Raw genomic sequence first — 57,671 nt, forward strand, 5'->3', positions numbered from 1 at the left:
TCTACTTATTTTGCTTCCGCTTGCTGGCTTTAGTCTGTTTGCCATTGCCAAATCGCAGTCGATATTGGAAGTGCAGACGGGAGAAAGGACGCAAGGAGCGCTCCATACAATGACGGATTATATTGACCTGACGTTGCAGAACATTGAGCAGCTTTCATCCTTGATCGCTTTTGATATGAACGTGAATGCTACGTTGCAGTCCGTTGGCCAAGAGCCAGAGAAGCAGTCATTCGTTCGCTTTGCTCAGGTGATGGATCAGATCACGAGTATGACGACGGTCAATCTCATTATCGACCAAATTACGATCATTCACATGCCTTCACGTACGGTCATTTCAACGAAATTCGGTGGAGGAAAGCTGCCGAGTGGAGCAGAGAATCAGGAATGGTATCAGAATCTAATGGAGGCCAATGGGGGGACGATATTCTTTACACCGCAGGCAGGTGAATCTTACTTCGATGCCGACAGCGTGCATCTGATTCGGACGATGGATCCGTATAATCGTACATTGATGAATCCGAACTTGCTTATCCTTTCGGTAAAAAAGAGCGCGTTGATCGAGCTGGCGAAGCCGCTGCTCCCTTCGAAAAATGCCAATATCTATCTGTTTGATAACGATGGAAGATCGATTACTGGCACAGGCGGAAGTGTGAATCCCCAAGTGTGGGAGAAAGTGGACAAGGTAAGAACAATTCGTAAATCACCACAGACCGGTACGGAGATGGTAACGATCAGCGTGAAGTCGAAGCTATCGGGGTGGACGCTGATGATGGAGCAGCCATTGTGGGAAATTCGAAGTCATACCGACTCATTGAAGATATTTTCATATGGGATTCTAGTAGTAAGTTTGGTTTTGGCTATTTGGACGTCTTGGATCATTTATCGAGGTATTTCCGCCCCATTGCGGAAGCTTGCCTATGGGATGAAGCAGCTTCGAACGGGGAATTTCACCATTCAATTGGAAGATACGCGGATAGACGAATTGGGATATGTAATCGAATCCTTCAACCGGATGGCCGAGAATCAGAAAACATTGATCCGAGATCACTACGAGAAGCAGCTTTTATTGTCTAAAATGGAACTGAAATTTTTGCAGTCTCAAATAAATCCCCATTTTCTATACAATACATTGGATTCGATTTATTGGACGGCCAAAAACTATGAAGCCGATGAAATCAGTGAAATGGTATTGAATCTGTCCAAATTTTTCCGGCTAAGTCTGAACAAAGGGAATGAGACATTCACGGTCAAGGAAACGATTGAGCATTTGAAATACTACATTAAAGTGCAGCAGCTGCGATTCCTTGATCATTTTACGGTTCGCTTCGACATTGCGGAGGAAAGCGCGCACTATCATGTTCTGAAGCTTCTCTTGCAGCCATTGGTGGAAAATGCGGTGCTGCACGGCTTGGAGAAACAGAGTACAGGCGGGGAACTTGCCATTTCTTCTTATTTGGATGGAAGTCATCTTGTCCTAGAAGTGTGCGACAACGGAGTAGGTGTCAGTCCAGATAGGCTCGATTATATTTGCGGCAAATTAGAAGAGGCATCTAAGCAAGCTGGCGAGGGCGTTTCTACGGATATTAAAAAGGAGAAGGATCTCTTCGGCCTGCGAAATGTTGTTGCGCGAATGAAAATGTACTACGGCAGTGAATCACAATTTCTCTTTGAGAGTGGCTATCAAATGGGAACCCGAATCACACTTCGCCTGCCCCTGCAAATGTGTGAATCCTCACTAGAGGAGCGGGCGGGGTAACGATGAAGCCGCGGATGATATATAAAGACCTTCGGAAGCTTATTAGCTCCGGAGGTCTTTCTCATTTTAATCCGGAAAGACCGCCTCAGAAAAAGGTTAAAATATTCGGATTATAGTGTGATTTCCTTGTATTAGGTAGACGAAATCCACGTGAGATGCTACAAGGATAATAAGGGGAGTACGATGAAAGTTTTGAAGGAGAAAGAGCGATCGTTGTACCCGTTCAGAGATGAAAATGGATTGGGAAAAATATACTTCAAGCGTGGCAATTGGCGTGATATACTTAAAATGAAACCAAGGTTTCATTTTAATGGAGAGGGTGAATGGATGCAAGTGAATGGTAGTTTAGTTGTTCAAAACGGCACCCTAATTACAGCTAACAGGCTAATTCAGGGTGGGGTCGTTCTTATTGAGCAGGGCTTAATTACCGATTTCGGGGAAGCGGAAGAGGTACAGGTGCCGGCTGGTCTACCTGTGGTGGATGCGAAAGGCGCCTACATAGCCCCAGGGTTTGTCGATATTCACTGCCATGGCGGCGGCGGGGTGTGGTCATGGGAACATCCCCATACGTTTGCGCTTGCACATTTGAAGCATGGAACGACAGCCATCCTACCGACATTTACTTACAATGAAAGTCGGGAACAAGTCCGAGAAGGGCTCCCGACGATTATAGAGGCAATGGATTCAAGGGAGCCCTTCGCCCACGCGATTGTCGGTATCCATATGGAAGGGCCGTATATTAATAAAAAATACGGGGCTATCACCTCGCCAATCCGTCCAGTTGATCCGAACGAATACGAGGAAATTTTGCGAGTAGCTGGCGATCGCATCAAAGTATGGACACTTGCTCCGGAGCTGGAAGGTCAGGAAGCCTTTGTGAACGAGGCAGAGAAACATCAGATCTCGTTGTCAGTCGGTCATTCCGAGGCGACGGCGGAACAGATCTTCCGCTTCGTTCCCCAAGGTCTGCGAATTGGCTGCCACTGCACGAACGCATCGGGTACGACGCCTTCGCCGTCAAGGTATGGAGGGACTCGCGAGGTGGGTGTCGACGAGGCTGTTCTGGTTCATGACGACATTTATGCCGAAGTCATTCCTGATTCAGAAGGCGTACATGTTCGCCCCTTGATGCTGAAACTGATTCACAAAACCAAAGGGACAGACCGTGTGATCATTATTACGGACGCAATGCCTGAGGCTGGCGTGAACAACGGAAATGGTTCGGACTTGAATTGGAACCATCTCGGTCATTTGGCGGGTAGTCGCTTAACGATGGATATGGCTGTTCGCAATATGATGAGACATGCTGAGGTAGGGCTTGTGGATGCTTTTCGCATGGCCTCACTCAACCCAGCCAAGGTTATTCATATGGATGATCGGATGGGGAGCATCGAAAAAGGTAAGCTGGCCAACCTGCTCATTATAGATGGAGAAATAAACATTCAACAGGTGATTTTACAGGGGCAACTCGTGAGCTTATAAGAAGATAGTCGGTATGTTTTCAAAAATATTTATTAATAATGGATCTACAAAAGCGCTAAATTCGATATAATTTAAAAATGAAACCATAGTTTTATTTGATGAAACCTAAAGGCGGTGAAAGCGTGAAATTGAATACATGGCAGGAAACCCTGGATACACCATCGATTGTCATTGATCTGGATCGGCTGGATGCCAATTTGAAGCGGACTGCTGAATTAGCTGCCAAAGCAGGCGTGCGATTAAGGCCTCATACGAAAACGCATAAGAGCATTTGGATCGCCCAGGAGCAGCTGCGACACGGGGCCTCCGGTATAACTGTTGCGAAGCTAGGAGAAGCCGAGGTCATGGCTGATGGCGGCATGGATGATATTCTAATCGCTTACCCGATCGTCGGGCGATTGAAGCTCGAACGGCTTGGGCGGCTACTGCAGCGGATCCAAGTGTCTGTTAGCGTGGACAGTTATGAAGTGGCCAAGGGGCTGTCGGATCTCGGTGAGCACATGAAGCTGCGAGTGCCGCTCTATGTGGATGTGAATAGCGGCTTGAACCGCTGTGGGAAGGAACCAGGGGAAGAGACAGCGGAGCTGGCGCTGGCGATTGCGAAGCTGCCGGGCATTCGGCTGGCCGCCTTGATGACCCATGCGGGTCAATCGTATAGCAAGAGTCGTGCCGACGATTGCTTGGAGGTGGCGCTAGCTGAGGCAGAAGCGCTCTTGGAATCGCAGCGAGTACTGCGGCGCTTAGGCGTCGAGGTGCCGGACATTAGCGTCGGCTCGACGCCGACATCCAAGTTTATCGGCGCACTCGCTGGTATAGGTGTAACCGAGATGCGTCCAGGGGCGTATGTTTTCGGGGATGGCTCTCAACTCTATACGGGCATTATTGAGGAAGAGGAATGTGCGATGCGCATCTATGCGACAGTTGTCAGTACACCGAGGCCGGGAACTGCGATCATTGATTCCGGCTCGAAGACGCTATCGAACGACATCAGCGCTCATCGCAAAGGCTACGGCATCATCCCTGAGTTCTCGGAGATATACGTCGAGCGACTTAGTGAGGAGCACGGCATTTTGTCCGTCCCGCAGGAGATACCACTGCAAATCGGCGATAAGGTAGCGATCATCCCCAATCATTGCTGCGCCGTAACCAATCTGCATGATCGGCTGCTTGGCATGAGGAATGGGCAGTTTGAGCGCATCATTACGGTTGATGCAAGAGGCAAAGTTACTTAGTTATAGATATCTACACCTACATATAAAGGAGATTGATTCGAATGTCACAACAAATTCATACAAACCAAGCACCTGAATTTCCTCTACCTTTTTCCCAAGCGCTCCGTGCGGGCGATTTTGTCTACGTTTCGGGTCAAGTTGGGGTGGATCCCACAACGCGTGAAGTCGTCGGAGAATCGATTGAAGAACAAACCGTGCAATGCTTGCGTAATATTGAAACGATCCTTGTAGCGGCCGGACTTTCCCTCGATCATATTGTCAAAATCAATGCCTTCGTGTCCAGACAAGAAGATTTTCCAAACTACAATAAAGCTTATGAAAGTATCATGAAGCGGCCTTTCCCTACAAGGACCTCGATTGGATGTAATATTGGAAGTTATTTAGTGGAAATTGATGCGATTGCTTACGCGGGTTCCATTCGTGGAGAAAGCAAATAATATGGGCAGCCATCAACTTCGGATTGCGGTGGCTGGCATTTTACATGAAACCAATACATTTGCTCCTGGAATTACCGACATCGGACATTTCCGAGATCAATGGACAGTCGGAGGGGAGGCATTTACCGCACGGTATGCAGGAACACGAACGTCGATGGGGGGAGTTATCGCTGCTGCCGAGTTACAGGGCAGCGCCTTGTTTCCCGGCTTATACGTTGCAGCGACACCGAGCGGCATGGTGGAGGCGGCGACGGGCGACGCGTTGATCGAAGCGCTTGTCGAATCCATCGACAGCCATACGGATGGGTTAGTGTTAATCATGCACGGCGCCATGGTGTCGGAGCAGTACCCCGACTATGAGGGCGAATGCCTCCGACGTTTACGTGTTAGGTTGGGGGATGATTTCCCAATCGCAATGACCCTCGATCTTCATGGAAATATTAGCCAAGAAATGGCTCGACAGGCAGATCTGATTGTCGGATACGATACGTACCCGCATGTGGATATGTATGAACGGGCTATCGAGGCTTTCGATTTGCTTGTCCGCAAAATCCGTGGGGAAATTCGCCCGGTTCGGGCATTCGCGCATACGGGGATGCTAGTTGTTCCGCAGGGAATGATGACAGAGCTAGGCAGCATGAAGACACTGATGGAGTGTGCGTTTAGCATGGAGCTACTGCCTGACGTGCTGAACGTGACCGTGGCTGGCGGCTTTCCGTACAGTGATGTGCCCGATGCGGGGATGTCGTTTATTGTGACGACGAACGATAATGCGGAGCTAGCCGAGCGTTGTGCGGCGGAGCTTGTGAAGATGGCCATCGAGCACAAGGCATCGTTCAATGTTGCCTATGTCACACCGCGCGAGGCGGTAGCGGAGGCTTTGGCGCATCCAGAAGGACCGGTTATCCTATCGGAAGGCTCAGATAATGTTGGGGGAGGTGCCCCGGCAGATGCCACCCATCTCCTTGCTGAACTGACAACCGTGCCACAGAAAGCGTTGATCGTGATCCGTGATAAGGAAGCGGTGGAAGCCGCATGGCAAATGGGCGTAAGTGGGGCATTCGAAGGCAAAATCGGCGGTAAAAGCGATACCTTGCATGGCAAGCCAGTAGCGGTAACTGGACGGGTTAGGCTGCTGTTTGACGGACATTACCGACATGTGGGTCCGTATATGACGGGCCAACAAGCCGAAATGGGTAAAACGGCCGTCCTCGAATGCGGACAGTTGACGATTATTTTGACTGAGAAGCGAGTTGCCCCTTGGGATGTGGGTCATGTGCGCTCGGTCGGGTTATGGCCAGGGGATTATCATATCATCGTAGCTAAATCGGCGCTCGCCTGGCAGACGGCTTTTGGGACGTTCGCGAAACATGTCATTAATGTGGATTCACCGGGTTGTTGCAACGCCAATCTTATGCATTTTCAATATAACCATATAATTCGGCCTATGTATCCATTGGATGCGGAGCCACAACCGAGATTCGGATTGTACGCATAACACCCTAGATTCTTTTGACGAAACCACTCTCCGAAGACATAAGAATGAGGAGGAGTTACCCTATGAAGAATGTTGAGAAGTCGAGGCAAAAATACACCGAATCACAAGCTTACTTGGCTGGTGGGGTCGCGAGCTCCCTAAGAAGTGCTATGAAGCCCACCCCTTTGTTTACGTCAAAGGGATCGGGTCCACGCATCTGGGATGTAGATGGCAATGTTTATATCGATTATTTGCTTGGCTATGGCCCATTAATCTTGGGTCATGCGCACGAGGCTACCATCGAGAGCGTCTATGAAGCGATGAAACGTGGAATTACATACGGACTTCAGCACGAAGGAGAAATAGAAGTAGCACGTAAGCTAACAGAGATTTTGCCCTGTGCGGATAAAGTGGCCTTAAGCGGCTCCGGAACGGAAGCGGTTATGCTGGCGCTTCGCTTAGCACGTGCTTATACCGGCAAACGGAAGATTGTACGTTTTCATGGTCACTATCACGGGTGGTCCGATGCGATCTTTACCGCATTTCCAAGCTCGGATATGCGTAAGTCCAATGCTGGTGCCGCTGACGCCCCGGTGGATAAACAAATATTACCTGGCACGAGCGGACAGAGTGAGCTTGCGCTTGAAGATATTATTCTGCTTCCGTGGAACGACCCCGCTGAGCTGGAGGCAACCTTACGCGAGCATGGCGATGACATCGCTGCTGTTATTTCAGAGCCAGTGATGTGCAATTCCGGCTGCGTTCTTCCGAAAGCGGGCTATTTGGAACAGATGCGCAATCTGACCAAAGAATTAGGCATCGTCATGATTCTTGATGAAGTCATCACAGGATTTAGGCTTGGGCTGAGTGGTGCACATGGGAAGTTCGGCTTGAAGCCTGATCTCGTAACGATTGGGAAAGCGTTGGGTGGAGGGATCGCCATAAGCGCGGTAGCAGGGTCTCAAGAACTCATGGCACTTATTGAGAACGGAACGGTCAGCCACCTCGGTACACTGAACGGAAACGGTGTTGCAACTTCGGCTGCGTTGGCAACCATTGCAGAGCTGTCCAAAGACGAGGGAGCGGTTTATGCGAAAATGGAAAATAACGCGGTACATCTGGTTGAAGGGATTCGCAGCTTGCTAGTCAAACGCAACATCCCGGGCATCATCAACCAAATTGGTCCCGTTTTTCATATGATGTTTACGCAGGAGCCTATGGTGGAAGATTTCGCTTCCTTTATGAAGCGGGATGCTGCGAAGTATTCGGAATTTTCTTCTAAAATGTTGGAGGAAGGCGTGCTCGTGCGATCGAACGGACTTTGGTATCTATCCGCCGTTCATGGGGAACAAGAGATTGAGGAGACACTTGCGGCGGTCGATCGGGCGCTGGCTAACCTATAGGGGGAATATCGGATGAGGATGAAGGATACGATTGCTCTCATTACTGGCGGCTCAACAGGCATCGGCAAAGCGACGGCTGTTAGGTTTGCCGCAGAGGGCGCCAAGGTCGCTATTACGGGCCGAGATAAAGCAGCGCTGCAAGCAACTGCTGAGGAAATTGCGGCTCAGAACGGCGAGGTTATTTGGATCGACGGAGACGTACAGTTGAAATCGGACGTCAATCGCATGGTCGATACCGTACTGAGTGAATGGGGCACCATTGACGTACTGGTTAACAATGCTGGTATTTGCAGCCCAGCCCCTTTCCTAGACATCGAGGAATCGGAGTGGGACAGACACATGGCGATTAATTTGAAAGGGACCTTTCTTGTTGGGCAAGCGGTGGCCAAAGTGCTGGTTGCACAGGGAAATGGCGGCTCCATTATTAATATGTCCAGTGTGAACGGCTTGGCTGCAGAAAGTGATCAAGCTCATTATAACGCAACGAAGGGCGGTATTAACCTGCTCACAATGTCGATGGCACTGGAGCTTGCACCGCTTGGTATTCGCGTCAACGCGCTTTGCCCAGGATTTATTGAGACACGGCTCACGAAGCCTTTGATCGACAATCCAACTGCATTTGCGCCTTATTTACGAACGATTCCCATGGGTCGCGTTGGTATACCGGAGGAAATCGCTGATGCTGCCCTATTTATGGCGACGAGTGACTCGCGCTACATGACGGGCCACTGCCTCGTCGTAGATGGCGGTCAACTTATCAAGCTATCTTGACAAAGGAGATCAAATGAAATTATGAGCAAGGATACAGGTGAGAAACAAGAACGTTATACGATTCAATCGATTGACAAAGCGTTGGATTTACTTGAGCTGTTGGCCGAACACGGTTCCCTAAATTTATTGGAACTAACAGATTTGCTGGATCAGCCCAAATCTTCGACTTACCGGATCGTGTTAACGTTGGAAAATCGAGGATTCATCAGCAGAGACGATGAGAATGGGAAATACTGTCTTGGCTATAAACAATTGATGCTGACACGAGGCATGTTAGAAAGAAATACACTACGATCAGCAGCGCTTCACGAAATGAAAAAGCTTTCCGAGATGTATGGCGACACGATTAATTTGGGTGTTCTCATTGAGGGCGAAGTGCTGTATGTCGAAATTCTGGAAAGCACACAGCCACTTCGGATGACCGATACCGTGGGCTCTAGATCACCTTTCCACGCGACAGCAATGGGGAAAGTGATGACTGCATTTTTAGAAGAGGAGAAAGTGAAAGAACTTATCGATCTTCACGGGCTGCCTGCTTTAACTAAAAATACGCTTGTTACAGGTGAGCAATTTCTAGTGGAACTAACGCGGGTTCGTGAGCAAGGCTTTGCCTTGGATGACCAGGAAATTGTAGAGGGCGCACGTTGCTTGGCTGCTCCGATATTTAATATGTACGGAAACGTTGAAGGAGCAGTTAGCATGTCAGGTGCAATGCATCGGTTTGCAGATGAGGTCATTCCTGACATGGCCGAAAGTATTAAAGCTGCAGCGAATCGGATTTCTCGAAAGCTAGGCTATCCATCTGTGCATTGAAAGGAGAATTCACATGCAACCATTGCGCATCGCTGTGCTCGGTATGGTGGATGGGAACGGGCATCCTTACTCCTGGAGCGCCATGTTTAACAACTATGACAAGGAAACCATGGCCGAGTGCCCGTATCCTGCTATCCCGGGCTATTTAGCGAAAGAACCCGTAGATAAGCTGCAAATTCCCGGAGCTTCGGTCACACATATTTGGACGGATGATCCTCAAGATGCTAGACATGTGGCCAAAGCATCTCTAATCCCGAATGTCGTAAATCGTCCCGAGGATGTAATCGGGCACGTAGATGCCGTTATGATTACGACAGATAAAGGCTATGAGCATGTGGAACGCTGCCGCCCCTTCGTCGAGGCGGGACTGCCTATATTTGTCGATAAGCCGCTGGTCGATAATGAGCCAGATCTTAAGCAATTCCAGCGTTGGGTGCGAGACGGCGCCCGTATCATGTCCTCCAGCTGTATGCGGTACTGCAAGGAATTCATGCCTTATCGCGCTTCAATTCATTCGTTAGGAGAGCTCCGCTTTTCAAGCATCACCACTTGCAAAAGCTGGGAGCGGTATGGCATTCATGCCTTGGAATCCATTTACCCGATTCTCGGACCAGGCTTTATTTCCGCTCAAAACACAGGCAGTAAGGAGCGGAACATTGTTCTATTCAAGCATCGCATTCATGGCGATGTCGCCGTCCTTGCGATCGATGATATGTATGGATCACACGGCATGCTGCAGTTGTGCGGTACGAGTGCAAGCGCTTCAGTAACGTTCCAAGATACGTTTTATGCCTTCAAGACACAGCTTGAAGCTTTTATCTCCTACCTTCGCACAGGGGAAAGACCCTTTCCTTTTAGTGAAACCGAAGAGTTGATGCGCATGGTCATTGCTGGCATTCGAAGCCGAGAAGAGAGCGGGAGAGTTGTATTGCTAGAGGAAATTGCTGCAGATTGATGAAGAAGATCACATGATAAGACACACATCGTAGAGATTGCCGCACAAAGTATACATAGTCACTTCTCGCATACAACGTTAAGGAGGACGAAAGCATGTCTACGAATTTTAATATGCGCCCTAGTCGCGTCTTGCGCAAGCTTCGCGCGGGGGAAACAGCAATTGCGCTGAAGCTGAATCTTGCCGATCCGCGCATTACAGAAATGGCTGCTAGAATCTCTGGGGTGGACTGCCTATGGACAGACATGGAGCATGTTCCGAATGATTTCGCTGTCATTGAACGGCAAATTTGGGCGGCAAAAGCTTATGATGTGGATGTTCTTGTACGCGTAGCTAGAGGTAGTTATAGTGATCTGATTCGTCCGCTTGAGATGGATGCAGCGGGGATCATGATTCCTCATGTGATGAGTTTGGCGGATGCCAAGCAGATTATCCATAAAACGAAGTTTTACCCGATCGGCCGTCGTCCGCTTGATGGCGGAAATGCAGATGGCGCCTTTTGCAATTTGGAGCTGGACGCCTACATGGCTCAGGCGAATGATCAACGCTTCAATGTGCTGCAAATCGAAGATCCAGAGCCGCTTGCTGAGCTGGAGGAAATCATTGCATTGCCTGGCTTGGATATGATCTTCTTCGGTCCGGGAGATTTCAGCCAAGGAATTGGTGCGCCCGGCAAGTGGGATCATCCGCTTCTTGTTGAAACGCGTAAATCCGTGGCCCGACTAGCACAGAAGCACGGGAAATTTGCAGGTACCGTTGGCAGCACAAGCAATCTGGCAGATTTGACGGCGATGGGCTATAACTTTGTTAGCGTGGGGGCCGATGTCGTCGGCTTTGGTCAATATTTAAGTGGCATTGCATCGAGTCTTAATCGCAGCACAGGAGCTGGAACGGACTCCGTTTACGGCTCGACCAAAAATTGAGGGAGGCCGACCCATGTATACGGAGTTGTTCTCTTTACAAAATAAAAGCGTCATTATAACAGGCGGTTCCGGCTATCTAGGCTCCGCATTGACGGAGGCGCTGTTAGCATTTGGCGCTAATGTGACGCTGGCAGATCTGACCTTTCGCAAGAGTCCGGAACTGGACGCTGCTGTGCAAGAAGGTCGGTTACGAAATGTGGTGTGTGATGTCGCTAAGACCGAATCGATCAAGAATATGTTTCAATGTCATCAGGAAGCCACGGGCCGACTGGATGTATTGGTCAATTGTGCCAATTATGGGGCGGGCTACGGCAAAGAGGCAGAGCTTGAATTCATGACGGACGAAGTCTGGCACAAAGGTGTGGACGGGGCATCTGGAACGACGTTCCGGTGTATTAGAGAAGCGATCCCATGCATGCGAGAAAGCGGCGGCGGATCGATCATCAACTTTGCTTCGATGTACGGAGTCGTGTCTCCTGATCCTTCCATTTATGGAGATAGCGGTGCGAACAACCCGCCGAATTATGGCGCGGGGAAGGCTGGCGTCGTCCAACTTACCCGGTACTGTGCCGCTCATCTAGCTAAGTATGGCATTCGCTGCAACAGCGTTTCGCCTGGCCCTTTTCCAAACATGATTATTGGTCAAAACGAACCATTCCTTGCGAACTTGAATGCCAAAACCATGCTCGGCCGCGTGGGAAAACCAGAAGAAATGGTAGGTGCGGTCGTCTTGCTAGCATCTAACGCATCCAGCTATATGACCGGTACGAATCTCATGGTAGACGGAGGATGGACGGCTTGGTAACGTTCATTGTAGCGCGAACTGACGGGAGGAAATTCATGTGAATACGAATGTGATGACTAGTTTCTCACTTACTGGCAAGACGGTGCTAATTACGGGTGGAGCAGGACTTTACGGTACGCAAATTGCGATTGCTTGCGCGCAAGCAGGGGGCAATGTCTACGTAACCTCTCGTGACGAATCGCGACTCGAAGGAATTGAAGAGAGTTTCAAGAGAGATGGTTACAAGGTACATGCCTTACAATTTGATCAGGAAGATTTGGCGTCGATTGCCTCCATTCGTGAGAAACTGGAAGAACGAGAAGGTAAGTGTGATGTGCTTATCAACAATGCTGTCGCCCGTACAATGTCACATTATAACGATCCGCTTGAAAGATTCGCCAAAAGCATGGCTGTAAACGCAACAGGATTGTTTGAAATTACCCGTGTAATCGGCGATTGGATGGCAGAGAAAGAGAGAGGCTCGATCCTGAACATAGGTTCGATTCAGGGGATGGTTGGACCGGATCACACCCTCTATGAAGGACTACCCTTAAACGGGTTTATCCCCGACTATTTCTTCCACAAGGGCGGCATGGTCAATTTTACCAAGTTTATCGCCAGTTATTATGGTCCACACCAGGTCAGGTGCAATTGCATTTCACCAGGAGGCTTTCAAACAGAGAAGAATCTACCAGAATTTGTTGAACGGTACAACGATAGAACGATGCTGGGGCGAATGGCCAAGTCGGACGACATTTGGGGACCCATTGTGTTCCTTGCTTCAGATGCTTCTCTCTACGTTACAGGTACGAACATTCCGGTGGACGGAGGCTATACAGCGAAGTAAGCGTAAGGAAACGAACGGCATCGATATCGGGTGCCGTTTTCATGTTTTCTCGGTTGAGTTTTCTACCTCATCGCACTCATCACACTCATCGCACTATATTTTCAAAAGAAATTGGGTGTTATTGACTCTTATTTATTTTGTATAATAGAAAAAAGAGATGATAGATGGGGGGATGCTGGTTATGAAAAGGTTTTCGAATGGTTTTATGATATTTCACGACTTAAAACTGGCGAAGAAGCTTTGGTTATCGTTTTCCCTTGTAACACTTATCGCGCTCACCATCTTTGCGATGTTGTCTTCGACGTATATCAAACGATTCATGACTGATCGGGAAGGCAATGCGATGCTGCAAAAAATCGAGTATTTTACGGGCAGCATGAACAGCTATTTTCAAAGTATAGAGAAGTCATCACAGCTGTTAGTCTACAATGAGAATATTCAAGACCCTCTAAGTGGCAATGCGGCGAATTTGAACGGTATTCCTCGTATTCAGGCTTACAATTATATTTATGATCAATTAAGGCAGCTATCCGACCGGTTTTATGGCATTGAAGCGATATATCTCGTGGATAAGTATCAGAATGTGTACGACAGCGGCGTTGGGATGAATTTTACTCCCAGTTATTTGGTTAGCGATGAGTTCGTAGGCCAAGGCTGGTATGACAAAATGGCAAACAATAAGAGCAGCAATTCACTCTGGTCATTCATCAAGTGGCGTGATAAACAAACGTCCATCGTGATGTTCAAGACAATTTACGATAAAAATAATTTACAAATCCTCGGTTATCTCATTATTTCGATTTCCCCTACCATTCTCGACAATTACTTGGCTTCATCGAATCTGGACGAAGGTACGAACAGTATCATCGATTCAAACGGTTATATCTTTTCCGCAGGGACCGGAGAAAGTGTCCCGCCCATTGACGTTTCTAATCTAACTGGAACGAAAGGGCATTACACCCAAGAGCCAAGCAACTATGTCGTGGCCTATTCGAAGCACGCTTTGACCAATTGGACATTTGTACATTCGATCCCGCAGAACTTGCTGCTCAAGGATCTTAAGAATATTAACAATTTATGGATAGCATTTCTGGGAGGTTCCCTCGCGCTGATGGTTGTCGTATCGGTTTTTATTTCAAGAACGATTTCCATGCCGCTGCGTAAAATGATTCGAATGCTGCGAAATGTCGAGCAAGGCAATCTGAATTTGAAATTTCATCCTTTATATAAAGATGAGCTTGGGGACCTAGGCCGGGCATTCAATCACATGATCGACAAGGTCCGAGAGGGAGAGCCGGTCATGCGGGAGAAGTTGGTCCGTTCCTTGCTAGAAGGAAGTTTGACGGAATCCGAAGCGCTGCGCTTCGAAGAACGACTCGGTTTCCGACTCAACAGCGCCTCATTTCGAGTGGTGCTTCTGCATTTGCATCGCCGGTATGAGAAGGATGAATTAGATAAGCTCGAATCGATTATTCATGAATTCGAAGACGGGCATGAGATGATCAGTATCTATTTATCCGATGATCAGTATTGCTTGATTTTCAATGGTGTAGTGAATGAATCCTTACATAAAATCAATGAGTTAATTGCCGTGCTGAAAGAACGGCTTGATCTGCAAATGTATGCTTTTGTAGGCAACGAATACGAGCAGTTTAACCTGATTAAGACCTCGTTTGAAGAAGCTAAGACATTGCTAAATTATTTGGTTGGGGAGCGAATGGACGAACAGACCAGCATTTATTTCGTTGGCGATTCTTGGAAATCGCAATATCCAGAAGCTTTTGAAAATAAGCTCCTCTATTATATGGAGGAACGGGATATTGACAACTGTGCCGCTGTGATGGAGGAACTGATTGTTTACGCAAGAGCAAGTCAGCTCGTTCCGCATGTTCTCTATGCTTTAATGGCAGCCCTATACAATCACTTATATAAGTTATTGATCAAGTCAGGGCATTCCGCCGTGCTGGACAAAAATTGGTTCGGCGATGTGCAAGAAAAGCTGTTATCACAACCCTTAGAAAAGAACGGTCGGCAATTTATCGCGCTACTCAGGGATCATTTAGGTATGAATGAACAACAAGAGAAGAAACAAAGCAGGAACATTATTAAATCCTTGCAGATCATTCACGAACAATACAGTGATGTCGGGCTTGGCATCGATTCGGTCGTCGAACAGGTCGGGTTGAATGCGAACTATTTTAGCCAATTGTTCAAGAAAGAAGTCGGCGTCGGTTTTACAGACTATGTGGGGAAAGTACGTATGGAGCATGCCAAGCGACTGTTGATGGAGCCGGGAAATAAAATCAAGAATGTGGCTGTACAGGTCGGTTTTACCGACCCGCATTATTTCAGTATCTGGTTCAAAGAGAACACTGGACTGTCTCCGTCGCAATTTCGCAAGCAGCTTTTAGGGCAGATTGGATGAATGTAGAACTTGGTTTTTTATAGAAATAGGTCATTTTCTTTATATTTGTGTATAAGACTAACGAATTCCACGTCTTTCTAACTATTTTCACCTACTCAGATGCAGGTAAGGCATGCTAATTTGGTGGTAGGTTACGCTAACGATTTCTTTCACAGCAGTTTCAGGTGGGTTCACAAAGAAGAAATGAAGGGTTGCAAACAATCGGAGATAAGAAGGAGGGTTCTATGAAAGTTATGACGATTTACGCGCATCCCGCGGATACGATTACGAATTGCGGCGGGACGCTCGCGCTTCATGCCAAGCGAGGGGATGAAGTCGTCGCTCTCATTTTGACACACGGTGGACGACTTCATCCGAACAAGTACGCCGAAGAATGGCGTAAGGAAAACCCAGATGCGAGTCTCCTTCAGGCGGGTTTGGGAGAAATTGCGCTGAACAAAAAGCGTGAATTAGAGCGGGCAGCCGAGACGATCGGAATCACCAAGCTGATTATGCTTGATTATGACGACAACTACTCGGTTGTGAATGAAGAGATCGTGAACCGGATTGCGGAAGAGGTATCCAAGGAGCGGCCAGATATCGTCATTTGTGACTATCCAATGAATACGGCATTACACAATCCCCATACGATTGCGACGCAGATGGCGTTTGCCGGGCTGAGCAAAGTTTCGCTATTTTTGAAAAATCTCGATGGTCAGCCAGAATATCATGTGAAACAAATTTTCTTAACTTCTCTTCCAGTCAGTCCGATAGATGGACTAAGCCTCTACGGTATGCGTAATGATGTCTTTATTGATATCAGTTCCGTTGTGGGGGAAAAGATCAAAGCGATGGACGAATTTAAAAGCCAAGGCTACAGCGGCTTATTCGCCCGTAAGCTGCTTGAATCCTATAACGGAGAGTATGGCAGGGCAGCCGGCGTCAATTTTGCCGAAGGATTTTACAGAGTGTACAACGAAACGCACCCATATCTGCCGCTGACGGCAGCTGCGCAAGAAAGCGATTTGCTAATGAGACACCTTTCCTACTCGACTATGAGTATCAGAGAGATGTTTCCCTTACCTGAATAACGGGTAAGATAACCTCCCCAAACAAACACTGTAATTTTTACTTCACTTCACTTTACTTTACTTATTTTACCTACCCTTCTCCAGTTACAAGCTAATTTCACAATGTTAATTTTATTGAGATTCCAACCTGTCAAAGATACACGACAAATCTAATTCATTATGAAATAGGAAAAGGGAGGACGTGGAATATGATCCGTAAAATGACATATAAATCACTGTTTGTCGCAGCTGGCGTATCGCTACTGATGGGTTCTACGTTAGGATGCAGTTCAAATGAAGGTTCCACCACCTCCTCTAAGCCGTCGGCTAGCGTTGCTCCAGCGGCCAGTACGAGCGCGGCTGCTACAACAGCACCGAAAGAAGATCCGAAGATCGAGCTTACGGTGTGGGCGGCTCCGAACGGTACGTATAAACCTGGTCAAAAGGCTGGCGACTGGTTCAAAGAAGATTTGCTGCCTGAATGGAATAAGCTCCACCCGAATGTCAAGGTCAACATCGAGCTGATTCCTTTTGACGGGATCAATGAGAAGGTTACGACAGCGATTGCCTCCAAGTCAGCACCTAACGTCTTTTTGGATTACCCAGGGCGGACATTGGCTTATGGGCAGATGGGAGCGCTCGCTTCCCTCGAGAGTATCATTCCACCAGCTGATCTTGCTCAAGTAAAGAAGAGTGCGGATATGATGAAAATGGTATCCGTTGGCGGCAACGTTGTGACGCTGCCATATTATTCTACTCAGCTTGGCTTGATTCTGAACAAGTCCCTGTGGAAAGAAGCAGGAGCTGAAAAATTGCTTCCGCAGGATGAATTCCGCACATGGACGCCAGACCAATTCAAAGCAGCCCTGAAGGCTGTGGCTAATAAAGATAAAGGCGTTTATGGACTGACGCTTTTCGCATTGAACGAACAAGGGGATCAAATTTATAACAATATCATTTCTGGTTATGGAGCCAAATTGTTCAACGCTGATTACACGAAATATACGGCAGGAGACAGCCCGGAAACGGAAAAGGCGTTGGCTTTCTTCAAATCGCTAGTGGATGAAGGCTTAGTTACACCACATCCAGAAACATTGACGTCTACCAATGCGCTTGATTATTGGAAGCAGCGCAAGAACGGTATGGCTGTGGCTTCTGCGGCGCACTCCGATATTATTAAAAACGGTTTGAAAGACGGAAGTGTTAGTGGACCTAATGAGTACATGTATGTCAACTTCCCGTCTACGACGCCTGGGCAAGCTGCGTTAAAGTCGGAAATCGGATTTGGTGTTGTTTTCAAGAACTCGGATGCTGTCAAAGAAGAATGGGCTAAGAAGTTCCTTTACTGGTCCGTAAAAGATAACGTCATTTTCCAAACGGCCATGAAATCGTTCGATCCGCTTGGCAAAGCGCCAGCATGGACGGAAACCGATCCGGAGCTTCAGTTCTTAGCTAAGTTAGCAACTAAAACGAAGGAATGGCCGGTTATTGATCCAGGCTGGGGTATCAAGGGTTATCCTGAGATGAGAGCTGCCATGTTCCCTGAAATCCAAAAATTGTTTATCGGCATGTCCACTCCTAAGCAAACGATCGATACGATTTCCAAGAAATTTAACGATACGATAGCCAAATACAATAAGTAGTTTTCCACATACGGCAGGATGACTGTGGTCTCCTGCCGTAAAGTCGTTTACAGCTCAGTGAAAGAAGGGAAGGTGAACCATGAAACAGAGTAAAATCAGCAGCATACGCTTGCGCAGAGAAATTAGTGGTTGGCTTTTCGTACTTCCCATGCTGTTGTTTTTCTTGTTGTTTGTTGTGTATCCCATTCTTAAAGCAATTAAGAGCAGCTTTTATGGCTTTGATTATACGAAGTATTATTGGTCGGGGCTGGACAATTATCGCACCATTTTAACAGATGAATTGTTCTGGAAGTCGATCCGCAATACGTTGGAGTTTGTCATATATTTGGTGCCTTCGATCACCATTATTGCCTTGATGATTGCGGTTACACTTCATACGTATCCGAAAAAGATGCAATCCTTTTTTAAAGCAGCTTTTTATATTCCAGGTGTGACGTCGATTGTCTCGTTAACCTTAGTATGGCAATACATCTATAACGGGCAATTCGGTTTAGGAAATTACATTCTCGGTCGATTTGGGCTGAATTCGGTTAATTGGCTTGGCGTAAATTCGGCAACAATCGCTTTGTCCTTAATTGTCCTTACGATTTCCGTAGGTTCAGCAGTTGTTGTATTTTCAGCGGCACTCGGGGGAATTCCTAAGGATTTCTACGAATCCGCTTCATTAGACGGAGCGAAGCCTTGGAAGATGTTCCACCGAATCACGCTTCCTATGTTAAAGCCGACGATGCTATATGTCGTCGTTACGGGCACAATCGGTGCCTTTCAAGTGTTTGCCATTATTTTAATCATGACAGGTGGCGGTCCTGCTTACCGGACAACGACAATTATGATGTTAATCTATCAGCAGGCGTTCGTGAATATGAACTTTGGTGTCGCAAATGCAATGGGGATTGTCTTATGTGTCATCATCAGTCTGATCGCTTTTGTGCAATTCAAATTTCTTAAATCGGATATCGAATATTAAGGGTGGAGGGGACGAGGATGCCGAATAAAAAGTCACCGCTTTGGGGGGGACATGTGTTTCTTTGGGTGTTAACCTTGTTCTTCCTCTGGCCCTTCTATTGGATGGTTAGCGGATCACTCAAGAACCTAAAGGTTGCTTTGCAAATACCACCGGAATGGGTGCCAGTTCACCCGACATTTCATAACTATACGTCTTTGATCACGAATAATCCGGTGTTCACTTGGTTTTATAACAGTATGTTTATCTCCTTGGTTGCCACGGTGCTCGTCATCGTGGTCAGCTCGTTGTCTGCCTATGCATTAGCCAAAATTCCATTCAAGGGCTCCAAGCTGCTGTTTACTGTAATGATTGCTGCCATGACAATCCCGCATACCGTCCTATTTATACCGCTTTTCCAATTTTTAAATGATTTAGGTCTCATTAATACAAAATGGGGAGTACTGCTTCCCGTCGTAGGCTGGCCATTCGGGGTATTCCTATTGAAGCAGTTCATGTCATCACTGCCAACTGAATTGGTGGAAGCAGCGAAAATCGATGGCTGCGGGGAAATGCAAACATTCCTACGTGTCATGCTGCCGCTAGCTAAGCCAGGAATTGGCGTATTAGCTATTTTCACGTTCGTCAACACTTGGAATGACTATGTTTGGCAAGTGATCGTGCTGAACGGAGAAAAGATGTTCACATTGCCGGTGGGTATTAAAGTTGCCCAAAAAATATCAGAGTTGGAAACGAACTATGGCGTTGCCATGGCTGGGGCCATGTTAGCCACGCTTCCCGTGCTGCTCATATTTCTGTACTTCCAGAAATATTTTACCGAAGGAATTACTGGAGGCGCATTGAAGGGTTGATGTGAAATTCGGGGGTTGGCAGACGAAGAAACCGGTGGTGTCTGGGTCAACGAGATGTCCACCTATCGGCAGTCATTGGGATTCATCTTTTGTAAAGGGGGAGTTGATTCAGCATGAATCCAATGAACTTGTCTTTTTTACAACTTCCAGGTCGATTAATAACGGGGATAGGCTCAGTGTTCCAAGTGAGTACGGAAGCTCGGATGCTGGGTGCGACCCGGACGCTTGTACTGGTTGACCCGGCCATACGGAATACCGGGCTGATCGATGACCTTGTACATCGGATACAAGCAGAGGGAATCGAATGTGAACTGATCGACAATATTGTCCCTGAGCCTCCATTTGAATTATTGGAGATGATATCTTCAGGGATGAAGGGAAAAGGATACGATCTGTTTGTTGGGATCGGTGGAGGCAGCGTTCTGGACCTTACCAAAGTATTGGCCGTCATGCAGACGAACCCAGGTCCGGTCTATGATATGATCGGAACCGAAAAGATTGAAAAGCCAGGTCTCGCTGTCATTCTTATCCCGACGACAGCGGGAACAGGTTCTGAAGTGACGAACATCGCGATCTTCACCGATTCTCGCGATGATGTAAAGAAGGGGATCGTTAGTCGGCATTTACTATCAGCCGTCTCTATTGTTGATCCCGTTTTAACAGTGACGGTGCCCCCCTTCGTCACCGCTGCGACGGGCATGGATGCTCTCGTGCATGCGATTGAGTCGTATACGTCCGTTAGAGCGAACGAGTTAACCGATGGCATCGCATTGCATGCTATTAGACTTATTTCTCGTTCATTGCGACAGGCTGTATGCAACGGTAACCTATTGAAAGCGCGCGAGGAGATGTCCATGGGTAGCTTGTTGGCAGGAATCTCCTTTGGCAGTGCTGGAGTTGGCGCTGTCCATGCACTTGCTTATCCGTTAGGAGGACGCTTTAAGGTTCCCCATGGCGTCGCGAATTCACTTCTTCTGCCTTTTGTAATGAAATATAATATCATCGCGAATCTGGAGAAATTCACCGAGGTGGCCAAAGCACTTGGGGAGAACGTGGAGGGGATGAGCTTGAGAGAAGCTGCGGATTACGCAGTCACTTCCATGGCACGGTTGGCTGAGGACATTGGGATTCCTCCTAGCTTACAAGCTGTCGGGGTTCAAGCATCAGATATCCCTTTGCTCGCGGAAGAAGCAAGTAAAATCGAGAGGTTGCTGATCAACAATCCTCGTCGTTTAACCTTGAAGGAGATTGAACAAATTTACAGGGATGCTTTGAAGGGAAGATCGAAATAAGATAATCGGGCACCAATCTCAACTAGCAGAGGAGCTAAGTCGATGAAAATCATAGATGTACGTACCATACTGCTGACGGGGCCTTGTACGGATGATCCCTTTTTGTCTGAAGCTCGCACTAGACGAAGCGCTGCCTTCATTGAGGTATTGACCGACGAGGGATTAACTGGGATTGGCGAGACGTATGCAGGCTATTTTTTACCAGAGAGTGTTCCGAGTATTGTCGACTTTTTTAAAGAGATCCTCCTCGGTCAAACGGTTGATGACATTGGTATTCTCTGGGATCGCATGTATCATTGCGGTAATTTTTGGTGCCGAGTTGGACTCGGCTTATCGGTAATGGGCGGGATCGAAGCCGCGTTATGGGATTTGAAAGGCAAGCAGCACGGCCTTCCTGTGTATAAGCTGCTCGGCGGTGCTAAGCACGATAAGCTGTCTTGTTACGCAACGGGAGGACCTTCCAACTATCCACAGGAAAAACTTGCTCGCAAGCTTGAATTCTATGCTTCTCTTGGATTTAAGGGCATGAAAATCGGTGCGGGCTGCTTTTGGGAGGGGCAAGGCGGTTGGAAGATGCCGGAAGCACCTGAAGCAATTGCTGAATTCGAAGCCGAAAAGATGCGTTTTGTTCGTACCATCGTTTCGAAGGATACGCGTATTATGATGGACGGCCACATGGGCAATAGCACAATAGGCAGATGGGATTTACGAACTGCTAAGCTTGTTATGAAAGCGCTTGAGCCCTATGATTTATTCTTTTTCGAAGAGCCGCTGCATTATACAGACCCCTGGGGCTACCAAGAGCTTTGTCTAAGTACAACCATTCCGATTGCTGGCGGGGAATGTTTGACTGGAGCGTTCGAATGGAGGACGTTCATTGAGCGAGACGCCTTTGATATCGGGCAGCCCGATGCCTCTTTTAGCGGAGGGATCGGCACCTTTATGGAGGTGGCTTCCATGCTGGAGGCTAGAGGTCGTAAGATCGCCACACATGCGTGGGGAGCGGCAGGCAGTCTGATGCAAAATGTGCATTGCGGATTCGCTTGCGCCAATACGGAAATCCTAGAAATTCCGCCAGCATATGCGGGATTGCACAGTGATTTACTAGGAGAATCCTTCGTCATGAAGGACGGCTACGTGCTGCCTCCGGAAACGCCTGGTTTTGGCATTACGTTGACGGAAGCCATCCGAAATAAATATCCGTTCGTACCAGGCAGCGGTGAATTTAACAGCGTACCTGGTAAAATCCTGATGGGTTAGGTGAACGATGAATCCAATATTAATTGATGTTGAGGTAGAGCCGTCGAGATTAGAGAAGCTTAAAAGCATGGCAGGGCTATCGGTGGAAGTGATACCGGAGAACACCGCACCTCATTCGCAGGCGATTGAACTGCTAGGTAATAAGCAAGTGTTATTTTGCCACCTTCCGCCTCGCAATATAGGGAATATGCCTAAGCTCGAATGGATTCAGCTTGCTTCCTCTGGCTATTCGCAAGCCATTGGTTTAGGTCTCGCTGCGAAAGGCATACGCGTATGCAATGCGAGCGGCGTATTTGATACTGCGATCGCAGAATGGAATGTGGCGATGATGATCAACTTGCTGCGCGATCTGCGAGGTATGATTCGCCATCAAGAGGTAGGAAACTGGGATCGGTCGCCAAGATTCCAACGGGAGCTGCGCGGTTCTGTAGTTGGTATTTGGGGTTACGGCGGGATCGGCAGAGAAACAACTCGGTTGCTGAAGGCACTTGGCGTAACGGTGCATGTAATGGTTAGAGAGGGATTAAAACAAAGAAGCCTCAATTATGTACTTCCAAACGTCGGCGATCCCGAAGGCATATGGCCAGACCAGGTTTTTGTAAAAGGACAGGAAGCTGCGTTTCTTGGCGGCCTCGACTTTCTTATTATGGCGATCCCACTGACGGATCAGACTCGGGGAATTGTAGGAGAAGATGAGCTTCGAATGCTGCCGTCTCATGCCTATCTGCTCAATCCTGCGCGTGGGCCGCTTATCGACGAAGCTGGACTGCTGCGTGCCTTGCGTGAAGGCTGGATTGCCGGAGCAGCTTTGGACACCCACTATATCTATCCGATGCCGTCCGATCACCCGCTATGGTCATTTTCTAATGTCATCATGACACCGCATATTTCTGGATCCACCGGCAATCCCTATTTTCTTCCCAGAGTATGGGATTTGTTCGTCGGCAATGTGGAGCGTTGGCGCGCGGGAATGCCCTTGCTCAATGAGATACCCGCATCTGAACTCGATTAAGGAAAGAGGGACTTCGATGTATCATGCTGCTGTAATCGGACTCGGCAAGATCGGCTTGACCTTCGATATCCCCTTTAAAGGGAGAGCTAGCAGCCATGTCATGGCGTATCATCAGCACCCGGAGGTGGAGGTGGTTGCAGCGGTCGGTAGACGTCAGGAGCAGGCGGATCTTCTGGCGAAGATCGCACCGGAGACGATGTACTATCCGGATGGGGCCTTGTTATCCATGCTGAGGAATCATGTGCTTGATATCATTAGCATTTGCACGCCGCCAACTGTACGGTATGAACTGCTCCAAACCGTGTTGGAAAACTCTAGCGCAAGGCTCATCTTTCTGGAAAAGCCCGTCGCGAACAGTATCGAGGAAGCGGAGCAAATTCACTCTTTGCTTAAGCAGTATCCCGAGCGAACTGTCATCGTCAATTTATCCAGAAGATGGAGTGAAGGTGCTAGACAGATCCGAACGGCAGTCAGGAATGAGACGTATGGCAAGCTGAAGAAAATTCACTTGCGTTACAGCCGTGGCATTTATAATACGGGCTCCCATTTGTTCGATATGGTTCGTTATATGACTGGGCCCATCGAGCAAGTGAGAGTGGTGGAACGGGTCCCCACTAATCTAGATAGCTTGGAGGATTGGACGTACTCCTTCTTGTTCACAGCTGCGAACAGCAGCATTTCGGGTTATGCGGAGGCGTTTGATGACCGTCATTATAACCTTTTTGAAATCGTATTGTACTTTGATGGTGGTGCGATTGAAATGGTGAATGGCGGGGATGAGATCCGGTATTATCTTACCGAGTCGCATCCTCTGCAAGCCGGCATGAAGAGTCTCGTGCTTGAACGTACAGAGAAAGGTGTTCTCGGTAAATCGAGCAATATGGAGAATGCTATGAGTCACCTAGTGGATATTCTTCAATTCGGAGCTGAGCCGATGTGCACGTTGGAAGACGGCATTTCCCCACTCTATGTTGCGGAAGCATTGAATCAGTCGTATGCCAATGGCGGGACTTCGGAGATGGTGCGCGATCATTAAGTTGTAATCCCAATTCGTCATACGCATTTATTCATGCGTAAGAATAAAGGAGTTTTCATGATGGAGCTGAAAAAACTAACCCCTGAGCAGCAGGAATTTTATGAAGATCAGGGCTATATATTGGGGCTTCCTGCCATTTTTACTGGAGATAGGGTAAAGCAGTTACAGGCGGGGTATGAGCAAATCATCTCATTATTACAAGATGATGAGAATCCCTCTGACATCATGGGATGGCATAAAACAAGTCGTTGGCTGTATGATATTTGCGCTCATCCACAAATTTTGAATTACGTTGAAGGCGTACTGGGCAAGGATTTTTACTTAGCTGCAAGCGAGTTTATTACCAAATCGCCTCATTCAGATAAAACTGTGCCTTGGCATCAGGACTCTTATTATTGGTCTACTGCGCTCAACAACACGGTTACGGTGTGGCTAGCGATCACGGATGTGGACGAAGCCAATGGTGCCATGAAGGTTATTCCAGGTACACATAAAGCCGGTATTATTCAGCATAAAATTGCGGGCAATGACGCCATTCTGTCCTTCGAACTGGAGCAGGGAACGTTCAGCGAGAAGGATGCGGTTTCCATGATCATCCCTACAGGCGGTATTTCCATGCACGTAGATTCTCTTATTCACGGCTCGGGTCCCAATACCTCAGACCGCTGGCGCATTGGATTTGTTATCCGCTATTCCAAGACGATGGTGAGATGGGATCCGCAAGCTTACCCCAATTTCCAACTCTACATGATGAGAGGGCAAGACGATTTTGGTTACCATCCCCAGGGGGATGTGCCCGTAGAGCCTTTTGGTCGTCCTCCTTATACGAAGCGTATTCGTAAAAGGGAATAATGGCATCTTGCCAAAGAAAGTGAGATGAATCATTATTTTAAGCTACGACAAGCAGTGGACATCGACGATCTCATCGTTAACACTCGGCACTGTGCAGCTGGGGATGCCTTATGGGATTGCGAATCAACTAGGTCAACCAGATGAAAAAGTGGCGGGGCATATTCTGGATGCTGCCTTAGAGGGTGGTATTACCTGTCTCGATACGGCAAGTGCTTACGGTAGCTCCGAGCAGGTTCTAGGTACTTATTTTGGGCAACCAAGACGATCAGCCCACATCATAACCAAACTCCACCTGAACATAGATCAAGAAACAACACTTGCCAATTTGGAAGAACAGATAGAAGCAAGTATTAGTAGATCAATGGAACGATTACAGACCTCTTGTATTCCCGCCGTATTGCTGCATCGACCGAATGTGTTAGGGAGATTCGGTGAGAAAGTGACTGAATTGCTGCGCAAGCAAGTGAAGCGGGGGAATATCGGTACGATGGGGGCTTCACTCCTTTCTTACGAAGCGGTAGAATTTGCAGATAATTGGAAGGAGCTCCAGGATGACTTTTACGAGATCGTACAGTTGCCCATCAATATCCTGGATCGTCGGATGTTTGCGAACGGGACCTTCGATATGCTCAGGAACGCGAATAAGAAGCTGTTCGCAAGAAGCATCTATCTGCAAGGATTGTTCTTCCTTCAGCCAACCGAATTAAAGGGGAAACTAAAGGAGGCGGAGTCTTGGCTTACCCTGCTGCACACCTATGCGGAGAAAGAAGGAATGTCTGTACCTGAATTAGCTTTTTCTTATATTCACCATATGCCTGGTATCGCAAGCATTGTTTTCGGTGCTGAAACGCCGGAGCAAGTGAAAGAAAATATTGCGCTTTTAGGAACGCCTGGGATAAGTGATAAGACATTGCATGAATTAGCAGCAGCTTTCGCAGATGTGCCTGAGCAAGTAATTACACCTTCAATGTGGGACGACGGCAAATGAGTACAAAGCAGGCCAAATATATGGATAAATGAGGAGATCATCATGGTCACATATCTGAAACAAGGCAATGCGCAATCATCATCTGCTGCAAGTGAAGAGGCCATCTATCAAACCGTTAAGGAAGTCATTCAAGAAGTTGAAATTCGTGGAGATGAAGCCGTTCGTCAGCTTTCCCACAAATTCGATAACTGGTCGCCTGAAAGCTTCCGATTGAGTGAATCTCACATTCAAGAAATTGTCGCCCGCGTGCCAGATCGTGTGAAGGAAGACATTCGATTCGCACAGCGGCAAGTTCGCAATTTTGCGGAGAAACAATTGGAAACGGTCCGTGATCTCGAGGTTGAAACGCTGCCTGGTGTATTTCTGGGACATAAACATATTCCTGTGAGTAGTGTTGGCTGTTATATTCCTGGCGGACGTTATCCCATGGTAGCTTCGGCACATATGAGTATCTTGACGGCCAAAGTGGCTGGGGTTAAAAGAGTCATTGCTTGCACACCGCCAATCAAAGGGGAAATCCCGGCAGCGACGATTTGTGCGATGGTGTTTGCGGGCGCTGACGAGATTTATGTGTTAGGCGGTATTCAGGCCATGGCAGCCATGGCGATTGGGACAGAGACGATCGAATCCGTCGATATGCTTGTAGGGCCAGGTAACGCCTATGTGGCGGAAGCCAAGCGGCAGCTTTTCGGAAAGGTCGGTATCGACCTGATTGCAGGCCCGACGGAAGTTCTGGTAATCGCCGATCATACGGCAGATGCCGAAATGGTGGCCGTTGACTTGTTAGGTCAGGCCGAGCATGGCCCTACGTCTCCTGCAGTGTTGATTACAACATCTGAAGCATTGGCAAGAGAGACACTCGTTGAAATTGAGAAACAGCTGAAGGTTCTTCCAACTGCTGACATAGCTGGTATCGCTTGGCGTGATTATGGCGCCGTAATGGTGGTGAATAGCTTGGAGGAAGCGGTCGTGGAAGCAGATAAACTAGCCTACGAGCATGTGGAAGTATTGACGGAGGATCCGAATTACTTTCTGGCGAACATGTCGAACTACGGTGCATTATTTCTCGGTCCTGAAACGAATGTAGCGTACGGGGATAAAGCAATTGGCACGAATCACACCCTTCCGACCAAAGGTGCTGCAAGATACACGGGCGGACTCTGGGCAGGGAAATTTTTGAAAACATGCACCTACCAGCGATGCACGAAGGAAGCTAGTACATTGGTTGGCGAGTATGTTTCACGACTATGTGAAATTGAGAATTTCATGGGTCATAAGGAACAAGCCGATCTGCGAGTGCGTAGGTATGGCAGCAAGGCATCCGTTTGATAAAATGCTCCGCAAGAAAAGCAAGCTCTTCCATTCATGATGGTTGAGACTTGCTTTTTCCCTGTTCACCTACATCAAAATGATCAAAGGAAGTCATCAGTGAAAAAAAGGAATTGTACAAGCGAGGTCGAAGATTGATTACCTATCAAATAAATATAACGAAAAAGAAGATGATGTGATGGGAACTGCATTTAGCTTGAGACGAAAAGCTTTTATGCATAAGTATTTCTCCGGTAAAGTGATGGATTATCAACAGATTATTGGCTTGTATATACCGATTCTGATTGATCAGACTTTCCTTGTCGGACTTAACTTGGTGAACATTGCCATGATTAGTTCGTCTGGTGTTGCCGCAGTTAGCGCAGTAAGTATGATCGATTCGCTCCATATATTTCTGATCAGCGTATTCGTAGCCGTCTCGACAGGTGGAACAGTTGTGGTCGCCCAGTATAAAGGAAGCGGAAATGACGGGATGGTAGCCAAAGCTGCAGCTAGCTCCGTTTCCTTGGTTTCGGTATTTGCGCTTGGCATTAGCTTGTTAATGATTGTGTTTCATGGTCCCGTCTTATCGCTGCTTTTTGGGACGGCCTCTCCGGAGGTGTTCGCTTATGCCAAGACCTATCTGATAGGGAGCAGTGTATCTTATGTGGGGATTGCCATTGTAGAGGCTGTTTGCGGTGCACTGAGAGGGATCGGAAAGTCCCGAACTTCCTTGAAACTCTCTTTAATCATGAATCTATCGTATGTACTATTAAATGTGATATGTATCCATTTCTTACATATGGGGGTACAGGGGTTGATCATCGCTGTGAATGTGTCCAGATTTCTGGCGGCATTCGTAGCCGTATTGTATGTGGTGAAATTAGATACGAATTTTAAAATGCGATTGTACGATTTACTACATGTAAATATGGCGATGATGAAGAAAATTTTATTTATCGGGCTTCCCTTTGCGGCGGAGCAGATGTTCTTTAATGGCGGGAAAATTGTAACGCAAGTATTTATCGTTAGTCTTGGCACGCATGCCATGGCGACGAATGCGATTGGCGGCACGCTGGCAGGTGTGTTACAGATTCCGGCTGCCGCGTTATCTCTAACAACGGTAACTGTGATTGGACAATGCATGGGGGGGCAAAATGTGAAAGACGCCCGTAAATTTGCCAAATCTTTTCTCTGGCTTGCCTCATTTACTCTCTTCCTGATGGCATTGATTCTCCTTCCGTTGTTCAAGCCGCTGATTAGCTTATTTCACCCGCCGGATGATATCATTAGGGAGCTTTTCATCATCGTGTTGATCAATGCGATTGCACAAGTCCCCCTCTGGCCAATCAGCTTCCTCTTGCCAGCAGCGCTTCGAGCTGCGGGCGATTCCAAATTCACATCCGTGACATCGATGCTGTCCATGTGGTTGTTCCGAGTCGTTCTAGGCTATGTGCTTGGCATCTTGTTTCACATGGGCATTATTGGTGTATGGTTAGCTATGAATATTGAATGGGGCGTTCGTGGGCTTATTTTCCTAATGCGCTTCAAGGGGGATCAATGGTATCGTCATCGATTGATCGAGCCAGCTACGGATACCAAATAAAGGAGCACCTTCGGAAGACACCTTCTCTTATGAAAAGGTGTCTTTTCTTGTTGGGGTAAGCGAAGCTTATCCCTGATTGAATATGGCGTGATTTGTGAGTTGAGCAGCTGAATTTTCAAATAAATGTAAATTATACAGTTAATGTAGCCGATTTACCTGTGATTTAGTGAATACTTGGAGATAGTACAGCTAATTTGAGGGGTATGGGTAGTTTGGTGGATTTTAGCGGAAATTAACTGTATGAAATCCATCTATTGTACTCAAATGGTGAGAATCAACAAAAATAACACCATAAAATCCATTAAATTAGTTTGTGGCGGTGGAGAAGGCTTATTTGTGATGAATCGTTCACTTCTAAGTTGCTATCGTTCATGTTAGTATTGTTACTAAACTAACTTTCGGTTGAACTAACTTCTTATCCGAAAAATTATAGAAGTGGATAAGTTTTCCACGAAAGGGGGACTACTATGAATCTGAATCTAACGAGACATCCTTGGAAGAAGAATGCGCTCAGAAGATTGATTCTTTCGTTTATTTGCATTCTTCTACCACTCTATATCCTAAGCATGATTATTTACAATTGGGGGATCCGAACGTTGCAAGACGAAATATCCAAATCCATGATCTCGCAAGTATCGGGGTATTTCAGTGGGTTGGAGGAGGAATTCCGACGCATTCAAACGTTGCAATACGATGTCTTAAGTGATGACAATTTGAATGCACTTGGAGCGATTCCGGATTCATTGAATGATATTGAGAAAATGCAAAGTATTCTAAGACTCCAGCAACGCCTCAATGCCATTCGTAACAGCAGCACCTATATTAAAGATGTGTACGCTTTCATACCTGCCATCCAAAAGAATGTATCCGCCTTAACGATTTCCTCCTTTGATCAGAAGGAATTCGAAAATTTGCGAAACATTCCTTTGACGTTGGATTCGCAAGTCATGAATGTGAACGGCAGAATGTATTTAAGCGCCGTTTATCCCTTCTCTACACCGAGTAGTAAAAGAGGTCCGCTATTCATTGTGGCCATTGAGCTGTCGAAGGAAAAGCTGGAAGAGCATTTGAAATTAATGGTGAACTCGCAGGATGAGGGATTGATTTTTAATAGTTCACAGTTTGTTATATCCACCAGTAATGATGCTGCATTCGATAAACAGATCACTTCTCACATGACCAATAACGCGAATATTGGCAAAGCACTTAAACTCGTCATCAATGATAAGCATTACCTTGCCGTGTACGCGTCCTCTCATTTCTTTGGAGCTGTACTAAGCAAGTATGTACCCGAAAATGCTGTGTTTCAACCGCTCCAGAAGTACAGAAGTTGGTTTGTCTTACTAGCAGCCGTAGCGCTCTTTATTATTGTTATTTACTCGTTATACGTGTATAAATACATTCACAAACCACTGGATAAGCTTGTCAAAGCTTTTCGTAAAATCGAGCATGGCGATCTGGACGTTCAGATTGATCATACGATTAATGATGAGTTTCAGTATATTTACAAACGGTTCAATGTGATGCTGGGAAATTTGAAATCCTTGATTGATCAAGTGTATAAGCAGCAAATCTTGACACAGAAGGCGGAATTGAAGCAGTTACAATCCCAGATTAATCCTCATTTTCTTTATAATAACCTCTTTATTCTGAGTACGATGGCACGTCTTGGCGATTATGAGAATCTTGAGCAATTTACGAATCAGTTGGGTGAATATTTCCAGTTCGTCACACGGAACAGTTCGGATGAGGTGCCGCTCTGGAAAGAAGTGAATCACGCCAAAGTGTATGCGGATATTCAAGCTATGCGATTTTCGAATCGACTTCGGGTGGAATTCGATGAGTTGCCTGAACATATTGGACATGTCATGGTGCCGAGGTTAATTCTGCAGCCGATCATTGAGAATGCGTTCGAACATGGACTGGAAAGGAAACCAGCGAATGGCATCTTGCGGGTGCGAATTCTTAAGATAGGGAACGAGATTCATATGATCGTTGAAGATAACGGTGAGGAGCTCGATGAGAAGCGAATCGAGCAGCTGAAAGAAGCTTTGTCCAACCAAGAAGGGGTGGAGACGACCGGTATTTTGAATATCCACCAAAGAATTCGTTTGAAGTTTGGACAGACCAGTGGGTTAGTTGTGGAGCGCAGCGAATGGGGTGGCTTGAAGGCAACCATTCTGATCGATTACACGAATGGAGGCGTATAAATGTACAGGGTTCTTGTCGTAGATGATGAGATGATTATCGCAGACGGAGTTTATGAGGTTCTACAGAACATTCCTCAGCTGGAGTTGGATGTGTATAAAGCCTATTCCGGCATGGAGGCGGTGCGGCAATTCGATCGGACACGGTTCGATATCGTGCTTACCGATATTCGAATGCCAGGTCTTGACGGTTTGCAGCTTCTAGAGAAAATACGGGAGAGATGGCCGCAATGCAGGGTCATTTTTCTCACGGGATACAATGAATTTTCTTATATTTACTCGGCTATTCAGTATGAAAGGGTCAGCTATTTACTGAAAACCGAAGGATACGAGAAAGTTATCCAAATGGTCGAACATACGGTTGCTGAGATTGATACGGAGTTAAGGGCGCAGTCATTGCTGAAGATCGCTCAAGAGCAGTTGGATGACATGAGGGGGATGCTTCAGAACGATTATGTGAAGCGGATTCTGAATGAGCAGCTCGACGTGAAGGAAATTAATCAAGCGCAATTCGATGAGCTGGCTATACCGCTGAAAGCGGATCAACCAGTTCTGATCATGCTGGGAAGAATCAACAGTTTGTCCAATTGCACGACGTATTCAGAAAAGTCTAGGCAACTGTACAGGATTAAGAAGATTGCCGAACAGTATATGTCTTCTCGTGTTTCTTATATTGACGCGGTGAATGAGCATATGGACCTTATTTGGCTGATTCAGCCGCTTGAGGATCACTTGGAAAAAGAGGGATGGGATCGCACCCTGACGTTCGTAAAAGGGAATTTGGAGTTGGTTCAAGCGGCTTGTCGCGAATCCGTCGGTGAAATACTATCCTTTGTCTTGGATGATAGTACGGTTGCGTGGGGAGGAACGGCAGAACGGTTTGCGACGCTTACGATGTTGATGAATTATCGGATTGGCCAAGGCGGTGGGATGCTGCTTCTGGATAAACAGATGGTGGAGCAAGAGCTCCAGCAGTCGGACGGGAGCCAGCGAGAGAAGTCGCAGATTAGGCAAGCCAAATTGGACCAACTTGCTGATCAATTAGAGCACGGACAACGCGTGGAGTTCCGCAGTACGCTGCTTGCCTGTGCGGACTCGCTGAAGGATATCGACAGCATGCATGATGTTCCTGCTCAAGAACTTTATTATTCCATTGGACTGGTTTTTTTATCCTATATGAATCGTTGGAATCTAGTAGAGACCGTTGCAACCCAAATCGGACTGCACAAGCTTATGCAGCCAGGTGAGCATGAGTCATGGCAAGTGGCATTTGAGTATCTAGCCCGTGTAGAAGAAATCCTGTTCAACCTTCAGAATCAAGAGGAAGAGAGAAGGGCGAATGCGATTATTTCCTTGATTCAGAAGCACATTAAGGATCATCTTCATAATCCGGATGAGGTCTCGCTGGTGAAATTAGCGGAATTGGTGTATTTCAATCCATCCTACTTGTCTCGATTATTTAAACAGGTCACAGGAACCAATTTATCCGATTACATTTCCGCGACCCGCATGACAAGAGCCAAAAGTCTGCTCGAGAATCCGAATATAAAAATTCAAGAGGTCGCTGAGCAGGTCGGTTATGGAACAGCGACGAACTTTACGCGGTATTTTCGCAAGATAACCCACATGACCCCACTGGAGTATCGGACCTCAATATTCAACAAGTAAACAAGTGATTCAAATGTAAAGACATGAATATTGAATGCCGATTGATTGCGCATTACCATTAGAGATGTAGCAACTCTAGTACATTCAGATCTTTCGGGGAGGTTCACATGAGAAAAAGAGATAAAGCTAAATCCGCAGTTATTCTCTCAGCAGCGGGATTATTGGTACTCTCAGCTTGTAGTTCAGAGGGATCAAAGGATAGTAGTTCAACAGCGACACCTGCGGGAACTTCTACGCCAGCAGCGAATTTGATGGCGAAGTATGAGAAACCAGTAGATATTACAGCTTGGCGCTACACGGAAGCAACCTACAAATACGAGAATGGCGACACGATTGAAAATAATATTTATACAAAAGCTTATCAAAATGACTTGAACATCAACTTGAAATATCAATGGACAGTGCCTGTCGAGCAATTCGATCAAAAGTTGAATGTGGCTATAGCTGCCGGGGATCTACCGGATGTCATGTGGCTGAAAAACAAGCAACTCACTGATTTGGCTGATAATGATATGCTCTATGACTTGACGGAGCTGTATGACAAGTATGCATCACCGATGGCAAAGAGTATCCTGCAACAGGATCAGAAGGCTTTCGATACAGCCAAGATCGGCGGCAAGCTGATGGCGATTCCTCAGACATCGTCGGCCATCGACGGTCTGCCACTCTTGTATGTACGAGCTGATTGGTTGACTAAGCTTGGTCTTACTGAGCCGAAGTCGATGAAGGAAGTTCTAGCGGTAGCTGAGGCATTCACGAAGAAGGATCCGGACGGAAATGGCAAAGATGATACCTTCGGGATGGCATTTACCAAATCGTTCTTAGCGGATACCCATTTTGGAACAACGGGCTTCTTCTCCGGCTTTCATGCTTATGCTGGTAAATGGGTGAAGGATGCATCCGGTAAACAGCTTGTTTATGGAAGTATTCAGCCAGAAGTGAAGACTGCGCTGAAGCAGCTCCAAGATATGTACGCACAAGGTTTGCTCGATAAGGAGTTCGGTGTTAAAGACCGAGCTAAGGTGACTGAATCTGTTGTCGGCGGCAAAGTAGGTATCTTCTACGGCAGCATGTCTGCACCATTGTCAATCATCCAAAAGAACATCGATAACGATCCGAAGGCAGATTGGAAAGCGATCCCACTGGTGTCTATCGATGACAAGAAGGCTACACCAATCGGTAAAATGCCAATTCAACGTTATTATGCGGTTAGCAAGAAGAGCAAGAATCCGGAAGCGATTATTAAGCTTCTCAACTTCGCAATGGATGGTTATGACGAGAGCAAGAAGCCGAAACCAGAGATGAGCTTCAGCCCTACGAATGTACCCGTCTATCTCTATAGCCTCATGAATCCAGAGCCTGCGAATAAAAACTTGAGCGCGCATAACAATACGTTGAGTGCGATTGCTTCAAACGATCCGTCCAAACTGACGACGGAAGAAAAAGGCTACTACGACAAGATTGTTGACTACCGCAAAGGTAACAATGCGAATTGGGGAACTGAGCGCGTATTCGGTACGCCAAGCAGCTTCGACGTTATCAGCAAGTATGTGAAAGACGATAACTATCTGCTGGATGCTTTCTACGGTGCAGCAACACCGACCATGGTTGAGAAGAATGCATCGCTTCTGAAATTGGAAGAAGAAGTATTTACGAAGATTATTATGGGCCAATCCATCGATACGTTTGATAAATTCGTTGAAGACTGGAAGAAGCTTGGCGGTGAACAGATTACAAAGGAAGTCAACGATTGGTACGCAAAAAGTAAATAAGAAGTTGACGGCTTAATACGAGATTGGAGCTTAGGGGGAAGCGGTCGTACACTGCTTTCCCCTTCGTTATTTGTCCATTTATGCAAACGGAGAGGAGTAAAAACGGAGATGAATAAAAAACTGCAGGAAATTCCTTTGCATCTTATGCTGTTACCTGGTGTCATTCTTACGATTATCTTTAGTTATGTACCCATTGCAGGGATCGTCATCGCTTTTCAAAAATTTGTACCGTCCAAAGGGATCTTTCATTCCAAATGGATCGGGCTCGATAATTTCCGCTATATGCTGGAGATGCCCAATTTTAGTAGTGTTGTATGGAATACTGTTTTCATTGCTGTTATGAAGATCATCGTACACTTAATTGTGCCAGTCATTTTTGCCCTGCTTTTAAATGAGGTCATAAGCACGGCCTTCAAACGGACCGTTCAAACCATTATCTACTTTCCTTATTTTCTATCCTGGGTCATCCTGGGAGGCATTTTGATTGATATTCTCTCACCTTCAGGCGGCATCGTGAATCAGATGCTTGGCCTCATAGGCATCAAACCTATCTTTTTCCTTGGCAACGAAAACTGGTTTCCATTTACACTTGTCGCTTCCGACACGTGGAAGGAATTCGGATATAGCACGATCGTATATTTAGCTGCCCTAACGGCAATAGATCAGTCGTTGTACGAAGCTGCGGTTGTAGATGGAGCTAATCGATGGAAGCAGACACTCCATGTTACAATTCCCGGCATGCTGCCTATTGTCACACTGATGACTGTTCTGAGCTTAGGAAATGTACTGAACGCTGGGTTCGATCAGGTGTTCAATCTGTACAGTCCGATGGTGTACAGCACAGGAGATATTATTGATACGATGGTTTACCGGATCGGCTTAGTAGATGCGCAATATGGCGTAGCAACGGCGGTAGGATTGTTTAAATCCGTTATTGCTTTCATCTTAATTGTGATTTCCAATAAGCTTGCCAATCGGTATACCGGTTATCGGATATTTTAAGGTAAGGGGGAAAGGCTATGCAGAAAGTTTCAACAAGCAGAAAATTATTTCTGTTAATCAACTATCTATTGCTAGGTTTGATAGCATTCCTATGTCTATTGCCGCTTATTAACGTGCTAGCGATTTCCTTCAGCTCTAGCAGCGCTGCGGCAGGGGGATTCGTTAAGCTTTGGCCCGTAGATTTCACGATAGCCTCGTATAAACATGCTTTAACGAAGAAGGAATTTATGGAAGGGTTGTTTGTTTCGATCCAAAGAGTGGCGCTTGGTTATGCGATTAATATGGTAATTACGATCTTGATTGCCTACCCTTTATCGAAAGAAACAACGACGCTTCGTGCAAGGAATGTATATGCTTGGTTCTTTATTATCACGATGCTTTTCCATGGTGGATTAATTCCTAGCTATATGACGATGAAAGCACTCGGCTTGCTGGACACGATTTGGGCACTGGTGCTTCCCGGAGCTGTACATGTATTTAATATGATTTTGCTGTTAAACTTTTTCCGGAATTTACCCAAGGAAATCGAAGAAGCAGCGTACATTGATGGAGCGGGTCACTGGAAGGTGCTATGGAGCATGTATATTCCATTGTCCAAGCCTGCGTTGGCAACGATCACTTTATTTACCGTGGTCATGCATTGGAATTCGTGGTTCGATGGTTTGATTTACATGAACTCGCCTTCGAATTATCCGCTGCAGAGCTATTTGCAAACGATTATTGTTAATCCGGATTCTAGTACACTTTCGTCAACTGAGTTGTACATGTCAGAAGTATCAGACCGGACCTTCAAGGCGGCGCAAGTATTCCTTGCGGCATTGCCGATATTGGTATTCTATCCATTCTTACAGAAATATTTCATGAAGGGCCTAGTCATGGGCAGTGTAAAAGGTTAACATATGGGGCTGCCTTAGGCAGTCCATTTCTTTTGGGGAGGCATATACAATGAGTGAGAACATCATAGAACGGCTTCGTGGGATATCCGTGGAGGAACAGTTAGGTCAGTTGAAAAAGGCGACAGATCATGATGTGCTGAAAGAGTGGCAGCAATCGGGGGTTAAGTTTTCATCGACCGGCGGTCGTCTGGAGGAAACGTATTACAATGCGCTAGGCAAGCTGTTCGATTGCATCGTTCCTACGATGGGGGATGCGCCTGTGCTGCAGGAGGGCGGCATTTATTTAGGCTGCTGGATGGAAAGCACGGGGACGATCAACAATGAATTATTATCGCGTTTCCTGCCCACGGTATCGGAGGATACCTTCCAGCTGTTTGCAGATTATCAGAAGGAAGACGGTCAGCTGCCATATAAAGTGACAGAGAACGGTCCGGCGTTTCGGCAGATCCAAATGGTTACCCCGCTTGCTAGGAGCGTGTGGAATCATTATGAGTTGAATGGGCGAAATCAAGATTTTTTGCGGAAAATGTATGAGGCGATGGTACGCCATGATGAATGGCTTGCGACGTATCGCGATACACGTCAAACGGGCTGCGTAGAAGCATTTTGCACGTTCGATACAGGGCATGACTTATCACCACGGTTCTGGCATGTACCGGATTCTGCGCATCTGGACGATGCACGGCAGTATAATCCAGAGTCACCTACATTGCCATTTCTAGCGCCGGACCTGACAGCGAATGTGTACTGTCAGCGTCTCTACTTATCACGTATGGCGCAGGAGCTCGGGGACGATCAGGCTGCGAAGGAGTGGAAAGCAAAAGCAGATCAGTCCTTGGATAGCTTGTTCGTTCATTGCTATGATGAAACGGATGACTTTTTCTATGATGTGGATCGAAATGACGAATTTGTTCGCGTTCAGTCTGATGTTTTGTTGCGTGTGCTTGCCTGTGAGGTAGGCGATGGAGAGTTCTTCGCAGCTGCACTTCGGAAATATTTGCTCAATACGAGCAAGTTTTTCGCTAAATATCCGTTTACATCCGTTGCTATGGACGATCCGCGCTTTGATCCGTTCTCTAACTACAATACATGGGCGGGTACGTCAAATTTCTTGAGTTTGATTCGTACACCGCACGCGTTCGAGCATCATCATCGGTATGTGGAGCTGACTTGGGTGCTGAACCCGATCATTACGGCATTGGCACAGATGACCCGATTTGCCCAGACCGTAAGCCCTTGGACGGGGAAAGAAGGATATACGGAGTCCTATTCGCCTGCCATTTTGTGCCTGCTAGACTTCGTTGAGCGGTTGAGTGGCATTTTGCCAAGACCAGATGGGGAGCTGTGGTTCACTTCCTTGGTGCCGTATCCGCAGGATCACGGAGAGGTTATGGCTGCCGAGACTGGTTACAGTCGAATCGTCGATGGGGTCACGTTTGAGTCTGTCACGACAAGAGAAGGAAGCACGGTTTATCGCAACGGAGAGTCTTATTTACGGATACCTTTCGGGACTAGGGCAGTAACAGACCGCAGCGGTCATCTGAAAGCGATCATCGGTATGAGTGTTCGTACGATTGAGGGAACCGTTGGGTATGAAGGTCAGGAGATACCTCTTGTTGTGAAGGGGAATGAGCAGGTAGAGCTTACAGAAGGGCGATTTATTAGTGTGCGCGATTTAGGCGTCATTTATCCAACATATCGTTAATTGGGGAGGTAAGTAGGTATGACGATGATAAAAAATAGTGATCTACAGATACGTGATCCCTTCGTTGTTCCGGTTGATGAGGAGGGACTGTATTATCTGTTCGGCAGCACGGATAAGAATATTTGGGGCAAAGGGACTGGATTTGATGTCTATGTAGGACGAGACCTGCAGGAGTGGGAAGGACCTTACACGGTCTTTCGGCCCGAAGCGGACTTCTATGCCGAGAACAATTTCTGGGCACCGGAAGTGCATAGATACGAGGGTCGCTATTATATGTTTGCGACCTTCCGTCGGAAGGACAACAATTTGCTTGGAACAGCTGTGCTTGCAAGTGACCGTTTGTTAGGGCCTTTTACGCCTCACAGTGAGGGTCCCGTTACACCGAAGGACTGGTGCTCGCTGGACGGGACGTTGTTCATCGATGAGGAGGAGCTGCCTTGGATCGTATTTTGCCGTGAATGGCAGCAGGTAAGCGACGGTCAGGTTTGCGCCGTAAGATTGACCAAGGATCTGAAGGACACTATCGGTGAGCCTGTCGTCCTATTTTCGGCTTCTCAAGCCTTATGGCCGACATCCTTCCAGCATGCTCGTTACCCCGGGCAAGACAACTATGTGACGGACGGACCTTCTCTTTATCGCACAGCCAAGGGAGAGTTGCTAATGTTGTGGGCCAGCTTCATTAATAACACGTATGCATTAGGTGTGGCTTCATCTGTCTCAGGTAGCGTGTTGGGGCCATGGGTGCAGGAGGAGGAAGCACTCTTTCAAAGTGACGGCGGGCATGGGATGCTGTTCCATGCATTTGACGGAAGCCTGATGCTGGCTGTCCACACGCCGAATCAGACGCCGAATGAGCGGCCTCTTTTCCTTCACATCGAAGAGGTTGAGGGGAAGCTAAGGGTGCTTGGCGTGTAAATGAATAGTTCGGACAAATGGCAGGGGACAGATTCATTTGAATCTGTCCCCTTTCTATTGAATCTGGAGCTTAGGTCGAACTGAACTTCAAAAAGAAGAGCTTTCAAGCCTGTATTGCCCAGGTGTAATGTTCTCGAATTTTTTAAATACCTTGAAAAAATGCCGTGGGTTTTCGTAACCAACTAGCTCAGCAATCGTGTTGATCGGCCATTCCGGATTCTCTTGCATGATTTGCTTGGCTTTGGCAAGTCGGAAGGTATGCAAGTAGTGAAGGAAGGTTAGTCCCATCTCTTTTCGAAACAACATGCTGATGTAATTGGGGTGCATTTGCACATGATCGGCAACCGCATCGAGCGATAAATCCTGTTTGTAATTTTGTTCCACGAAAGCGACAATTTTATCAATTGTAAGTATGTTCGGCTGGTTTTGGTCAGTGGAGCGGGTATATTGAATGAGCTGTGCAATGATCTCCGAGATCTGGATATCTGCATGTAACGTTTTGTTCGATACAAATAGCTTGGTTGCTGCATGTTCACCCCAGATGGTTTCAGGTGTTAGGCCAACACTTTGCAAGTAAACACCGATACAAATAAGAAACTGCTCGCGAAGCTTGTTATTACCCTCCGTATTGCCTGGGAAATGAGGCAGTATGGACTGCACATCCTTTTCAATCTGATCGAGAGTAAGCTGCTTATCAATTGAACGTTCAATGTATTGTACAAGATGCTCAAAGTGATGATGTATGTTTTCTGACTCTGGTTGATAGAATGTTATGCTGTTGGAGGAAAAGTACCGATTGAATAACATCGCTGCCATTGCCTCAATATACAAATCGCGTATATGCGCGATATCGTTCTTTTTAATGCTGACCCCAATACAATATCCGCTGCCATGCTTTCTCACGGGATCGAACAACTCGTCACATGCAAGCTGTAGATCTTCATCTGTCGGGCTATGTAGACTATTCGCAATCATGATCGTTTGCCGCAAAAAACGCGATTGAACGATGTACGTAATCTGGAAAATACGTGCCAAAGGGGTTTCGATCCCTGCGAATCGATCGGCCGTCAAAATAGGTGCATGTTCATTTGCTTGGAATACGATTATCGTTGTATAAGGATTAGGAAGTAGGGTGTGCAACTGTTCAGGCTTAAGCGGCAAATCATCCAACTGCGTATTGAACAGGATATGTTCTTTGAGCAGCAGAAGATCGTGCTCAATCATTTGCTTCTGTTCCGCCTGAATGGTTCTCCCGATTCTATACAGTACATTGATGAGTTCATCCTTATTAATCGGCTTCAACAAATAGTCGATGACTTGGTAACGCAGCGCTTGTCTGGCATATGCAAAATCGCCATAGCCAGTTAAGATCACGAACCGGTTGCAAAGGTTCAGTGCTTGTATTTCCTTGATCAGCGTGAGTCCGTCCATTTCAGGCATATGAATATCCGTAAGGATCAAATCTGGCTGAAAGGTCGCTAGCTTATTCATCGCATCAATGCCGTCAGCAGCACCGACGATCTCGATAAAAGGTGTATGCGCTTTCTCGATCATACGGATAATCCCATTTAAGATGATAGGTTCATCATCGACTACCATCAACCTCATGGCGTTGCCCCCTTAGCTAACTTGAGTATACATGTCGTCCCCTCATTAAGCTTACTCTCCAGTTGAATACCCGAACGTTCGCCAAAAAACATTTTTACACGTTCGTTTACATTCATAATTCCGAGACCTCCGCCATCCTTCTGCAAACGATGGACATCCATGGTGCTGTTTAACACCCCTTGGATGAGGACTAGTCGTTCTTTCTCAATTCCAGTACCAGAATCAACAACGGTAATGAACATGAACGCAGCATCTTCCCAAATGCGGATCGAAAGTGAGCCTTGTTTTCTTACATTTGCAATCCCATGAACGATGCTATTTTCAATGATCGGCTGCAGTATATAGTGGGGACATTGAAAATAATCGATAGCCGCGTCGATCTCAAACGTTACTTTCAGGCGGTCAGCTAATCTAATTTGTTGGATTTTGATATAGTCTTTGACGTTGTCCACTTCTTCTCGCAACGAAGTCTCGTTTTTCGCACCAGATAGGCTGTAGCGAAATAGCTTGCCTAGCGTATAGGACATCTCAGCTGCTTCGGGGTCATCGTTGGCTTCTGCGATCATGCGAATTGATTCGAGCGTATTGTATAGAAAATGAGGCTTGATTTGCGCCTGCATCATGAGATAGGCCGATTCCTTCCGCAGCATTTCCGAACGATGCACGGTATTAACCAACTCGTCCATGCGTCTGATCATTGCATTATACGAGGAGGTCAGATGTCCGACTTCGTCTTTATTAATCTCCCCGCGATAGAGAGGGAAATGGTTTTCGTCAACCTGCCGCATATGCTTAGAAAGTTTCAGAATGCGTTTCGTAATCGAACTGGCGATCAAATAGTAGATGCCGGAAAGAAGTAATAAAAGCAGGGCGACGATCATTACGAGAATATACTTATTTTTTTTGATTCCAATAAAGACGGTGTCTACTTGTTCCATCATCACAAACTGCAGCTTTAGGCTGTCAGCATAAAACGATTCAATCAGCATTTTATTTCCATTAACCGTGTGATACGCGTATTTTGCTTTTGGTTGGATAGCTTGGGCTAGTAAGTCCTTCTCAGAATCTTTGGATAAGGGGATCTTTTCAATATGCGAAATGATCTGATCATCCTGATCAAGCACATAAAAATTACTTCTGCTGTTCAAATTAAGCGATTCCAATAAGGGTTTAATGAAATTTGAGGTTACCTTGATATCGAGAAGACCGATGTCCTGCTCAAAATTCCGGTTTCCAATTTTGTGAAAATAATGTAGATTAAGGTCTTGATCGGAGCCATTATTAAACGTAATCCATTTACCTATACCTAGTGGAAGCTTTTTGATGCTCTCATCCAGCTTGAACTCGTCCATTTTGGCCATTTCTGGTCGGAAAATCATACCGTTCTGCTGCTCCATGTAAATGGTCATCCCATCGATCATTCGATTAGATGACAAAATATAAGAGAATAAAGGTCTGATGTAAGTTAAAAAGTTGGAAACTTGCTCAAAATCGCTCCGATAGTTCCCGCTTAAATAGGCAATCGTGTTCGAATTATTTTGGAATAACTGATACGCAGATTCGATCTGTACCGTACTTACGTTGACGTTATTCAGGACTTGATTCACGATTTTTTGTCTGCCTTGCGCATATTCTTCGAGAAAGCTATTGTAGTTTTGGTTATAAAGGAACAAGCCGAATGAAATAATCGGAATGAAGATGATGAAGATGTAGCCTATTGCCATTTTTTTCACAATCGACAAATTCTGATAGCTGAAAGCAGGCTTCAGTTTCACGAAATACACCACCTTATAAACGGACACTACCTGCTTAAAAATGATCACTATAATTATGAGACGTACTCCGTTATTATTGGATTTGTAAGCGCTTAATATAAGCGGATAGTCATTGCATCGAGGGGGAGTACCATGAGTATAGCACTTAAAATGGTAAAGAAAAACTGGCAACTCTATCTGATTATTCTGCCGTCACTTGTTTATTTGATCATATTTAAATACATACCGATGGTTGGCGTACAAATCGCTTTTAAAAACTTTATGGTTACGAAAGGAATATGGGGAAGCGATTGGATCGGTTTCAAGCATTTTGTGGACTTTTTCCATCTGCCGATTTTCTGGAGGGTGATCAAAAATACGGCATTGCTTAGCCTTTACTCACTTCTTGTCGGCTTTCCGGCACCGATCATACTTGCTCTAGCTTTGAATGAACTGAAAAACGGGATCTTTAAAAGGACTGTACAGTTAGTGACCTTTGCGCCTTATTTCATTTCTACGGTTATCATGGTCTCGATTATTATGCTGTTCCTTTCTCCACAGCTCGGCTTCGTACATCTTTTAGCGGATAAGTTTGGTTTTCCAGCGGAGAATATCATGTCAAAGCCAGCGTATTTCAAAACCGTGTATGTCCTTTCGGACGTATGGCAGTTTACAGGATATGCCTCAGTCATCTACATTGCCGCTCTGGCAGGGGTAGACCCGCATTTGTATGAGGCGGCGAAAGTAGACGGTGCGTCACGGTTTCAACGAATGATAAATATTGATTTGCCGAGCCTCATGCCGACGGCGGTGATCTTGCTTATTCTAAATGCTGGTCAAATCATGAACGTTGGATTCGAAAAGGTGTACCTGATGCAAAATGCGATTAATGTTGGAGCGTCAGAGGTCATATCTACGTATGTTTACAAAATGGGATTGGTCGGAGCGAACTTCAGTTTCTCTGCAGCTGTCGGACTTTTTAATTCGGTTGTCAATTTATTGCTGCTCATTGTGGTCAACTATGTGGCCAAGAAAAATTCCGAGACAAGCTTGTGGTAGGAGGCAAATGATATGGTTAATTCCGAGCAAACCGTGCTTCTCAAAGCGAGAAAGGCACCAACCCGCATTCTTGAAAATAGTGTCGACAGAATGTACTTGTTCTTTGTCTATGTGTTTCTGGTTATTTGCTTAATCATTGTGGCCTATCCGCTCATTTATATCATTAGTTCATCATTCAGCTCCTCCTCAGCTGTGATCTCAGGCAAAGTGTGGTTGTTCCCTGTTGAGCCTACCCTTCGAGGGTATAAAGCCGTATTTCAGAATCCGCAAATCTTGACGGGTTACGGAAATTCTTTGTTCTATCTATTCTTCGGGACGCTGATTAGCGTGACGTTGACGATAACAGCGGCTTACCCCCTTTCACGTAAAAGCTTTTATGGACGCAACGTCATCACAGCACTGTTTATTTTTACAATGCTGTTCAACGGGGGCCTGATTCCTTATTATTTGACAGTCAAAGGAATGGGGTTGCTGGACACGAGATGGGCAATGATTATTCCTGGTGCCATATCGGTATGGCAAGTTATTCTGGCGAGGACGTTTTTCCAAACATCTATTCCTTCGGAACTAACGGAGGCAGCACATTTGGATGGATGCAGCGATTTTAAGTTTCTACTCCGCATTGTCATCCCGCTGTCCAAACCGATCATAGCCGTTCTCGTGCTTATGTATGCCATTGGCTACTGGAACTCCTATTTTGAAGCGTTGATTTTCTTGAAATCGGCTAAATTGTATCCTTTGCAGCTTATTTTACGAAACATTCTAATCCTGAACTCCATTGATCCAACGATGATAAAGGATGTCAAAGAACTTGCAGATCGGCAAGGCTTGAAGGAACTTCTTAAATATTCACTGATCGTCGTAGCGAGCGCGCCTGTTCTCATGCTATATCCTTTTGTACAAAAGCATTTTGTGAAAGGACTACTGATCGGTTCTCTGAAAGGTTGAATCCAGTTACACATTGAGGGGAGGGATGCCGGGAGTTTGACCAGGTTTTAATCACATGGAAATTGAATGGCTATGAAAAACAAGGAGGGTTTGCGCATGGTAAATAAAGGAACCAGAAAAACTTGGTTATCGGCGGTCCTGATTTTATTCATAACTTTGCCTGTAGTTGGCTGCACGTCTAATAATGATGATTCACAGGGTAGCGCTAGTCCTACAGAAGCAGGAAGCTCAGGCGGCGGAAAAGAACTTAATGCTACTGGCTTTCCTATTACTAAAAATAAAATTACAATGAGTGCTTTTGCGCCGCAATCCGCGAACATTGCCGATTTGAATACGAATTGGTTTACCAAATATTTGGAAGGAAAGACGAATATTCATTTGAACTGGCAGCTTGTGCCCGGAGAAACAGCGGCTTTGAATGAGAAAAAACAACTGCTGCTTGCAAGTGGCGACTATCCTGACATTTTCATGCAAGGTAATTTAACAAAAGAAGAACAGCTGCTTTACGGTCAACAAGGCGTACTTCTCCCGTTAAATAAGTTAATCGATCAATACGCACCGAATATTAAGAAAGCATTCAAAGACATTCCTTATTTGGAGAAGGCGATCACTGCGCCGGACGGCAACATTTATGCGATACCTTCCGTGAATGAATGCTATCACTGCCAATTTTCTGCCAAAATGTGGGTGAATACGAAGTGGTTGCAAAAGCTCGGCCTTAGCGCACCGAAGACGACCGATGATTTCTACAATATGCTCAAAGCATTTAAAGAAAAGGATCCGAATGGGAATGGCAAAGCAGATGAAATTGCGTTCACGGGTTCACCGACAGGTTGGCATACGGATATTGAGACATTCGTCATGAATTCGTTCGTCTATTTCAATGCGGACAACAATTATTTCATGATGAACGGTGGTAAGCTGGCAACGTCAGTCGATCAACCAGGCTTCAAAAAAGGTCTACAATTCTTGAACAAACTATATGCAGAAGGCTTGATTGATAAGGAAGCTTTTACGCAGAAATCGGATGCGCTTTCTCAAAAAGGGAATAGTCCTGGTACGGCGATCGCCGGCGCGATTCCAGCAGGCTGGTTCGGCGAATTCACAGACGCCTCGCCAACGGCAACACGCCACAAGGACTATGATCCGATTGCGCCGCTTACGGGTCCAGACGGAGCATCGTTTGCGGCTCACTACATTGGTATTGGGAACTCGGTGTTTGCCGTGACGAATAAAAACAAAAATCCGGAAGCAGCAATTCGTCTAGCCGATTATCTGTACACAGATGAGGGCACGACACTGTCCAACTTTGGGGAAGAAGGCCGCAACTGGGTGAAAGCGGATGCGAATGATAAAAATACACGCGGAACCGCAGCCAAGTTCAAGGTGAAAGAAACGACTTATGGTGTTGGTCAGGTGCAAAATGACCATTGGAATCAAATGGGGCCGAACCTTCGCTCCTCCGAATATCGAGAAACTGCCTATGCAGCTAGCCAGGACATCTATACGATGGATGGTTTGGAAACCCGTCTGTACAAAGCTACCAAAGAATTGTATGAAGGACACCAACCGAAAGAAGAGTTCCCGACGGATATTTTCTTAACGAACGATCAGGCGAATCAAGTTAAACAATTGAAGCCGATTATTACCGATTACGTCAAACAGTCTATGCTGCAGTTCATCATGGGAGCCAAAAACATTGATAAAGATTGGGACGCTTACGTGAAAGGCCTGAAAGATTCCGGCATGGATCAATTCATCAAAATCTATCAGGATGCCTACGATAAAGTGTATAAAAAGTAATTGCAGGTAACGATTATCGAAATTGGAGGGAACACATGAACAAGCGTTGGGAGCGAACAGACTGGTTCCGAGAAGCACGATTCGGCATGTTTATTCACTGGGGATTGTATGCAATCCCCGCTAGGGGAGAGTGGGTCCGAAGCGTCGAAAAGCTGAGTAATGAGGAGTACGAACCGTACTTCCGAGAGTTTCGACCGGACCGCTATGACCCGCGGGCTTGGGCGAGAGCAGCAAAAGCGGCGGGGCAGCAGTATGCTGTTCTAACGACAAAGCATCATGATGGCTTCTGTCTATTTGACAGCGAGTTTACGGCGTACAAAGCGACGAACACACCTGCGCAGCGGGATTTGATCAAGGAATATGTGGAAGCATTTCGCCAAGAGGGACTGAAGGTCGGCTTTTATTATTCACTAATCGATTGGTATCACGATGATTATCCGGCCTATGGGGATCGCATTCATCCGATGAGAGAGAATAAAGCTTATGACAACCGTTCCATCCAATTCGAGCGCTATGTGGATTATTTGCATGCACAAGTGAAAGAGTTACTTACAAATTATGGTAAAATTGATGTGATGTGGTTCGATTTCTCTTACGATGATATGACGGGTGAGAAGTGGAGGGCAACGGAGCTTGTTAACATGATTCGGTCTCTGCAACCAGACATTATTATTGATAACCGGCTTGGGGGAGATATTAAAAAGTCAGAACCGGAGGTGTATGCCGGCGACTTTTATTCCCCTGAGCAAATCGTTCCTCCCGGTGGCATTGTCGACGAAAACGGACTCAACGTACCATGGGAGGCCTGTATTACGCTTAACGACAACTGGGGCTATCATGCGAAGGATTATGCCTACAAATCACCCAAGCAGGTCGTGCGAGCTTTAGTCGAATGCATCAGTAAGAACGGCAATATGCTTCTAAATGTAGGGCCAGATGCAAGAGGAGAAATTCCAGCTGAGTCCATTCAAATATTGACGTCGGTTGGTGAATGGATGCGGCGTAATGGCGAAAGCATTTATGGATGCGGAGCATCCTCGCTTCCGAAGCCTGAATGGGGACGCTATACACAAAATGGGAATATGTTATATGCCCACGTATTTGATCGTGGCATCGGACCGATTTATTTCCAGGGGCTGAAGGGGAAAATCAAAAAAGCGAGACTCCTCGCAGACGGCTCAGAACTTAAGGTTTCCACACCATGGATGGCAGAGCATTATTCGGATACCGAAAGCGGGGCATTCATTCATTTGACCGGCGCCGAGCTTCCAGATGACGTGGATACGGTGATCGCACTGGAAGTCGAATAAGGAGCAGAGGTGAATAAGCATTGAAAATCGGTCTTAGCACATATAGCTTGCTGGGTGCATTAAAAACAGGAGATATGACAGTCCTAGACGTCATTCAGTGGATTTCGGATCACGGCGGCGAGCATATGGAAATCGTCCCCTATGGCTTTACGCTTATCGACCAACCCGAGCTAGCAGCTGCAGTTCGTGAGAAGGCTAAGGAAGCAGGCATCGAACTATCCAATTATTCGATGCCGGCCAACTTCGTACAGGAGACGGAAGAGGCTTTCGAAGCGGAGATAGCCCGAGTCAAGCAGCATGTTGATTTGGTAAACATGCTCGGTATGACACATATGCGGCATGATGTGACTGCCTTTACTTTACCGCCTGACAAGATGACCATTCAATGGTTCGAAGCGAATTTACACGCGATGGTAAGAGGGAGTCGGCTCATTGCCGATTATGCAGCGCAGTACGGGATCACCACGACCATTGAAAACCATGGCTTCAGCGTACAGGCAAGCGATCGTGTACAGCGCGTTCTGACCGAGGTCAATCGCCCTAACTTCAAGACGACACTGGATATCGGCAATTTCATGTGTGTAGATGAGCAGCCGCTTATCGGTGTGCGTAAAAATTTACCCTATGCGTCACTTATCCATGTGAAGGATTTTTATTTCAGACCGTATGATGAGCATCCCGGCGAAGGCGCATGGTTTACAACTGCGAATGGCAACTATTTAAGAGGAGCGATTGTCGGTCAAGGAGATATCGACATGCGTCGAATTATGAAGCTCATTAAGGATTCAGGATACAACGGTTATCTTACCATTGAATTTGAAGGTATGGAGGAATGCAAGGCAGCCTCGAAGATCGCGATGGACAATGCAAGGCGGTTGTGGCAGGAGGCATGAGGCGTAGGGAGGTACGAAGCTACGAATGACGAATGCGGCATTGCTTGTAGAAGAATGGCGTGGACTTCTAGTGGAATGTGAATTTTGGGGACATATGGTTGGGATCGACCTGCAAGGTAACATTCGATATCAGGTAGGCGATACATACCATGTCACGTATTTACGATCGGCGGCAAAGCCGTTCCAGGCGATCCCCTTTTTTCGCAGACAGCTACATAAGAAATATGGCCTTACGTTGGAGGAACAGGCTGTTCTGACAGCATCTCATCGAGGACAGTCGTTTCATGTGAACACGTTAGAAGCATTGCTAGATAAGCTTAGTTTACATGAAGGGCAATTGGTTTGCGGGGCATCCTATCCCTTGCATACGCCAAGCCATTATCGGCTGCTTCATGATGGTCATCGGGAGAGGAAGCTCTATCATAACTGTTCAGGGAAGCACATAGGGTTGCTTGCGGTATGTCAGGCAGAGGGATATCCACTTCAAGGCTATGAAAAGGACGACCATCCGCTGCAGCAGGAGCTGCGTACGATCATATGCGAAATGGCGGGGCTTAACAGAGATCGCTTACAGCTTGGCATAGACGGCTGCGGCCTTCCTGTTTACGCGATGCCTTTGTACCATGCGGCGCAAGCATTTCAGAGGCTCGCTCATCCCGAAATCATGGAGGATGCTGCGACTTCTGCTGCTGCACGGGACCTGACCACCGCAATGAGTGCCTGCCCGGATTGGGTATCTGGGACAGGGCTCATCTGTCCAGCGTTGCTCCGGGACGCGAATATTGTTGCGAAAGGCGGAGCCAAAGGCATATACTGCTTTGCGCTGAAACGTGAGGGATTGGCTTTTGCTCTAAAGGTTGCAGATGGCAGCGAAGACAAGTGGGCGTATATCGTGGCAGCTATTCTTTCACAAATTGGCTATCAGGATGGAACTACAATTGAGCGACTTCGGGAGTTGTGCCCGGATGAAATTCGTAACAGCTTAGGGGCTGTGGTAGGTCGGCATCGAATTGGATTTCAACTGGCATAAGAGGAATGATATTTGGATGAAAAAGGAGCTAAGCGGCTTAAACGCGCTTAGCTCCTTTATTAGTTTTAACCAGCTTTTGGCGTCTTAAACGACACCTTGAGCGATCATGGCGTCGGCCACTTTGGTAAAGCCTGCAATATTGGCGCCAACTACGAGATTGCCGGGATGGCCATATTCCTCTGCAGCTTGGACGGCGCTTCTGTAAATATTTTTCATAATCGCATGGAGCTTATCGTCCACCTCATGGAACTGCCAGGAGTATCTCATGCTGTTTTGCGACATCTCTAGTGCGGAAACGGCAACACCGCCAGCATTCGCTGCTTTGGCTGGCCCGAATAGCACGCCTGCTTGCAGAAATACATCAATGGCTTCCAAGGTAGATGGCATATTCGCGCCTTCACCGACAGCTTTGACACCATTGCGTACAAGAAGCTTCGCTGCATCCTCATTGATCTCGTTCTGTGTTGCGCTAGGAAGCGCGATGTCGCACGGAATGGACCAAATGCCATGGCAGCCTTCATGATAGGTTGCGGACGGATGTTCTTTCACATACTCGCTGATTCTCGTTCTCTCAACTTCTTTTAAACGTCTAAGCGTCTCAAGGCAAATGCCGTTTTTATCATAAATATAGCCGTTGGAGTCGCTGCAAGCCACGACCTTGGCACCTAGCTGTACGGCTTTCTCAATGGAATATGTGGCTACGTTACCGGATCCGGAAACGACGACCGTGCTTCCCTCGAAGCTAAGACCTTTGGATTTCAGCATTTCATTCACAAAGTAAACACAACCATACCCAGTCGCTTCGGTACGACCCAAGCTGCCGCCATAAATGATTCCTTTACCTGTTAGAACACCAGCTTCATGAACTCCGCTAATTCGTTTGTACTGACCGAACATGTAACCAATTTCGCGAGCGCCAACGCCAATATCACCAGCGGGCACGTCCGTGTCCTGGCCAATATATTTATAAAGCTCTGTCATGAAGCTTTGGGTGAAACGCATGATCTCATTATCAGACTTGCCTTTGGGATCGAAATCAGAGCCGCCTTTACCGCCGCCAATTGGCTGACCTGTAAGGGAGTTTTTGAGTGTTTGTTCAAACCCAAGAAATTTAATAATACTCGCATTAACGGAGGGATGGAAACGCAATCCGCCTTTGTAAGGTCCAATTGCACTGTTGAATTGAACGCGGAAACCGCGATTCACTTGTGTTTTCCCTTGGTCATCTACCCAAGGTACGCGGAACGTGATTAATCGCTCTGGCTCTACAAGCCGCTCAAGAATACCGTGTTTGATGTACTTCGGTTGCTTGGAGAGAACCGGAATCAACGACTCGATAATCTCTTTCACAGCTTGATGGAACTCAGTCTCATTCGGGTTTCTTTTGACTACAGTTTCGTAAATGCCATGCACATATTCCCTTGCTGCTACTTCATTGTCCACTTGAACTAACACACTGTCTCCACCTTCGCATTTCAAATATAGTAAAAAGTTTATTAGTATAGTTTTACCTTATTCCAGCCATTTGGGCAATCAAAATTTACATGTCATGTAAGCTTACTGAGCCGTGTGAATAAAGTGCCCATTGGACTAAATTTACAGGTTGTAGTATAATTTACATGTTTTGAAATTAAGTGAACAGATATACAGATATCATGTGTTTACATGCTTGATCATGTAAAAGTAAAGGAAAAGATACATGGATAATCGAACAACACGTACTGACCCGCGCATCATTCGCACACGTCAATTGCTTAAAGATGCCTTTGTAGAGTTGCTTCAGGAAATGGATATCGAGAAAATTTCGGTGAATCGCATTGCAGAGCGAGCTACCATTAATCGCGTTACTTTTTATCTTCATTATAAAGACATACCGGATATGATGGAGAAAATGGCAGATGAAATGATTGAGGACATTCATCGGAGTTTGAACATGGTTCCAGGGATCCAGCCTATTTCCGAAGAAGAGGATTGGACGATGTTGGTGAACTTGCTCGAGCATTTTGCGGAGCATGCTAAGTTTTATAAAATCATACTCGCCTCGAGACGTACTCCGATCTTTACGGAACGATTGTTAAAGCTGTTGACGGAATTGATAACCGTAAGAATAGAAAGAATGGGTGGGGACTCCATCTTATCTACTAATGGTATTCAAAAGGATATTGCCATCTGGTACGGTTCTTCCGCTTTAATTGGAACGATCGTTGCTTGGCTTAAAAAAGATATGCCATATACACCGCTTTTTTTAGCTAAACAATTTTCCTTAATGCGTTCATTGACCTGAATAAGTTCAGCATTCATTCCTGAGGGGATGGTGCTGAACTTTATTTTCGTGTTAAGAGATCTGAAAATTTTCTAATAAAAGCCGAATTTACCACATTTTTATTGAAAGGGCTTTCAAGTTGGGGTTTGCTTACATTTCATTAGACATAAATCGTCCGGTAATCAATCAATAAGATGAAGCGTCACTCAGCGGTTTAGACAACTCTGCTCCAATTACTCCAAGATTAGCTTAACTAAGCCAATTAGCCGAACTAGTTCAGTTACTGTAACAAACCATGCTTTCTCCCATTTATTCTAACAAGTCACTCTTCTAGTCCAATTACTCTAACAAGTCACGACTCAATCTCATTTACGCTAAAAAGCCACGACTCAATCTCATTTACGCTAAAAAGCCACGACTCAATCTCATTTACGCTAAAAAGCCACGACTCAATCTCATTTACGCTAAAAAGCCACGACTCAATCCCATTTACTCTAACAAGTCACGACTCAGTCCCATGTACTCTAACTAGCCGCGACTCAGTCCCCGTTAACCCAACTCGCCACAACAAGATTCCCCAGCCGGCACCAAGGTACTTAACTGGAAAACCTACAGTTAATTCTCTGATTTGGGGCTGATTTATAGCTTTAACTGGATAAACTCCAGTTATTTTTCTGCAATTTGCTAAAATCAGCGCTTTCAGCTGAAATTAGCTGTATATTATCCAATTATTGTGCGAAAAGAGCACAGTTCCTCAGAATTAACTGCATGTTTTCCAGTTATTTCAATAAAACGCAGATAAATCATGCATACCAACGCTGCTCTCAAGGGTAACACCCTTTTATACAAGCTTTTTCGCCTCAGCCTCCCGCCTCGCACCTACCCTGTTAACCCAACAAAAACATGTATATTGAGCAAAAAGTTGAATCTGGATATGCTTGGAGCATTCAACGGATGGGAGTGTACAACAGATGACAAAAGAACAATGGATAGGAGATGCCTGGGAACAAGGTGTCCGCAAAGTGAAGAACACAAGTCTCCGAGTAGGAGCTGGATTCCCGCATGGCTCGAACGAGGGACAATTTCAACTGACCTCACCACATTATTGGACAGCGGGCTTCTGGCCAGGACTATTATGGCTCATTTATCAAGATCGCCAAGATGAGCAACTACGTCAACTTGCAGAGAGCTGCGAAGAGACAATGGATGCAGTGATCGAGGCTTATGAGCCCTTAGATCATGATATGGGCTTCATGTGGACGCTAACGTCGATAGCAAACTGGTACCTCACAGGCAACGAGCAATCCAAACGGAGAGCATTGAAGATTGCCAGCCATTTGGCGGCGCGCTTCAATATCAAGGGAAGCTTCATTCGCGCGTGGAATAGCCCCGAGCGAGTCGGATGGGCGATCATCGATTGCATGATGAATTTGCCGCTGCTCTACTGGGCGTCGCAACAATCGGGCGACCCACGCTTTAAGCATATCGCAGAAGCGCACGCCGGAATGGCTGCGAAGCAGTTTATTCGCGAGGATGGCTCCGCGTATCATATCGTTTGCTTCGATCCGGAGACAGGTGAACGCACCGGTGCTCTCGGCGGCCAAGGCTATGCGGAAGACTCCGCATGGGCACGGGGTTCGGCATGGTCGATCTATGGCTCGGTGCTCAGCTACCGTCATACTGGCCGTGCCGACCTTCTGGCAGCAGCGGAGCATGCAGCCGGTTTCTTCCTCTCACACTTACCAGAGGATAAGGTGCCATATTGGGACTTCCGATTGCCCACCTTCGAGGGGGCATCACGTGATACGAGTGCCGCAGCGATTGCGGCAAGCGGATTGCTAGATCTGGCTGCGCTCACTGCAGGCGATTCGGCACTCTTTTATAAGGAACAAGCATGTGCGATCTTACAGTCATTATCTCAGCATTATTCAGCAGATGATGCCGAAGAAGCAATCCTGCTCTCAGGGACTGGCAACGTGCCGATGAATCAGAATATTAACAAGCCGCTCATTTACGGCGATTACTACTACATGGAAGCATTGGCGAAGCTGCAAGGACATCCCTCTTTCTGGGAAATATCAGCATTCAAAGCCTAATATACCAAGCATTTTACGCATGTATATCCCAAGAAAAAGTGTATATCGGATAGCGAATATCCGCATTACATATGCCTGTTAACTGATCGAAATCATGTATATTGTACTGATGACGGAGCAGCGGGTACGATGAGTTCAAATTACAGAGCAAGGAAGTGACACCGATGAGTCAGCCACTCCCTCCTTCAACACCAGCAATGGTTAATCAGAAGGCGAGTACAGCAAAAAACAAAAGTAATTGGCTAGTAAGGAAGTATGGCAAACGCGTATTAAAACAGAACATTCCGTTATACATCATGTTTGTGCCTATCATCCTTTTCTTCCTTATATTTAAATACTACCCGATGACGGGACTCGTTATTGCCTTTAAGAAGTACAGCTTCATTAAAGGGATTTGGGGCAGCCCTTGGGCAGGCTTGGACAACTTTAAAATGATCTTTCAGACGAAACAAATTTTCAGTATCGTGTGGAACACCTTAAAACTGAGTGGGTTAAGCATCATCATTGGTTTCCCCATGCCTATTATATTAGCGCTGCTGCTTAATGAAGTTAGGAAGATGAAGTTTAAACGGTTGGTACAGACGCTTGTCTATCTGCCGCATTTTCTCAACTGGGTCATTGTTGGGGGCATCGTCGTTACGGTCTTTTCACAAAGTACAGGTACACTTAATCATGTCGTTGAATTGATTTTTGGCGAGACCTATCCGTTTTTATATAAAGAAACCTCGTGGATTGCCATTTTTCTGGCGTCAGGTATTTGGAAGGAAGCAGGCTGGAGCGCAATTATTTATCTCGCTGCACTGACAAGTGTTGATCAAAGCTTATACGAAGCATCGAGCATCGATGGCGCTAATAAATGGCAGCAAACAACGCGTATCACATTGCCTGCGATTTTGCCGACAATCATTATTATGTTGATCCTGAAGATCGGACATCTGATGGAATTAGGCTTCGATCAAGTGTTTGTCCTGCAAAATAACGCCATACTGGAAATCTCAGAGGTCATTAGTACCTTCATGTACAAAATCGGTATTCAGCAAGCGAATTTTAGTCTTGCGACAGCGATGGGATTGTTTGAATCCTTGGTTGGTTTAATCTTGGTACTTGCAGCCAATCGAATTGCACGTCGCTTCGGCCAAGGCTTATGGTAGGCGAACACGTATCGCACTGACAAACGATTAGAAGGAGAAGCTTATGAAACATACACGAGGAGAGAAGGTATTTTACACCCTCAACAATATATTTTTGCTGATCATTGGTCTCAGCTGTTTGTTACCGATTGTTCATATTTTAGCGCTATCACTTAGTGATAAGCATGCGTTAATGTCAGGAACAGTTAGCTTTTGGCCTGTTAATTTGAGTTTTGATGGCTATAATGCGCTGTTCAAGGAAAGCCCAATCATCAAGGATTTTACCAACAGTGTAATTATTACGGTGGTCGGGACATGCCTGAACATGGTGTTCACCATCCTGGCTGCATACCCGTTGTCTAAGCGTTATTTTATCGGACGTAAATTCTATTCATTCGCGATTATTTTTACCATGATTTTCTCTGCTGGTCTCATTCCTACTTATTTGTTGGTCCAAAAATTGGGGTTAATCAACAGCTATGGTGCGATTTGGCTGCCTGGTTTAATTACGGTGTGGAATCTGTTAGTGTTAAGAAGTTTTTTCGAGGGGCTTCCCGAGGAGCTAGAAGAGGCATCGCGTATTGATGGATGTTCGGAATGGCGGCTCATTATCCAGATTGTTCTACCGTTGTCATTGCCAGTCTTGGCGGCATTATCCCTGTTCTATGGGGTCGGACACTGGAACGCTTTCATGAATGTACTTATTTTCATCAACGATAGCAGCAAGCTGAACTTAGCGGTACTCGTTCAACAAATGATTCAGAATCAAAGTTTGATGCAGGAGCTGACACAAACACAGCCAGAAATGGCCGCATTGATTACACCGGAAGGTGTGAAAGCGGCTGGTGTCATCGTCATGACATTGCCAATGTTAATTGTGTATCCGTTTTTACAGCGGTTTTTCGTCAAAGGTGTCATGATCGGTGCTGTGAAAGGATAATGGAAATTCTTTGAAAGGGGTGATGTGAAGCGTCAAACATGGTAGTCTTAGTTCTACAAGTATAAGAATTAATCGGGGTTATCTTAAAATTGCACGTACATAACTTGAGGGGTGACTTATTTATATGAAGAAAATCAGCAAAATGAAAGCGGCATCAGTTACATTGGCTTTGGCAATCTCAAGCACGACGCTACTTGCGGCTTGTGCATCGGATAAAAAGACAGATAGTGCAACAACGAAGCCAGCTGCAAGCACCGCTGCAGAAAGTGCAAAACCAGCAGGACCTAAACCTAAAATTACAGTTTCCATTTATGATCGTAACAACGTACCTGAAGGTGAAGGCACGATTACGAATAACCGCTGGACGAAGTGGATTAATGAGAATGCACCTGTGCAAGTCGAGTTTATCCCTGTTCCACGTACGAACTCTTCAGAGAAATGGAACGTCCTGTTCGCTGCTGGGCAAGCACCTGACTTAATCATGGAATTCTCCAATCCATATATGAAGGATCTAGCGTCCAAAGGGCAAATTATTCCGATCGATGATGCGATTTCGAAGTATTCCACGAATTACAAAAAGATGATCGCTGGCAATGAGTCTTTACAGAAATTAACGAGATTTAATGGAAAAACGTATTTCTTTGGTCGCACTTTGCCATTTGCAACGAACCATTATGTGATGATTCGCCAAGATTGGCTGGATAAATTGAAGCTTCCAATGCCAAAAACGACAGAGGAGTATCTCCAAGTTGCGAAAGCGTTCACGGATCAGGATCCTGATGGTAATGGCAAGAAGGATACACTCGGTTCCTCTTTCTGGGATGTGGACTATTTCTACCAATTAGGGCAAGCGAGTGATGAGACATTGCCAATGATCACGTCCTATCATTTGATCAATGATCAATATGTGCGTACTTGGGATCGTCCTAAAGCAGATTTAGCCTTTAAAAAGGCGCTATATGATGCGGGCGCTGTAGATAAAGATACGTTCACAGATAAAAATGGTGCTAAAATGCAGCAGGATTGGGTAAACGGCAAGCTCGGTATTTGGGGAGCAGGCGGGTTAGAAGGCGCTGCTACTGGATTCGATGTCTACAATACGCTGATCAAAAATAATCCCGATGCCAAAGTGTCCATTTTACCGCTTCCGAAGTCTGAATTTGGTCAATTCTCACCTGCTGGTGCTGTACCTATGCAATTTACGTCTGCCATTAATGCAACAGCTAAAAACGTAGAAGCCGTTGTGAAATATATCGACTGGTTGATGACACCAGAAGTTCAACAGACGTTAATGTACGGTATGGAAGGCGTTCATTATAAGATGGTAGATGGTTGTCCGAAACCAATTGATACGGAGAAAAACAAGAAAGAATTAACTTGGAATGGCGATTTCCAAATGATGTCTCAGACAGGTACTATGGGCAAATGTGTGGATTACACGAACCAATTGGATCCTTCGAAGCCGAATGATAAAGCGTATATTGAGCTGATTAAACAAGGTAGAGC

Annotated in this window: 46 protein-coding genes (2 of these 46 only partly in view); 43 read left to right on the forward strand and 3 right to left on the reverse strand. The window is 46.2% G+C overall.

What is annotated here, in order from left to right:
• The 32 genes from AC58QG_RS16980 to AC58QG_RS17135 all read left to right on the forward strand — a co-directional run.
• Window positions 1-1,756 carry the 3' portion of a cache domain-containing sensor histidine kinase gene (locus AC58QG_RS16980; RefSeq protein ID WP_497363294.1) on the forward strand. Its footprint begins 74 nt before the window's first position, so only the last 1,756 of its 1,830 coding nucleotides appear in the window; its start codon lies beyond the left edge, outside the window; the stop codon is at window positions 1,754-1,756.
• Between the two features lie 183 nt (window positions 1,757-1,939).
• Entirely contained in the window at window positions 1,940-3,238 is a 1,299-nt protein-coding gene (locus AC58QG_RS16985) for an N-acetylglucosamine-6-phosphate deacetylase (protein ID WP_497363295.1), read from the forward strand.
• A 98-nt stretch (window positions 3,239-3,336) separates the two neighbouring features.
• Entirely contained in the window at window positions 3,337-4,470 is a 1,134-nt protein-coding gene (locus AC58QG_RS16990; protein WP_497363296.1) for an alanine racemase, read from the forward strand.
• Between the two features lie 41 nt (window positions 4,471-4,511).
• Complete coding sequence (locus AC58QG_RS16995) at window positions 4,512-4,907, forward strand: RidA family protein (RefSeq protein WP_497363297.1); 396 nt, start codon at window positions 4,512-4,514, stop codon at window positions 4,905-4,907.
• Complete coding sequence (locus tag AC58QG_RS17000; protein ID WP_497363298.1) at window positions 4,891-6,405, forward strand: M81 family metallopeptidase; 1,515 nt, start codon at window positions 4,891-4,893, stop codon at window positions 6,403-6,405. The genes AC58QG_RS16995 and AC58QG_RS17000 overlap by 17 nt, the downstream gene beginning before the upstream one ends.
• A 62-nt stretch (window positions 6,406-6,467) precedes the next feature.
• Window positions 6,468-7,787 (forward strand): aspartate aminotransferase family protein, encoded by a 1,320-nt coding sequence (locus AC58QG_RS17005; RefSeq protein ID WP_497363299.1) that lies wholly within the window; start codon window positions 6,468-6,470, stop codon window positions 7,785-7,787.
• A gap of 12 nt (window positions 7,788-7,799) precedes the next feature.
• Entirely contained in the window at window positions 7,800-8,558 is a 759-nt protein-coding gene (locus tag AC58QG_RS17010; protein ID WP_497363300.1) for an SDR family NAD(P)-dependent oxidoreductase, read from the forward strand.
• A 21-nt stretch (window positions 8,559-8,579) separates the two neighbouring features.
• On the forward strand, window positions 8,580-9,371 hold the full coding sequence (locus tag AC58QG_RS17015; protein WP_497363301.1) for an IclR family transcriptional regulator: 792 nt from the start codon (window positions 8,580-8,582) through the stop codon (window positions 9,369-9,371).
• A 13-nt stretch (window positions 9,372-9,384) separates the two neighbouring features.
• Complete coding sequence (locus AC58QG_RS17020; RefSeq protein WP_497363302.1) at window positions 9,385-10,326, forward strand: Gfo/Idh/MocA family oxidoreductase; 942 nt, start codon at window positions 9,385-9,387, stop codon at window positions 10,324-10,326.
• Window positions 10,327-10,421: 95 nt separating this feature from the next.
• The gene (locus AC58QG_RS17025) at window positions 10,422-11,249 is read left to right on the forward strand and encodes an HpcH/HpaI aldolase family protein (protein ID WP_497363303.1); all 828 of its coding nucleotides are present in this window, start codon (window positions 10,422-10,424) and stop codon (window positions 11,247-11,249) included.
• Between the two features lie 13 nt (window positions 11,250-11,262).
• Window positions 11,263-12,054, forward strand: a complete 792-nt coding sequence (locus AC58QG_RS17030; RefSeq protein WP_497363304.1) for an SDR family oxidoreductase — start codon at window positions 11,263-11,265, stop codon at window positions 12,052-12,054.
• 37 nt (window positions 12,055-12,091) lie between these two features.
• On the forward strand, window positions 12,092-12,880 hold the full coding sequence (locus AC58QG_RS17035) for an SDR family NAD(P)-dependent oxidoreductase (RefSeq protein WP_497363305.1): 789 nt from the start codon (window positions 12,092-12,094) through the stop codon (window positions 12,878-12,880).
• A 181-nt stretch (window positions 12,881-13,061) separates the two neighbouring features.
• Window positions 13,062-15,305, forward strand: coding sequence for a helix-turn-helix domain-containing protein (locus AC58QG_RS17040; RefSeq protein WP_497363306.1), 2,244 nt, complete (start codon window positions 13,062-13,064; stop codon window positions 15,303-15,305).
• A 224-nt stretch (window positions 15,306-15,529) separates the two neighbouring features.
• On the forward strand, window positions 15,530-16,375 hold the full coding sequence (locus AC58QG_RS17045; protein WP_497363307.1) for a PIG-L deacetylase family protein: 846 nt from the start codon (window positions 15,530-15,532) through the stop codon (window positions 16,373-16,375).
• 188 nt (window positions 16,376-16,563) lie between these two features.
• A complete protein-coding gene (locus tag AC58QG_RS17050; protein WP_497363308.1) occupies window positions 16,564-17,997 on the forward strand; it encodes an extracellular solute-binding protein in 1,434 nt (477 codons plus the stop codon).
• A 79-nt stretch (window positions 17,998-18,076) separates the two neighbouring features.
• The gene (locus AC58QG_RS17055; RefSeq protein WP_497363309.1) at window positions 18,077-18,964 is read left to right on the forward strand and encodes a carbohydrate ABC transporter permease; all 888 of its coding nucleotides are present in this window, start codon (window positions 18,077-18,079) and stop codon (window positions 18,962-18,964) included.
• A 17-nt stretch (window positions 18,965-18,981) separates the two neighbouring features.
• Window positions 18,982-19,812 carry a carbohydrate ABC transporter permease gene (locus AC58QG_RS17060; protein WP_497363310.1) on the forward strand — a complete coding sequence of 277 codons (831 nt, stop codon included), beginning with the start codon at window positions 18,982-18,984 and terminating at the stop codon, window positions 19,810-19,812.
• A 113-nt stretch (window positions 19,813-19,925) separates the two neighbouring features.
• Window positions 19,926-21,104: an iron-containing alcohol dehydrogenase gene (locus tag AC58QG_RS17065; protein WP_497363311.1), complete on the forward strand. Its 1,179-nt coding sequence runs from the start codon at window positions 19,926-19,928 to the stop codon at window positions 21,102-21,104.
• Between the two features lie 42 nt (window positions 21,105-21,146).
• A complete protein-coding gene (locus tag AC58QG_RS17070; protein WP_497363312.1) occupies window positions 21,147-22,364 on the forward strand; it encodes a mandelate racemase/muconate lactonizing enzyme family protein in 1,218 nt (405 codons plus the stop codon).
• Between the two features lie 7 nt (window positions 22,365-22,371).
• Window positions 22,372-23,376: an NAD(P)-dependent oxidoreductase gene (locus AC58QG_RS17075; RefSeq protein WP_497363313.1), complete on the forward strand. Its 1,005-nt coding sequence runs from the start codon at window positions 22,372-22,374 to the stop codon at window positions 23,374-23,376.
• Window positions 23,348-24,412 carry a Gfo/Idh/MocA family protein gene (locus AC58QG_RS17080; RefSeq protein WP_497363314.1) on the forward strand — a complete coding sequence of 355 codons (1,065 nt, stop codon included), beginning with the start codon at window positions 23,348-23,350 and terminating at the stop codon, window positions 24,410-24,412. Before AC58QG_RS17075 ends, AC58QG_RS17080 begins: the two co-directional genes overlap by 29 nt.
• Before the next feature lie 33 nt (window positions 24,413-24,445).
• Entirely contained in the window at window positions 24,446-25,264 is an 819-nt protein-coding gene (locus AC58QG_RS17085) for a phytanoyl-CoA dioxygenase family protein (RefSeq protein WP_497363315.1), read from the forward strand.
• Window positions 25,265-25,331: 67 nt separating this feature from the next.
• On the forward strand, window positions 25,332-26,252 hold the full coding sequence (locus AC58QG_RS17090) for an aldo/keto reductase (RefSeq protein ID WP_497363474.1): 921 nt from the start codon (window positions 25,332-25,334) through the stop codon (window positions 26,250-26,252).
• A 42-nt stretch (window positions 26,253-26,294) separates the two neighbouring features.
• A complete protein-coding gene (hisD, locus tag AC58QG_RS17095) occupies window positions 26,295-27,581 on the forward strand; it encodes a histidinol dehydrogenase (RefSeq protein ID WP_497363316.1) in 1,287 nt (428 codons plus the stop codon).
• 178 nt (window positions 27,582-27,759) lie between these two features.
• Window positions 27,760-29,166, forward strand: a complete 1,407-nt coding sequence (locus tag AC58QG_RS17100) for an MATE family efflux transporter (RefSeq protein WP_497363317.1) — start codon at window positions 27,760-27,762, stop codon at window positions 29,164-29,166.
• 467 nt (window positions 29,167-29,633) lie between these two features.
• A complete protein-coding gene (locus tag AC58QG_RS17105) occupies window positions 29,634-31,376 on the forward strand; it encodes a sensor histidine kinase (RefSeq protein ID WP_497363318.1) in 1,743 nt (580 codons plus the stop codon).
• Entirely contained in the window at window positions 31,377-33,041 is a 1,665-nt protein-coding gene (locus tag AC58QG_RS17110) for a response regulator (protein WP_497363319.1), read from the forward strand.
• 107 nt (window positions 33,042-33,148) lie between these two features.
• Window positions 33,149-34,813, forward strand: a complete 1,665-nt coding sequence (locus AC58QG_RS17115) for an extracellular solute-binding protein (protein WP_497363320.1) — start codon at window positions 33,149-33,151, stop codon at window positions 34,811-34,813.
• Between the two features lie 108 nt (window positions 34,814-34,921).
• Window positions 34,922-35,815 carry an ABC transporter permease gene (locus tag AC58QG_RS17120; RefSeq protein ID WP_497363321.1) on the forward strand — a complete coding sequence of 298 codons (894 nt, stop codon included), beginning with the start codon at window positions 34,922-34,924 and terminating at the stop codon, window positions 35,813-35,815.
• Between the two features lie 17 nt (window positions 35,816-35,832).
• Window positions 35,833-36,711 carry a carbohydrate ABC transporter permease gene (locus AC58QG_RS17125; RefSeq protein ID WP_497363322.1) on the forward strand — a complete coding sequence of 293 codons (879 nt, stop codon included), beginning with the start codon at window positions 35,833-35,835 and terminating at the stop codon, window positions 36,709-36,711.
• A 49-nt stretch (window positions 36,712-36,760) separates the two neighbouring features.
• Complete coding sequence (locus AC58QG_RS17130) at window positions 36,761-38,416, forward strand: MGH1-like glycoside hydrolase domain-containing protein (RefSeq protein ID WP_497363323.1); 1,656 nt, start codon at window positions 36,761-36,763, stop codon at window positions 38,414-38,416.
• 24 nt (window positions 38,417-38,440) lie between these two features.
• Window positions 38,441-39,331: a glycoside hydrolase family 43 protein gene (locus AC58QG_RS17135; RefSeq protein ID WP_497363475.1), complete on the forward strand. Its 891-nt coding sequence runs from the start codon at window positions 38,441-38,443 to the stop codon at window positions 39,329-39,331.
• Window positions 39,332-39,418: 87 nt separating this feature from the next.
• Here AC58QG_RS17135 and AC58QG_RS17140 read toward each other — a convergent pair whose 3' ends face one another.
• Both AC58QG_RS17140 and AC58QG_RS17145 read right to left on the reverse strand, forming a co-directional pair.
• A complete protein-coding gene (locus AC58QG_RS17140; RefSeq protein ID WP_497363324.1) occupies window positions 39,419-40,939 on the reverse strand; it encodes a response regulator in 1,521 nt (506 codons plus the stop codon).
• A complete protein-coding gene (locus AC58QG_RS17145) occupies window positions 40,936-42,714 on the reverse strand; it encodes a sensor histidine kinase (protein ID WP_497363325.1) in 1,779 nt (592 codons plus the stop codon). Before AC58QG_RS17145 ends, AC58QG_RS17140 begins: the two co-directional genes overlap by 4 nt.
• 132 nt (window positions 42,715-42,846) lie before the next feature.
• Between AC58QG_RS17145 and AC58QG_RS17150 the strand changes: the two genes are divergently transcribed.
• The 6 genes from AC58QG_RS17150 to AC58QG_RS17175 all read left to right on the forward strand — a co-directional run bounded on the left by AC58QG_RS17150 (window position 42,847) and on the right by AC58QG_RS17175 (window position 49,736).
• A complete protein-coding gene (locus tag AC58QG_RS17150) occupies window positions 42,847-43,752 on the forward strand; it encodes an ABC transporter permease (protein ID WP_173115096.1) in 906 nt (301 codons plus the stop codon).
• 12 nt (window positions 43,753-43,764) lie between these two features.
• Window positions 43,765-44,700 carry a carbohydrate ABC transporter permease gene (locus AC58QG_RS17155; protein WP_497363326.1) on the forward strand — a complete coding sequence of 312 codons (936 nt, stop codon included), beginning with the start codon at window positions 43,765-43,767 and terminating at the stop codon, window positions 44,698-44,700.
• Between the two features lie 96 nt (window positions 44,701-44,796).
• Window positions 44,797-46,503, forward strand: coding sequence for an ABC transporter substrate-binding protein (locus tag AC58QG_RS17160; RefSeq protein WP_497363327.1), 1,707 nt, complete (start codon window positions 44,797-44,799; stop codon window positions 46,501-46,503).
• A gap of 35 nt (window positions 46,504-46,538) precedes the next feature.
• On the forward strand, window positions 46,539-47,813 hold the full coding sequence (locus AC58QG_RS17165) for an alpha-L-fucosidase (RefSeq protein WP_497363328.1): 1,275 nt from the start codon (window positions 46,539-46,541) through the stop codon (window positions 47,811-47,813).
• 20 nt (window positions 47,814-47,833) lie between these two features.
• Entirely contained in the window at window positions 47,834-48,706 is an 873-nt protein-coding gene (locus AC58QG_RS17170; RefSeq protein WP_497363329.1) for a sugar phosphate isomerase/epimerase family protein, read from the forward strand.
• A gap of 25 nt (window positions 48,707-48,731) precedes the next feature.
• On the forward strand, window positions 48,732-49,736 hold the full coding sequence (locus AC58QG_RS17175; protein WP_497363330.1) for an asparaginase: 1,005 nt from the start codon (window positions 48,732-48,734) through the stop codon (window positions 49,734-49,736).
• An 84-nt stretch (window positions 49,737-49,820) separates the two neighbouring features.
• Here the strand turns inward: AC58QG_RS17175 and gdhA are convergent, their stop codons facing one another.
• Window positions 49,821-51,191: an NADP-specific glutamate dehydrogenase gene (gene gdhA, locus AC58QG_RS17180; RefSeq protein ID WP_497363331.1), complete on the reverse strand. Its 1,371-nt coding sequence runs from the start codon at window positions 51,189-51,191 to the stop codon at window positions 49,821-49,823.
• A 244-nt stretch (window positions 51,192-51,435) separates the two neighbouring features.
• Between gdhA and AC58QG_RS17185 the strand changes: the two genes are divergently transcribed.
• The 5 genes from AC58QG_RS17185 to AC58QG_RS17205 all read left to right on the forward strand — a co-directional run.
• Entirely contained in the window at window positions 51,436-52,020 is a 585-nt protein-coding gene (locus tag AC58QG_RS17185; RefSeq protein ID WP_497363332.1) for a TetR/AcrR family transcriptional regulator, read from the forward strand.
• Between the two features lie 950 nt (window positions 52,021-52,970).
• On the forward strand, window positions 52,971-54,095 hold the full coding sequence (locus AC58QG_RS17190; RefSeq protein WP_497363333.1) for a glycoside hydrolase family 88 protein: 1,125 nt from the start codon (window positions 52,971-52,973) through the stop codon (window positions 54,093-54,095).
• Window positions 54,096-54,259: 164 nt separating this feature from the next.
• Complete coding sequence (locus AC58QG_RS17195; protein WP_497363334.1) at window positions 54,260-55,246, forward strand: ABC transporter permease; 987 nt, start codon at window positions 54,260-54,262, stop codon at window positions 55,244-55,246.
• A gap of 43 nt (window positions 55,247-55,289) precedes the next feature.
• Entirely contained in the window at window positions 55,290-56,165 is an 876-nt protein-coding gene (locus tag AC58QG_RS17200; protein ID WP_497363335.1) for a carbohydrate ABC transporter permease, read from the forward strand.
• 124 nt (window positions 56,166-56,289) lie between these two features.
• Window positions 56,290-57,671 carry the 5' portion of an extracellular solute-binding protein gene (locus AC58QG_RS17205; RefSeq protein ID WP_497363336.1) on the forward strand. 292 nt of this gene lie beyond the right edge of the window, so the window shows 1,382 of its 1,674 coding nt (coding positions 1-1,382); it begins with the start codon at window positions 56,290-56,292; its stop codon lies beyond the right edge, outside the window.

It is taken from the genome of Paenibacillus sp. J22P169 (genome assembly GCF_059691995.1).

Excerpts from the sequence above, each read along its gene's own strand:
- AC58QG_RS17050 (WP_497363308.1), top strand. The coding sequence starts at position 16,564 with ATGATCCGTAAAATGACATATAAATCACTGTTTGTCGCAGCTGGCGTA.
- AC58QG_RS17200 (WP_497363335.1), top strand. The coding sequence starts at position 55,290 with ATGAAACATACACGAGGAGAGAAGGTATTTTACACCCTCAACAATATA.
- AC58QG_RS17025 (WP_497363303.1), top strand. The coding sequence starts at position 10,422 with ATGTCTACGAATTTTAATATGCGCCCTAGTCGCGTCTTGCGCAAGCTT.
- AC58QG_RS17020 (WP_497363302.1), top strand. The coding sequence starts at position 9,385 with ATGCAACCATTGCGCATCGCTGTGCTCGGTATGGTGGATGGGAACGGG.
- AC58QG_RS17030 (WP_497363304.1), top strand. The coding sequence starts at position 11,263 with ATGTATACGGAGTTGTTCTCTTTACAAAATAAAAGCGTCATTATAACA.
- AC58QG_RS17100 (WP_497363317.1), top strand. The coding sequence starts at position 27,760 with ATGGGAACTGCATTTAGCTTGAGACGAAAAGCTTTTATGCATAAGTAT.
- AC58QG_RS17185 (WP_497363332.1), top strand. The coding sequence starts at position 51,436 with ATGGATAATCGAACAACACGTACTGACCCGCGCATCATTCGCACACGT.
- AC58QG_RS16985 (WP_497363295.1), top strand. The coding sequence starts at position 1,940 with ATGAAAGTTTTGAAGGAGAAAGAGCGATCGTTGTACCCGTTCAGAGAT.
- hisD (WP_497363316.1), top strand. The coding sequence starts at position 26,295 with ATGGTCACATATCTGAAACAAGGCAATGCGCAATCATCATCTGCTGCA.
- AC58QG_RS17115 (WP_497363320.1), top strand. The coding sequence starts at position 33,149 with ATGAGAAAAAGAGATAAAGCTAAATCCGCAGTTATTCTCTCAGCAGCG.
- AC58QG_RS17070 (WP_497363312.1), top strand. The coding sequence starts at position 21,147 with ATGAAAATCATAGATGTACGTACCATACTGCTGACGGGGCCTTGTACG.
- AC58QG_RS17060 (WP_497363310.1), top strand. The coding sequence starts at position 18,982 with ATGCCGAATAAAAAGTCACCGCTTTGGGGGGGACATGTGTTTCTTTGG.
- AC58QG_RS17065 (WP_497363311.1), top strand. The coding sequence starts at position 19,926 with ATGAATCCAATGAACTTGTCTTTTTTACAACTTCCAGGTCGATTAATA.
- AC58QG_RS17005 (WP_497363299.1), top strand. The coding sequence starts at position 6,468 with ATGAAGAATGTTGAGAAGTCGAGGCAAAAATACACCGAATCACAAGCT.
- AC58QG_RS17175 (WP_497363330.1), top strand. The coding sequence starts at position 48,732 with ATGACGAATGCGGCATTGCTTGTAGAAGAATGGCGTGGACTTCTAGTG.
- AC58QG_RS17075 (WP_497363313.1), top strand. The coding sequence starts at position 22,372 with ATGAATCCAATATTAATTGATGTTGAGGTAGAGCCGTCGAGATTAGAG.
- AC58QG_RS17190 (WP_497363333.1), top strand. The coding sequence starts at position 52,971 with ATGACAAAAGAACAATGGATAGGAGATGCCTGGGAACAAGGTGTCCGC.
- AC58QG_RS17125 (WP_497363322.1), top strand. The coding sequence starts at position 35,833 with ATGCAGAAAGTTTCAACAAGCAGAAAATTATTTCTGTTAATCAACTAT.
- AC58QG_RS17195 (WP_497363334.1), top strand. The coding sequence starts at position 54,260 with ATGAGTCAGCCACTCCCTCCTTCAACACCAGCAATGGTTAATCAGAAG.
- AC58QG_RS17105 (WP_497363318.1), top strand. The coding sequence starts at position 29,634 with ATGAATCTGAATCTAACGAGACATCCTTGGAAGAAGAATGCGCTCAGA.
- AC58QG_RS17135 (WP_497363475.1), top strand. The coding sequence starts at position 38,441 with ATGATAAAAAATAGTGATCTACAGATACGTGATCCCTTCGTTGTTCCG.
- AC58QG_RS17055 (WP_497363309.1), top strand. The coding sequence starts at position 18,077 with ATGAAACAGAGTAAAATCAGCAGCATACGCTTGCGCAGAGAAATTAGT.
- AC58QG_RS17155 (WP_497363326.1), top strand. The coding sequence starts at position 43,765 with ATGGTTAATTCCGAGCAAACCGTGCTTCTCAAAGCGAGAAAGGCACCA.
- AC58QG_RS17160 (WP_497363327.1), top strand. The coding sequence starts at position 44,797 with ATGGTAAATAAAGGAACCAGAAAAACTTGGTTATCGGCGGTCCTGATT.
- AC58QG_RS17130 (WP_497363323.1), top strand. The coding sequence starts at position 36,761 with ATGAGTGAGAACATCATAGAACGGCTTCGTGGGATATCCGTGGAGGAA.
- AC58QG_RS17010 (WP_497363300.1), top strand. The coding sequence starts at position 7,800 with ATGAGGATGAAGGATACGATTGCTCTCATTACTGGCGGCTCAACAGGC.
- AC58QG_RS16995 (WP_497363297.1), top strand. The coding sequence starts at position 4,512 with ATGTCACAACAAATTCATACAAACCAAGCACCTGAATTTCCTCTACCT.
- AC58QG_RS17085 (WP_497363315.1), top strand. The coding sequence starts at position 24,446 with ATGCGTAAGAATAAAGGAGTTTTCATGATGGAGCTGAAAAAACTAACC.
- AC58QG_RS17150 (WP_173115096.1), top strand. The coding sequence starts at position 42,847 with ATGAGTATAGCACTTAAAATGGTAAAGAAAAACTGGCAACTCTATCTG.
- AC58QG_RS17110 (WP_497363319.1), top strand. The coding sequence starts at position 31,377 with ATGTACAGGGTTCTTGTCGTAGATGATGAGATGATTATCGCAGACGGA.
- AC58QG_RS17045 (WP_497363307.1), top strand. The coding sequence starts at position 15,530 with ATGAAAGTTATGACGATTTACGCGCATCCCGCGGATACGATTACGAAT.
- AC58QG_RS17120 (WP_497363321.1), top strand. The coding sequence starts at position 34,922 with ATGAATAAAAAACTGCAGGAAATTCCTTTGCATCTTATGCTGTTACCT.
- AC58QG_RS17080 (WP_497363314.1), top strand. The coding sequence starts at position 23,348 with ATGAGATACCCGCATCTGAACTCGATTAAGGAAAGAGGGACTTCGATG.
- AC58QG_RS17140 (WP_497363324.1), bottom strand. The coding sequence starts at position 40,939 with ATGAGGTTGATGGTAGTCGATGATGAACCTATCATCTTAAATGGGATT.
- AC58QG_RS17040 (WP_497363306.1), top strand. The coding sequence starts at position 13,062 with ATGAAAAGGTTTTCGAATGGTTTTATGATATTTCACGACTTAAAACTG.
- AC58QG_RS17015 (WP_497363301.1), top strand. The coding sequence starts at position 8,580 with ATGAGCAAGGATACAGGTGAGAAACAAGAACGTTATACGATTCAATCG.
- AC58QG_RS16990 (WP_497363296.1), top strand. The coding sequence starts at position 3,337 with ATGAAACCTAAAGGCGGTGAAAGCGTGAAATTGAATACATGGCAGGAA.
- AC58QG_RS17165 (WP_497363328.1), top strand. The coding sequence starts at position 46,539 with ATGAACAAGCGTTGGGAGCGAACAGACTGGTTCCGAGAAGCACGATTC.